At 72.9% G+C, this 54,461-nt stretch carries 59 protein-coding genes, 1 tRNA gene and 3 pseudogenes (1 of these 63 running past the window's edge); 33 read left to right on the top strand and 30 right to left on the bottom strand.

Translation table 11 applies throughout. The features are described 5' to 3' along the window. A pseudogene (locus tag KPL57_RS19330) lies at positions 1-344 on the bottom strand (hypothetical protein); the annotation flags it as partial. Between the two features lie 180 nt (positions 345-524). On the opposite strand from KPL57_RS19330, the gene KPL57_RS19335 reads away from it, so the two are divergent. The 4 genes and pseudogenes from KPL57_RS19335 to KPL57_RS19350 form a co-directional block, all read left to right on the top strand. Beyond that, positions 525-854 (top strand): hypothetical protein, encoded by a 330-nt coding sequence (locus tag KPL57_RS19335; RefSeq protein ID WP_226352649.1) that lies wholly within the window; start codon positions 525-527, stop codon positions 852-854. A gap of 280 nt (positions 855-1,134) precedes the next feature. Further along, positions 1,135-1,821, top strand: a complete 687-nt coding sequence (locus KPL57_RS19340) for a hypothetical protein (protein ID WP_226352650.1) — start codon at positions 1,135-1,137, stop codon at positions 1,819-1,821. 10 nt (positions 1,822-1,831) lie between these two features. Beyond that, a complete protein-coding gene (locus KPL57_RS19345; RefSeq protein ID WP_226352651.1) occupies positions 1,832-2,482 on the top strand; it encodes a nitroreductase family protein in 651 nt (216 codons plus the stop codon). Between the two features lie 33 nt (positions 2,483-2,515). Further along, positions 2,516-3,425 (top strand): annotated as a pseudogene (locus tag KPL57_RS19350) (IS5 family transposase); the annotation flags it as partial. Between the two features lies 1 nt (position 3,426). Here the strand turns inward: KPL57_RS19350 and KPL57_RS19355 are convergent. Further along, positions 3,427-4,182 carry a decaprenylphospho-beta-D-erythro-pentofuranosid-2-ulose 2-reductase gene (locus KPL57_RS19355; RefSeq protein ID WP_226352652.1) on the bottom strand — a complete coding sequence of 252 codons (756 nt, stop codon included), beginning with the start codon at positions 4,180-4,182 and terminating at the stop codon, positions 3,427-3,429. A gap of 20 nt (positions 4,183-4,202) precedes the next feature. After that, positions 4,203-5,609 (bottom strand): FAD-binding oxidoreductase, encoded by a 1,407-nt coding sequence (locus KPL57_RS19360; protein ID WP_075309122.1) that lies wholly within the window; start codon positions 5,607-5,609, stop codon positions 4,203-4,205. A 52-nt stretch (positions 5,610-5,661) separates the two neighbouring features. On the opposite strand from KPL57_RS19360, the gene KPL57_RS19365 reads away from it, so the two are divergent. Further along, positions 5,662-7,458 carry a hypothetical protein gene (locus KPL57_RS19365; protein ID WP_226352653.1) on the top strand — a complete coding sequence of 599 codons (1,797 nt, stop codon included), beginning with the start codon at positions 5,662-5,664 and terminating at the stop codon, positions 7,456-7,458. A 17-nt stretch (positions 7,459-7,475) separates the two neighbouring features. After that, positions 7,476-8,078, top strand: coding sequence for a DUF1707 domain-containing protein (locus KPL57_RS19370; RefSeq protein ID WP_020627916.1), 603 nt, complete (start codon positions 7,476-7,478; stop codon positions 8,076-8,078). Here KPL57_RS19370 and KPL57_RS19375 read toward each other — a convergent pair. From KPL57_RS19375 to KPL57_RS19390, 4 genes are all read right to left on the bottom strand, one after another. Then, positions 8,069-8,824: an ABC transporter permease gene (locus tag KPL57_RS19375; protein WP_226352654.1), complete on the bottom strand. Its 756-nt coding sequence runs from the start codon at positions 8,822-8,824 to the stop codon at positions 8,069-8,071. The two genes, KPL57_RS19370 and KPL57_RS19375, sit on opposite strands and share 10 nt — an antisense overlap. Beyond that, positions 8,821-9,636 (bottom strand): ABC transporter ATP-binding protein, encoded by an 816-nt coding sequence (locus tag KPL57_RS19380; RefSeq protein WP_226352695.1) that lies wholly within the window; start codon positions 9,634-9,636, stop codon positions 8,821-8,823. Before KPL57_RS19380 ends, KPL57_RS19375 begins: the two co-directional genes overlap by 4 nt. Before the next feature lie 73 nt (positions 9,637-9,709). After that, positions 9,710-10,027 (bottom strand): transcriptional regulator, encoded by a 318-nt coding sequence (locus tag KPL57_RS19385; protein WP_226352655.1) that lies wholly within the window; start codon positions 10,025-10,027, stop codon positions 9,710-9,712. Then, a complete protein-coding gene (locus KPL57_RS19390; RefSeq protein WP_226352656.1) occupies positions 10,024-10,635 on the bottom strand; it encodes a hypothetical protein in 612 nt (203 codons plus the stop codon). Before KPL57_RS19390 ends, KPL57_RS19385 begins: the two co-directional genes overlap by 4 nt. A gap of 160 nt (positions 10,636-10,795) precedes the next feature. Here KPL57_RS19390 and KPL57_RS19395 point away from each other — a divergent pair, with 160 nt between their 5' ends. Next, positions 10,796-11,251 (top strand): GtrA family protein, encoded by a 456-nt coding sequence (locus KPL57_RS19395; RefSeq protein WP_308187905.1) that lies wholly within the window; start codon positions 10,796-10,798, stop codon positions 11,249-11,251. Between the two features lie 78 nt (positions 11,252-11,329). Here KPL57_RS19395 and KPL57_RS19400 read toward each other — a convergent pair whose 3' ends face one another. The 6 genes from KPL57_RS19400 to KPL57_RS19425 all read right to left on the bottom strand — a co-directional run bounded on the left by KPL57_RS19400 (position 11,330) and on the right by KPL57_RS19425 (position 16,622). Further along, a complete protein-coding gene (locus KPL57_RS19400; protein WP_226352657.1) occupies positions 11,330-12,292 on the bottom strand; it encodes a type IV toxin-antitoxin system AbiEi family antitoxin domain-containing protein in 963 nt (320 codons plus the stop codon). 152 nt (positions 12,293-12,444) lie between these two features. Next, positions 12,445-13,350 (bottom strand): glycosyltransferase family 2 protein, encoded by a 906-nt coding sequence (locus KPL57_RS19405; RefSeq protein WP_226352658.1) that lies wholly within the window; start codon positions 13,348-13,350, stop codon positions 12,445-12,447. Next, positions 13,347-14,099, bottom strand: a complete 753-nt coding sequence (locus KPL57_RS19410; protein WP_020627924.1) for an ABC transporter ATP-binding protein — start codon at positions 14,097-14,099, stop codon at positions 13,347-13,349. Before KPL57_RS19410 ends, KPL57_RS19405 begins: the two co-directional genes overlap by 4 nt. Positions 14,100-14,105: 6 nt before the next feature. Beyond that, complete coding sequence (locus KPL57_RS19415) at positions 14,106-14,975, bottom strand: ABC transporter permease (protein ID WP_020627925.1); 870 nt, start codon at positions 14,973-14,975, stop codon at positions 14,106-14,108. 87 nt (positions 14,976-15,062) lie between these two features. Then, positions 15,063-15,620 carry a bacterial proteasome activator family protein gene (locus KPL57_RS19420; protein WP_051050488.1) on the bottom strand — a complete coding sequence of 186 codons (558 nt, stop codon included), beginning with the start codon at positions 15,618-15,620 and terminating at the stop codon, positions 15,063-15,065. Between the two features lie 15 nt (positions 15,621-15,635). Further along, positions 15,636-16,622, bottom strand: coding sequence for an NAD(P)H-quinone oxidoreductase (locus KPL57_RS19425; protein ID WP_075309115.1), 987 nt, complete (start codon positions 16,620-16,622; stop codon positions 15,636-15,638). A 54-nt stretch (positions 16,623-16,676) separates the two neighbouring features. Between KPL57_RS19425 and KPL57_RS19430 the strand changes: the two genes are divergently transcribed. Beyond that, the gene (locus tag KPL57_RS19430; RefSeq protein ID WP_226352659.1) at positions 16,677-17,363 is read left to right on the top strand and encodes a GNAT family N-acetyltransferase; all 687 of its coding nucleotides are present in this window, start codon (positions 16,677-16,679) and stop codon (positions 17,361-17,363) included. 10 nt (positions 17,364-17,373) lie between these two features. Here KPL57_RS19430 and KPL57_RS19435 read toward each other — a convergent pair whose 3' ends face one another. Continuing rightward, a complete protein-coding gene (locus KPL57_RS19435; RefSeq protein WP_226352660.1) occupies positions 17,374-17,991 on the bottom strand; it encodes a VC0807 family protein in 618 nt (205 codons plus the stop codon). After that, the gene (locus tag KPL57_RS19440) at positions 17,988-18,842 is read right to left on the bottom strand and encodes an alpha/beta fold hydrolase (RefSeq protein ID WP_226352661.1); all 855 of its coding nucleotides are present in this window, start codon (positions 18,840-18,842) and stop codon (positions 17,988-17,990) included. The genes KPL57_RS19435 and KPL57_RS19440 overlap by 4 nt, the downstream gene beginning before the upstream one ends. A gap of 83 nt (positions 18,843-18,925) precedes the next feature. Between KPL57_RS19440 and KPL57_RS19445 the strand changes: the two genes are divergently transcribed. Next, positions 18,926-19,516, top strand: coding sequence for a TetR/AcrR family transcriptional regulator (locus KPL57_RS19445; RefSeq protein WP_226352662.1), 591 nt, complete (start codon positions 18,926-18,928; stop codon positions 19,514-19,516). Here KPL57_RS19445 and KPL57_RS19450 read toward each other — a convergent pair. Beyond that, complete coding sequence (locus KPL57_RS19450; RefSeq protein ID WP_226352663.1) at positions 19,513-20,448, bottom strand: neutral zinc metallopeptidase; 936 nt, start codon at positions 20,446-20,448, stop codon at positions 19,513-19,515. The two genes, KPL57_RS19445 and KPL57_RS19450, sit on opposite strands and share 4 nt — an antisense overlap. Positions 20,449-20,527: 79 nt before the next feature. After that, complete coding sequence (locus KPL57_RS19455) at positions 20,528-21,397, bottom strand: AraC family transcriptional regulator (RefSeq protein ID WP_226352664.1); 870 nt, start codon at positions 21,395-21,397, stop codon at positions 20,528-20,530. 80 nt (positions 21,398-21,477) lie between these two features. Here KPL57_RS19455 and KPL57_RS19460 point away from each other — a divergent pair, with 80 nt between their 5' ends. Both KPL57_RS19460 and KPL57_RS19465 read left to right on the top strand, forming a co-directional pair. Further along, complete coding sequence (locus KPL57_RS19460) at positions 21,478-22,179, top strand: class I SAM-dependent methyltransferase (RefSeq protein WP_226352665.1); 702 nt, start codon at positions 21,478-21,480, stop codon at positions 22,177-22,179. A gap of 23 nt (positions 22,180-22,202) precedes the next feature. Beyond that, a tRNA-Ser gene (locus tag KPL57_RS19465) sits at positions 22,203-22,288 on the top strand. Positions 22,289-22,311: 23 nt separating this feature from the next. Here KPL57_RS19465 and KPL57_RS19470 read toward each other — a convergent pair. The 7 genes and pseudogenes from KPL57_RS19470 to KPL57_RS19500 all read right to left on the bottom strand — a co-directional run bounded on the left by KPL57_RS19470 (position 22,312) and on the right by KPL57_RS19500 (position 27,952). Beyond that, positions 22,312-22,575, bottom strand: coding sequence for a tyrosine-type recombinase/integrase (locus tag KPL57_RS19470; protein ID WP_226352666.1), 264 nt, complete (start codon positions 22,573-22,575; stop codon positions 22,312-22,314). 352 nt (positions 22,576-22,927) lie between these two features. After that, on the bottom strand, positions 22,928-23,158 hold the full coding sequence (locus KPL57_RS19475) for a hypothetical protein (RefSeq protein WP_226352667.1): 231 nt from the start codon (positions 23,156-23,158) through the stop codon (positions 22,928-22,930). Positions 23,159-23,270: 112 nt separating this feature from the next. Then, positions 23,271-24,044: a transposase gene (locus KPL57_RS19480; protein ID WP_226352668.1), complete on the bottom strand. Its 774-nt coding sequence runs from the start codon at positions 24,042-24,044 to the stop codon at positions 23,271-23,273. A 20-nt stretch (positions 24,045-24,064) separates the two neighbouring features. After that, positions 24,065-24,829: a transposase family protein gene (locus tag KPL57_RS19485; RefSeq protein WP_226350834.1), complete on the bottom strand. Its 765-nt coding sequence runs from the start codon at positions 24,827-24,829 to the stop codon at positions 24,065-24,067. Positions 24,830-25,042: 213 nt separating this feature from the next. Next, positions 25,043-25,813 (bottom strand): IS30 family transposase, encoded by a 771-nt coding sequence (locus KPL57_RS19490; protein ID WP_226352669.1) that lies wholly within the window; start codon positions 25,811-25,813, stop codon positions 25,043-25,045. A 212-nt stretch (positions 25,814-26,025) separates the two neighbouring features. After that, positions 26,026-26,733, bottom strand: coding sequence for an SDR family oxidoreductase (locus tag KPL57_RS19495; protein WP_226352670.1), 708 nt, complete (start codon positions 26,731-26,733; stop codon positions 26,026-26,028). Continuing rightward, positions 26,730-27,952: pseudogene (locus KPL57_RS19500) on the bottom strand (acetyl-CoA C-acyltransferase). The gene KPL57_RS19495 and the pseudogene KPL57_RS19500 overlap by 4 nt, the downstream one beginning before the upstream one ends. Before the next feature lie 318 nt (positions 27,953-28,270). Between KPL57_RS19500 and KPL57_RS19505 the strand changes: the two are divergent. From KPL57_RS19505 to KPL57_RS19525, 5 genes are read left to right on the top strand one after another with little or no spacing between them, the layout of a single operon-like run. Beyond that, entirely contained in the window at positions 28,271-29,446 is a 1,176-nt protein-coding gene (locus tag KPL57_RS19505) for an alpha/beta fold hydrolase (protein ID WP_226352671.1), read from the top strand. Continuing rightward, positions 29,443-30,363 carry an alpha/beta hydrolase gene (locus tag KPL57_RS19510; RefSeq protein WP_226352672.1) on the top strand — a complete coding sequence of 307 codons (921 nt, stop codon included), beginning with the start codon at positions 29,443-29,445 and terminating at the stop codon, positions 30,361-30,363. Before KPL57_RS19505 ends, KPL57_RS19510 begins: the two co-directional genes overlap by 4 nt. A 2-nt stretch (positions 30,364-30,365) precedes the next feature. Then, positions 30,366-31,154, top strand: a complete 789-nt coding sequence (locus tag KPL57_RS19515) for an enoyl-CoA hydratase/isomerase family protein (protein WP_226352673.1) — start codon at positions 30,366-30,368, stop codon at positions 31,152-31,154. A gap of 2 nt (positions 31,155-31,156) precedes the next feature. Then, positions 31,157-31,387 carry a hypothetical protein gene (locus KPL57_RS19520; RefSeq protein ID WP_226352674.1) on the top strand — a complete coding sequence of 77 codons (231 nt, stop codon included), beginning with the start codon at positions 31,157-31,159 and terminating at the stop codon, positions 31,385-31,387. Continuing rightward, complete coding sequence (locus tag KPL57_RS19525) at positions 31,384-32,097, top strand: flavin reductase family protein (protein WP_226352675.1); 714 nt, start codon at positions 31,384-31,386, stop codon at positions 32,095-32,097. The genes KPL57_RS19520 and KPL57_RS19525 overlap by 4 nt, the downstream gene beginning before the upstream one ends. A gap of 60 nt (positions 32,098-32,157) precedes the next feature. Here KPL57_RS19525 and KPL57_RS19530 read toward each other — a convergent pair whose 3' ends face one another. After that, positions 32,158-32,772 carry a CGNR zinc finger domain-containing protein gene (locus KPL57_RS19530; protein ID WP_226352676.1) on the bottom strand — a complete coding sequence of 205 codons (615 nt, stop codon included), beginning with the start codon at positions 32,770-32,772 and terminating at the stop codon, positions 32,158-32,160. A 167-nt stretch (positions 32,773-32,939) separates the two neighbouring features. Between KPL57_RS19530 and KPL57_RS19535 the strand changes: the two genes are divergently transcribed. Together KPL57_RS19535 and KPL57_RS19540 are read left to right on the top strand one after the other, a co-directional pair. Then, positions 32,940-33,806: a sulfurtransferase gene (locus KPL57_RS19535; RefSeq protein WP_226352677.1), complete on the top strand. Its 867-nt coding sequence runs from the start codon at positions 32,940-32,942 to the stop codon at positions 33,804-33,806. Beyond that, a complete protein-coding gene (locus tag KPL57_RS19540; protein WP_226352678.1) occupies positions 33,803-34,735 on the top strand; it encodes a ketopantoate reductase family protein in 933 nt (310 codons plus the stop codon). The genes KPL57_RS19535 and KPL57_RS19540 overlap by 4 nt, the downstream gene beginning before the upstream one ends. A gap of 36 nt (positions 34,736-34,771) precedes the next feature. Here KPL57_RS19540 and KPL57_RS19545 read toward each other — a convergent pair whose 3' ends face one another. From KPL57_RS19545 to KPL57_RS19555, 3 genes are all read right to left on the bottom strand, one after another. Next, positions 34,772-35,026, bottom strand: a complete 255-nt coding sequence (locus KPL57_RS19545; RefSeq protein WP_226352679.1) for a hypothetical protein — start codon at positions 35,024-35,026, stop codon at positions 34,772-34,774. 44 nt (positions 35,027-35,070) lie between these two features. Then, positions 35,071-35,394 carry a hypothetical protein gene (locus KPL57_RS19550; protein WP_226352680.1) on the bottom strand — a complete coding sequence of 108 codons (324 nt, stop codon included), beginning with the start codon at positions 35,392-35,394 and terminating at the stop codon, positions 35,071-35,073. 233 nt (positions 35,395-35,627) lie between these two features. Continuing rightward, positions 35,628-36,413 (bottom strand): SDR family oxidoreductase, encoded by a 786-nt coding sequence (locus KPL57_RS19555; protein ID WP_226352681.1) that lies wholly within the window; start codon positions 36,411-36,413, stop codon positions 35,628-35,630. Positions 36,414-36,703: 290 nt separating this feature from the next. On the opposite strand from KPL57_RS19555, the gene KPL57_RS69915 reads away from it, so the two are divergent. From KPL57_RS69915 to KPL57_RS19625, 15 genes are all read left to right on the top strand, one after another. Beyond that, a complete protein-coding gene (locus KPL57_RS69915) occupies positions 36,704-37,762 on the top strand; it encodes a cytochrome P450 (protein ID WP_226352682.1) in 1,059 nt (352 codons plus the stop codon). Next, positions 37,759-39,219, top strand: a complete 1,461-nt coding sequence (locus KPL57_RS19565; protein ID WP_020627128.1) for an aldehyde dehydrogenase family protein — start codon at positions 37,759-37,761, stop codon at positions 39,217-39,219. The genes KPL57_RS69915 and KPL57_RS19565 overlap by 4 nt, the downstream gene beginning before the upstream one ends. A gap of 99 nt (positions 39,220-39,318) precedes the next feature. After that, complete coding sequence (locus KPL57_RS19570) at positions 39,319-40,005, top strand: TetR/AcrR family transcriptional regulator (RefSeq protein WP_020627127.1); 687 nt, start codon at positions 39,319-39,321, stop codon at positions 40,003-40,005. A gap of 152 nt (positions 40,006-40,157) precedes the next feature. Then, positions 40,158-40,946 (top strand): AMP-binding protein, encoded by a 789-nt coding sequence (locus KPL57_RS19575; RefSeq protein ID WP_226352683.1) that lies wholly within the window; start codon positions 40,158-40,160, stop codon positions 40,944-40,946. Positions 40,947-41,063: 117 nt separating this feature from the next. After that, positions 41,064-41,861, top strand: a complete 798-nt coding sequence (locus KPL57_RS19580; RefSeq protein WP_226351139.1) for a transposase family protein — start codon at positions 41,064-41,066, stop codon at positions 41,859-41,861. 14 nt (positions 41,862-41,875) lie between these two features. Continuing rightward, positions 41,876-42,685 carry an AMP-binding protein gene (locus tag KPL57_RS19585; protein ID WP_264198317.1) on the top strand — a complete coding sequence of 270 codons (810 nt, stop codon included), beginning with the start codon at positions 41,876-41,878 and terminating at the stop codon, positions 42,683-42,685. Beyond that, a complete protein-coding gene (locus KPL57_RS66870) occupies positions 42,676-43,128 on the top strand; it encodes a histidine phosphatase family protein (protein WP_308252936.1) in 453 nt (150 codons plus the stop codon). The genes KPL57_RS19585 and KPL57_RS66870 overlap by 10 nt, the downstream gene beginning before the upstream one ends. Beyond that, positions 43,053-44,006, top strand: coding sequence for a histidine phosphatase family protein (locus KPL57_RS19590; protein WP_308252937.1), 954 nt, complete (start codon positions 43,053-43,055; stop codon positions 44,004-44,006). Before KPL57_RS66870 ends, KPL57_RS19590 begins: the two co-directional genes overlap by 76 nt. A 27-nt stretch (positions 44,007-44,033) precedes the next feature. Next, a complete protein-coding gene (locus KPL57_RS19595; RefSeq protein WP_226352684.1) occupies positions 44,034-45,650 on the top strand; it encodes a pyruvate, phosphate dikinase in 1,617 nt (538 codons plus the stop codon). A gap of 355 nt (positions 45,651-46,005) precedes the next feature. Then, complete coding sequence (locus tag KPL57_RS69920) at positions 46,006-47,745, top strand: PEP-utilizing enzyme (RefSeq protein WP_226352685.1); 1,740 nt, start codon at positions 46,006-46,008, stop codon at positions 47,743-47,745. Between the two features lie 75 nt (positions 47,746-47,820). Beyond that, positions 47,821-48,129, top strand: a complete 309-nt coding sequence (locus KPL57_RS19605) for a YciI family protein (protein ID WP_226352686.1) — start codon at positions 47,821-47,823, stop codon at positions 48,127-48,129. 201 nt (positions 48,130-48,330) lie between these two features. After that, positions 48,331-49,932: a long-chain fatty acid--CoA ligase gene (locus KPL57_RS19610; protein ID WP_226352687.1), complete on the top strand. Its 1,602-nt coding sequence runs from the start codon at positions 48,331-48,333 to the stop codon at positions 49,930-49,932. Continuing rightward, positions 49,929-50,927, top strand: coding sequence for an LLM class flavin-dependent oxidoreductase (locus KPL57_RS19615; protein WP_226352688.1), 999 nt, complete (start codon positions 49,929-49,931; stop codon positions 50,925-50,927). The genes KPL57_RS19610 and KPL57_RS19615 overlap by 4 nt, the downstream gene beginning before the upstream one ends. A gap of 119 nt (positions 50,928-51,046) precedes the next feature. Next, positions 51,047-52,999, top strand: coding sequence for an acetoacetate--CoA ligase (locus KPL57_RS19620; RefSeq protein ID WP_226352689.1), 1,953 nt, complete (start codon positions 51,047-51,049; stop codon positions 52,997-52,999). A 2-nt stretch (positions 53,000-53,001) separates the two neighbouring features. Then, a complete protein-coding gene (locus KPL57_RS19625) occupies positions 53,002-53,748 on the top strand; it encodes an LLM class flavin-dependent oxidoreductase (protein ID WP_226352690.1) in 747 nt (248 codons plus the stop codon). Positions 53,749-53,779: 31 nt separating this feature from the next. Here KPL57_RS19625 and KPL57_RS19630 read toward each other — a convergent pair whose 3' ends face one another. Both KPL57_RS19630 and KPL57_RS19635 read right to left on the bottom strand, forming a co-directional pair. Next, entirely contained in the window at positions 53,780-54,091 is a 312-nt protein-coding gene (locus tag KPL57_RS19630) for a hypothetical protein (RefSeq protein WP_226352691.1), read from the bottom strand. Positions 54,092-54,151: 60 nt separating this feature from the next. Next, on the bottom strand, positions 54,152-54,461 hold the 3' portion of the coding sequence (locus KPL57_RS19635; RefSeq protein ID WP_226352692.1) for an NAD(P)H-dependent oxidoreductase. It continues 296 nt past the right edge of the window; the window shows 310 of its 606 coding nt (coding positions 297-606); the start codon falls outside the window, past its right edge; the stop codon is at positions 54,152-54,154.

A 54,461-nucleotide genomic window follows, 5' to 3' on the forward strand; every position in this document is an offset into this window, starting at 1 on the left:
GCATCGGGGAGCAGCCGGCTGTCGCTCGGCCCGCACCGGGGAGCAGCCGGTCGTCGCGGCCCGCCGGTGGCCGTGGACGAGCCCGGCGACGTGCCGTCGGTGACCGAGGCGCTGCCGGTGGTCCGCCGCCGCTCGGCGGGCCCCGCCGTCGCCACGACGTCGGGCTGGACGCCCACCACACCTGCGGAGCAGGACCCGGCCGACGACGCGCGCACCGCGGCCATGCCGCTCGTCCGGCCCGTCGCGGCCCCGTCCGCGCCGGTCGCCGAGCCCGAGCCCACCGCCCCGGCGTCCGAGCCGGCTCCGGCCGACCCGATCGCCGTCCCGGCGCCCGCGCTGCCCACCCGGGCACCGCGCCGCCCCGATGCCGACCCCGCCGACGTGCCCGCCGCGGCCGAGATCGACGTCCCGGCCCCGGCCGGTTCGGCCCGCTGGGTGCTGGAGCGCCTGGCCGCGGCCCGGGCCGCCGACTTCGACGGCGCCGGGCACAGCGACCTCTCGGAGGACCTGGTGGCCGTCGCCGGATGCGCAGCGGCGGCGCCGGGACCGGCGGGGACCTGTTCACCCCGGTCGTCGAGGGCACCGGCACCACCTCCGGCGTCGACCGGATGGAGCGGCTGCGGTCGCTGCACATCGCGGCCCGTGAGCTCGCCGACGACCGTGGTGTCGTCCCGGCGCCGCGGGCGATCCGCTCCGCCTCGGCGCTGCCCGGCACGCGGACCGGCGTCGAGAACTGCGGCCGCGCCAGCCGTCGTCGCGACGACGCCCACGCCAGCGCCGCGACGCCGATCGTCGCCGCCTCGGGTGCGGCCGCATCCCGTCGCCCCCGGAAGAAGCCGGCGCACGGGGCCTGAGACACCGCTGGGGAGCGGGTAACACGGCCGTGCCCCCGGACCACCACCGTGGTCCGGGGGCACGGCCGCGTCCGCGTCGGATCCGGTCCCGTGGGGCGAAGAGACCGGCGGTGCCCGCCGGGCGGCGGTCCGCGCACCGGGCGAGCGGTCCGGTGACGCCGCATCCCGGTGCCCGGGACGTGACGCCGGTGCCCGGACACCGCGGCGCCGCGTCGGCGACAATGGACGTGCCCGCCCGTCGCGCCCCAGGACGGGTCCCGCCCACCGACGCGATGGACCGATGATCCCCACGACCCCGCCCCTCGCCGACCTGCCCGAGCCCACCGGTGCCGCACCGCCGGAGCGGGCCGCACTGCACTGGTACCTGCGCCTGGTCCGCCACCACCTGGGCCGTGGCCCCTACCTCGACGTGGCGGGTGCCGGCGGGGCGCTGCTCGCCGGGCTGGCGCGGCTCGGCCCGGCCTCGGGGCTCGCCGGCTCGGAGGCCGAGGCGGAGCGGATGCGCGCCGGTGCGCCGGGCTGCCCCGTGCACCTGAGCCTCGACGCTCTGCCGGGTCCGGTCGCGTCGCTGACCGCGGTGGAGGTGCTCGACCGGCTGCCGGACGCCGCGCTCGCCGGTGACCTCGGCCCGGGCGGCTGGTTCCGGGCGCTCGAACCGGGCGGGCACGCACTCGTCGTCGCCGCCGACGCCGAGGGCCGCGGCCGCGAGCTGGCCGGTGCCCGCTGGGTGCCGCCACGGGTCCCGCGCGGGCACCTGCGGATCCGGGAGATCCTCGTCGAGGCCGGGTTCGAGATCGTCCGGGAGGGCTCGGACGGGCTGACCCGTGGCCCCTACGGCGGCATCCCCACCTGGGCCGACCCGCGTCTGGCCGCGACCCGCGCGCAGCGGTCCGCGGGGCGGCTCACGTGCGAGGCGGGCGCGGGTGAGCGCGCGGTGATCATCGCGAGGAGGCCGGCGGCGCCGTAGCGTGCAGGGCATGAGCGATGTGCTGCCCCTCGGCCCCGACGAGCTGCTCACCACCACCCGGTCGGTCCGCAAGCGCCTTGACCTGGAGCGTCCGGTCCCGCTGGAGGTGGTCCGGGACAGTCTCGAGGTCGCGTTGCAGGCCCCGAGCGGTTCCAACCAGCAGGGCTGGCACTGGCTGGTGCTCACCGATGCCGAGAAGCGGAAGGCCGTCGGCGAGTACTACCGGAAGGCGTTCACCGCCTACCGGAACTCCGCGCAGTACCCGACGACCCGCTCCCACGGCGACGCCGACCGCGACGCCACCCAGCTCCGCGTCGCCGACAGCGCGCAGTACCTCGCGGACCGGATGGGCGAGGTCCCGGTGCTGGTCATCGGCGCGATCACTGCAAAGGCCGAGCTGCCGGCGTCGAACCAGGCCGGGCTGTGGGGCTCGCTGCTGCCGGCCGCGTGGAGCCTGCAGCTCGCGCTGCGCGCGCGTGGTCTGGGCAGCGCCTGGACGACGCTGCACCTGCAGTACGAGAAGGAGATCGCCGAGCTGCTGGGGATCCCGGACGACGTGCGGCAGGGGGTCCTGCTGCCGGTCGCGTACTACACCGGCGACACGTTCAAGCCCGCGAAGCGCCAGCCGCTCGACACCGTCCTGCACGTCGACGGCTGGTAGGCCGCCCCGTCCGGGCTCAGAGCGTGTTTGGAAATGGTGGGTGTGTCGGGATGGTCGACACGGCTGGGGTGCTCCATCGTGGTCGGCATGCAGGAACGACCGCGCCGGTACCCCTCGGACACCAGTGATGCCCAGTGGGTGGTGATCGAGCCGTTGTTACCGCCGCTCGCGCGGCGGGGGCGGCCTGTTGCTCATGCTCGTCGGGACGTGCTGGACGCGATCTTGTATGTCGTGCGGACCGGGTGTGCCTGGCGGGCGTTGCCGGTGGACTTCCCGCCCTGGCAGACCGTCTACTGGTACTTCAACCAGTGGGAACAGCAGAAGGTCACCGAGAAGATCCTCCCGGTCGTGCGGGGGCAGTTACGTATCGCCGAGGGCCGTGATCCGGAGCCGAGTGCGGGGATCATCGATTCCCAGTCGGTCAAGGGCGCCGACACCGTCGGCCAGGACTCCCGCGGCTACGACGCCGGGAAGAAGACAGGCGGACGGAAACGGTTCATCGTGACCGACACCCTCGGTCTGCTGCTGACCACGATGGTGTGCTCGGCCTCGGTACAGGACCGCGACGGCGCCAAGCCGATCCTGCTCAACCTCTACCTGCGCACCAGGGTGCGGTTCGTCTACGCCGACGCCGACTTCGCCGGGCGACTGCTCGACTGGGCCGCCACGATCCTGCAGACAACGATCGAGATCATCCGCAAGCCACCCGAGCAGCGCGGATTCACCGTCCTCCCACGAAGGTGGGTGGTCGAACGGACCCTGGCCTGGCTCACCGCACACCGACGCCTGGCCCGAGACTACGAACGCCACCCCACCACATCCGAAGCCATGATCCGCTGGGCCGCGATCAACACCATCACCCGCCGCATCGCCCGTGGATACCCCGCCACCCGCCAGCAGAAACACACGACACCCTCAACCCACTAGAATTTCCAAACACGCTCTCAGATCGGCAGCTTGCGGAAGATCGGCCGCGGCACGTGGCGCAGGGCGCTCATCACGAAGCGCATCGGCGCCGGCGCCCAGACCAGCTCCTTGCCCGTCCGCACCGCGTCGACGATGACGTCGGCGACGGCCTGCGGGGTGGTCGCGAGCGGTGCGGCGTCGAGGCCCTCGGTCATCTTCGAGTGCACGAAGCCGGGCCGGACGATCGTCACGGTCACGCCGAACTCGCGCAGCGCCTCGGTCAGACCGGTGTAGAACGCGTCCATCCCGGCCTTGGTGGAGCCGTAGACGAAGTTCGAGCGGCGGGCCCGCTCCCCGGCGACCGAGGAGATCGCGACGAGCGAGCCGTGGCCCTGCGCGCGGAACCGCTCGGCCAGCGCGACCCCGGTGGAGACGGTCGCGGTGTAGTTGACCTGCGCCAGCTCGACGGCGTGGTCGACGTCGGTCCAGGCCTTCTCGTTGTCGCCGAGCAGCCCGAACGCGACGACGGCGACGTCGATGTCCCCGCCCGCGAAGGCCTTCTTGACTACCTCGGGGTGGGTCTCGATGTCCCGGGCGTCGAACTCGATGGTCTCCACGCCGCACCCGAGCGCCTCGAGCTCGGTGCGGGCGGCGTCGAGCCGGGGGCCGGTGCGGGCGGCGAGCACGACCCGCAACGGGCGGTCCGCGGCGAACGCGCGCACGGTGGCCAGGCCGATCTCGGAGGTGCCGCCGAGGAGCAGGACGCTCTGCGGGTTGCCGACTGCGTCGATCATGATGGTGCTGGCTCCGGACGTCAGAGGGTCAGTGCGAGGCGGCGGGACATGTCGGAGGCGAAGACGCCGGTGGGGTCGACGCCGTCGCGGATCGCCTTCCACTCGGCGAACCGCGGGTAGCCGGCGGCGAAGGCCTCCGGCGACGTGCGCGACTCCTTCGCCAGGTACAGGCGCCCGCCGGCGGCCAGCACCATCTCGTCGAGCTCGGTGCAGAAGCGGGACAGGCCGCGTGCGATCGGGAAGTCGACGGTGATCGTCCAGCCCTCCGTCGGGAACGACAGCGGTGCGTCGTTGCCCGCGCCGAAGCGCTTGAACACGTTCAGCCCGGACTTGTGCGGCGAGGCCGCGATCTTCGACACGATGCGGCGCAGCTCGGTCTCGGCCCCCATCGGGACGACGAACTGGTACTGCAGGAAGCCCTTCGAGCCGTAGACCCGGTTCCAGTCCCCGAACACGTCGAGCACCTGGTAGAAGGCCGTGATGTTCTGCACCGAGCCACGCTGGCGCTTCGGTGCCTTGCGGAACCACAGCTCGGAGAACGCGGTCAGCGACAGCTTGTTGGCCAGCCCGTTCGGGAAGACGTCCGGGAAGGTCAGCAGCTGCGGCGCGTCGAACTTCAGCGGCTCGGACCGCAGCTTCGCGGGGAGCTGGTCGACGGTGGCGAGCGAGCCGCGGGTCAGCACCGACCGGCCCATCCGGGCGCCGGTCGCGGTGGTGTCGAACCACGCCGCGGAGTAGCCGTAGGTGTCGTCGGAGCCGTCGGTGAGCAGCTCGAGCAGGCCGTCGAGGTCGTCGGTGCGGTCGGTGTCGACCACGAAGTACGCCGACTCGGTCCGGTGCAGCCGCACCCTGGCCCGCACGATCACCCCGGTCAGGCCCATCCCGCCGACGGTCGCCCAGAACAGCTCGGCGTCCGGCCCGGAGGGGGTCAGCTCGCGCACCGAGCCGTCCGCGGTCACCAGCGCCAGCCACTCGACGTGGTTGCCGAAGCTGCCCTTGGTGTGGTGGTTCTTGCCGTGCACGTCGGCGCCGATCGCCCCGCCGATCGTGACCTGACGGGTGCCCGGCAGCACCGGGACCCACAGCCCGAGCGGGAGCGCGGCGCGCATGAGCTGGTCGAGGCTGACGCCCGCGTCGACGTCCGCGACGCCGGTGTCCGGGTCGATGGCGTGGATCCGGTTCAGCCCCGGCATGTCGAGGACGACGCCGCCCGCGTTCTGTGCCGGGTCGCCGTAGGACCGGCCGAGCCCGCGCGCGATCACGCCGCGCTCGCCCGCCGTGCGGACGGCCTCGGCCACGTCCTCGGCGTCGCGGGGGGTGACGAGCTGGGCGATCGTCGGCGCGGTCCGCCCCCAGCCGTGCAGGGAGGCGGTCCGTCGCGCCGGGGCGTCGGTCCTGGTGCTGCGGGGAACGGTCGTGTCCGTCATCGTCGCCAGGGTAGCGAGGGGCCCCGACGGCGACGGGTGCGACCCTGGGCGCGTGCTCGACGAGCGGCAGGTCCGCCTCCCGCTGCCACCGGCGCGGGGCCGGGGCGCGACCGCGGGGCTGTACGTGCTGCTCGGGCTCGGGTACCTGCTGGGCTCGCTGTGGCTGCAGCGCCGGGTGCTCGCCGACCCGGGCGGTCTGCTGATCGGCCACGTCACCGCCGACGCCGACATGTTCTCCTGGTGGATCCACTGGTTCCCGTTCGCCGTGACGCACGGGGAGAACCCGCTGGTCACCGACTGGATGCACTGGCCGTACGGGCTCAACGCACTGTGGAACACCGCGGTGCCGCTGCTGGCGCTGGCGCTGGCCCCGGTGACCCTGGTCGCGGGCTCGGTGACCGCGTTCAACGTCGGCCTGATCCTCGGCCCGGTCGTCTCCGGGCTGGTGCTGGTCGCCGCGCTCGGCCCGTACGTGGGCCGGACCGGTCGCGGCTGGGCCGCCCGCGGGATCGCCGGAGCGCTGTACGCGTTCTCCCCGTTCCACCTCGCGCACGCGATCGCCGGGCACCTCAACCTCACGTGGTCGCTGCTGCCGCCGCTGCTCCTGCTGCTGGCCCACCACCTGTTCGCGCGAGGGCCGCTGCGCCGGCCGTGGACGGTCGGGGCGGCGGCCGGGCTCGCCCTGGTCGGGCAGCTCGTCCTCTACACCCAGACCCTCGCGATCGGCGTGATCTTCCTGGTCGTCACCGCGATCGTGCTCGCGCTGCGGTTCCCGCGCCGGGTCCCCGCCCACCTGCCGGGGCTGGCCCGGGCCGGACTGGCCTGCGTCGGGGTGTTCGTGGTGCTCGGCGCGTACCCGCTGTACCTGGTGCTGGCCGGGCCGAACCGGCCGCGCGGCCCGATCCGCAACGTGCACGCCACGGGGGCGGACCTGGCGAACCTGCTGGTCCCGACCCGGCTGACCGCCGTTCGCGCGGTCCCCGACGGCACGGACGCCGAGCTCGGCGGCCACATCGGTGAGCAGGGCGGCTACGTCGGCCTCGCCGCGCTGGCGCTGGTCGTCGTCGCGGTGCTGGTCGTCCGGTCGACGACGCTGCGGGTGGTCGCGGCGGTCGGGTTCCTGTCCTGGGTCGCCTCGCTCGGCACGAGCGTGGTGCTGCTGGGCGACTACACCGGGATCCCGCTGCCCTGGCTGGTGTTCGCCGAGGTGCCGCTGCTGTCGGAGGTCGAGCCGGTCCGGATCCAGGTGGTGACGGCGATGTGCGTGGCCGTCGTCGTAGCGCTGTGGGTGGACCGGATGCCGCTCGACACCCCGGCGACGGCGGTCGGCGCCGTCGCCCTGACCGCGCTGACCGTGGTGTCGTGGCTGCCCGCCGACGCCCAGGAGGTCCGGCCCGCTCCGGTGCCCGCCTTCTTCGCGGCCGGGGCGGCGCCGCTGGGCCCGGCCGACGTCGTCGAGATCTACCCACGCATCACCGCGGCCTGGGACGACGGCGCCCAGGGCCTGCGGTGGCAGGCGGCCTCCGGCCCGGCGTTCCGCATCCGCGGCGGCTACTTCATCGCCTCCGACCCCGACGACGACGTCGCGATCCAGTCCCGCTGGAACCGCTACCAGATCGGGGCGCAGTGGGTCGCCGACGGCAAGGACGAGCCCAGCGACGACTACGCCGCCGCCGCCCACCGCGAGCTGCGCGACCTGGGGATCACCGCCGTCGCGTTCGTCCCCGGGTACGCCGGGGGAGACGAGGCCAGGGCGCTGGCCTGGACCCGCCGGGTGACCGGCGACCCCGGCCGGTTCGACGGCGGGGTGTGGCTCTTCCGGCTGCCGGACGGCGCACCCGTCGGCTAGGTGTTTACCCTGGTGGGGTGACCGGCGCGCGGCTACCCGGAGAGGGTCGGGAGATCAGGATCTCCGACGCCGACCGCGAGCGCGTCGCGGCGCGGCTCAACCACGCGTTGGGCGAGGGCCGCATCTCGGTCGAGGAGCTGCAGGAGCGGCTGTCGGTCGTCTACGGCGCCCGGTTCGGCTCCGAGCTGCTCCCCGTGCTGTCCGACCTGCCCGGGGACCCGCTGAACCTGTCCGCGGACGTCCTCGCCACACCGGTCGGCCCGCCCACGGTGCTGCGCGGCGGCATGAGCGGGGTCAAGCGCCGCGGCGACTGGGCGGTCCCGGCCCGGCTGCGGGTGCAGACCTCGCTCGGCGCGGTGCTACTGGACTTCTGCGACGCGCAGCTGCCCCTGCCCGTCGTCGAGGTGGAGCTGGAGCTCGGCGCCGGTTCGGCCCGGCTGCTGGTCCCGGAGAACGCCACCGCCGACGTCGACGGCCTCGTCTCCCAGTACGGCTCGGTCCGCTCGAAGATGCCCAGCCGCGCCGTCCACGGCCGCCCGCACTTCCGCGTCTACGGCCGGACGGCCGCCGGTTCGGTCACGGTGCGGCCCCGCTACACCTTCGCCGGCCGTCACTTCTGACCCGGTTCACCGGAAGCGACGGCCCTCGTCGCGCCGGTAGGCCCAACCCACCAGCAGGGCCAGCCCGACCGTCCACACCGCGAACGCGCCCAGTGCCGGCCGCTCGGGGCCGGTCCGCCGAGCGACCAGAGCAGCAGGTCGCGGGCCCCGCGGGTGGGCAGCAGCTCGGTCGCGCGGGCCAGCCAGCCGGGGAACAGCTCCGGCGGCAGCAGCAGCCCGCCGCCGAAGGCCATCGGGAAGAACGCCAGCTGGGTCACCGGCAGCGCCACCTTGGTCGGCAGCGAGTAGCCGATCGCGAGCCCGCCGAACAGGAACGGCAGCCCGGCCACCAGCAGCGCCAGCACCGCGCCCGGCAGCCGGGCGGGCTCGACGGCCGCGGGTGTGAGCAGCGCGCCGAGCACGACCACCGGCAGCATCCCGAGCAGCGCGAACAGCACACCGACCGCGAGCCGGCCGACCACCCGGGCCGACGCGGGCGCGGGCAGCGTGCGCAGGTACGGGTCCCACGGCTTCTCGCGGTCGTCGGCGACGCCCACCCCGAAGGTGAACAGGAACCCGCTGAGCACGCCGAACAGCGCGAGCTGGGCGACCGTGCGGGTCGCCGCGACCGGGTCGTCGCCCCAGTCGAACGGCAGCACGAAGAAGCAAAGGGTCAGGGCGGGGAACAGCGCGGTGGACAGCACCGCGACCGGGATCCGCAGCTGCTCCAGGATCAGGTAGCGGGCGTGCGCCGTGGCGATGCTCATGCCTGTCCTCCGGTCAGGGTGAGGAACGCGTCCTCCAGCGAGGCGCGGGAGACGGCGAGGTCGGTGAACGGGACGTCGTGGCGGACCAGGGCGCGGACGAGCTCGTCGGCGTCGGGGGTGTGCAGCACGACGCGGTCGCCGTCGACCTCGGCCCGGTCCACGCCGGGCAGGTCGTCGGGCACCGCCGGTCCCCCGGGTGCCGTCGTGGTCCGGAACGCGACCCGGCCGCCCCGGACAGCACCACGGACGGCGTCGACGTCGCCGTCGGCGCGGATCCGACCGCCGGCCAGGACGACGACGCGCTCCGCCAGCGACTCGATCTCGTCCAGGTAGTGGGTGGTCAGCAGGACGGTCCCGCCGCCGGCGTGGAACTCGCGGACGGTGTCCCAGAGCGCGTGGCGCCCCTCGATGTCCAGGCCGGTCGTCGGCTCGTCGAGCAGCACCAGCAGAGGACGACCGATGAACGCGAGCGCGAGCGCGAGGCGGCGCTTCTGGCCGCCGGACAGCCCGCCCGCCTGGCGTCGCTCCAGCCCGTCGAGGCCGAAGCGCTCCAGCAGCTCGCCGGCCCCGACCGGGTCGGGGAAGTGGGCGCCGACGAACCGGACGATCTCCCCGACCCGCAGCGTGTCCGGCAGCCCCGTCTGCTGCGGGGTGGTGCCCAGGGCGACCCGGTTCGCCGCGTCCCGCGGGTCCCCGCCGAACATCCGCACCGTGCCGGTGTCCGGCCGGCGCAGCCCGGACACGAGGTTGACCAGCGTCGACTTGCCCGCGCCGTTCGGGCCGAGCAGTCCGGTGAGGCTGCCGGGCTCCAGGACGAGGTCGACGTCGTCGAGGGCGAGGTGTCGCCGTAGCGGCGGGAGACCCCGCGCAGCTCCACCGGGGCGGTCACGACGGCACCTCCGAGGGGTCCGACGACGGGTCGAGCAGCGCTCGCAGGGCCGTCGTGTAGTCCTCGAAGGCCCGCCGGCCCGTTCTCGTCAATTCGACGAAGGTCACCGGGGTGCGTCGTTGGTGCGTCTTGGTGATCGCGACGTAGCCGGAGTCCTCCAGCTTGCGCAGGTGCGTGGACAGGTTGCCCGCGGTCATGCCGAGCAGCTCCTGCAGGCGCGGGAAGGTCATGCGGTCGCCGTCGTCGAGTGCCGCGAGGGTGGCGGTGACCCGCAGCCGGGCCTGGGCGTGGATGACGGGGTCGAGCTCGGTCATCGTACCACCCGCGCCCGTGTCCACAGTCCGGTGGCGACCAGTGCGCCGCCGCCGACGAGGGCCAGCGTCAGCGCGTGCCACGGTGCCGGGACGAACGGCAGCGCTGCCCCGAGCACCAGCAGTCCGAGTCCGAGTGCGTAGTCGGGGACGTTGCGCCAGACCGCGGCCCCGACCGCGAACAGGCCGCCGGTGACGAACACGAACAGCGCGGGCATGGCGAACCCGACCGGCGCGCCGAGCCGGCCGAGGCCGATCACCAGCGCGACGACACCGATCATCGCCACCGGCCAGACCCAGCCGTAGAGGGCGCCGTGGAGCTGGCTCGGCCCGGCGACGCCGCGTCCCATCCGGGCGCCGACCACGCCGCTGCTGATCGCCCCCCCGGCGATCGCCAGCCCCGTGAGAACGCCCGCGGTGAGCGCGGTGACCGCCCCGGTCCCGTTCGCGAACCAGGCGAGCCCGATGACCGCCCAGGCCGCGCCCCAGATCAGATAGAAGATCCAGTACGGCGGGACCTGCCGGGCCTGCTCGCGCTCGATGATCGCGAGCGCGTCGGCCGGTGAGCGCGGCGGCTGGTCGTCGACGTCGGTGTCCGTCCGATCCTGCATGCTTCCCCCACTACCAACTGGTTTGCTCCGTCACCAACTTTGTACGGCAAAGGGCGTTGCCCTGTCCACGGTCGCGTACGGATCGGCAGGTCGGAGGGGCGCGACTTGCGCTTCGGTGGGTCGACGCGGTCGTTGCGGCGCGCGCCGCTACCCTCGATGGGTGACCGCCACCGAGCCCACCCGGGCCGAGCCCCCGGCCACCGGTCCGGCCGACGCCCCGGCCCCGCGCCTCGGCCTCGTCCGCCAGCTGGGCAGCTTCGTCGCGATCGGCGTGCTCTCCGCGATCGTCGACTTCGGCGTCTATCACCTGCTCCTGAACGCGGGCCTGTGGGTGCCGTTCGCCAAGGGCATCAGCTTCATCCTCGGTACGACGACGGCGTACCTGCTCAACAAGCGCTTCACCTTCACCGGCGCGAACACCGGCGGCCGCGCGAGGTTCGCCGGCTTCGTGGCCCTCTACGGCACGACCTTCGCCGTCAACGTCGGCATGAACTCCCTGGTCCTGCACCTGCTGCCGCCGCTGAGCTACGACACCAGCCTCGCCTGGCTGGTCGCCCAGGGCACCGCCACCGCGATCAACTTCGTCATGCTGCGCTGGGTCATCTTCAAGGACTGACCCCCGCATCCACACCTGTTCTCGGGCATCCACACCTGCTGCAACGGGTGTGGACGCCAGACAGGGGGTGTGGATCCGTCAGGACCGGAGCGCGGAGCGGAGGGTGGCGACCATGCCCTGCGGGCCGGGGTCGGTGATCTCCTGCCAGGTCCAGCGGACGACGACGAGCCCGGTGCGGCGGATGCGGTCCTCCCGGCGCTTCTCCTCCCAGAGCGCCTCGGCCGCATCCCCGCCGGGACAGCGGGCGCGCCCGTACTTCACGCGCCCGTCGAACTCGCCGACGACACGCAGCCCCGGCCAGGCGAAGTCGGCACGGTAACGGGTCCCGGGCACGGGCCACTGCGTCACCGGGGTGGGCAGGCCGGACAGGTGCATCCCGAGACGGCTGCGGGTCTCCCCGGGACTCTCGCTCGCCGGGTCGACGAGGGCGAGGGTCCGGCGAGCCGTGCCCACTCCTGTGGTCCCGGTGGCCCGGGCCAGCGCCGACGTGATGTCGTCGGGCGATGTCGCGCCCGGTCGAGGGTGCCCGGTGCGCCCGTCGACGACCGCGGCATGCAGGGCGCCGTCCGCGACGACCAGCGCCTGTTCCGTGGGCAACGACCGGGCCAGGTCGACGACCGTGCGGGCGGGACCCGTCAGGCGCAGGCCGTCGACCTCGACCGCGTCGTCGGAGGCGAGTGCTCCGCTGTGTACGACCATGTCACCGCGGGTCCGGGCACCGGTGGGGCGGGACCGGAGGACGTGGAGCCGATCGAGCGGGACGGCCCATACCGGCAGGCCGAGCAGCACGGCCGCGGTGACGTGGCCGAACACCGCATCCGGGGACAGTCCCGGCGCGGCGGCCCGGGCACGCAGAGCGTGGTCGACGACGGCCGAGTCCGATCCGCCCCCGTCGGTGAGCCGGTAGACCCCGCGCCGGACACCGGTCAGGACCCCGCTACGCCGCAGCGCGTCGATCTCGTCGTCGGAGAACCCCTGCTCCCGCAGCCGGCTACGCCGGACCAGGCCGTGTGCGACGCCCCGGAGCGTCTCGCGTGTCATACCGGTGACACTGACCGACCACGGCCGCCCCATCGCCCCCAACCAGCGCCCTGTGGACAACTCCACCGGGTGTGGACACCGCATCCACACCCACTGCGGGGCATCCACACCTGTTGCAACGGGTGTGGACGACGGTCAAGGGGTGTGGATGATCAGGGGGCGCGGTGGAACTGTTCCCGGCGCCCCTGGCGGAGCAGGGTGAGCCAGTCGCGGAAGGCGCCCGGGTCGCGCTTGGTCACCAGGAAGTACCAGGCGAACCTCGGCAGCTCCAGGAGGCCGATCCTGCGCATCCCCGGCTGGGACATCAGGTAGCCGCGGTTGCGGTAGGTGTAGTAGCGCTTGACCTCGTCGCCCGGGTCCTGGGCGTGCAGCCGCCCGCCGAGCATCGGCTTGAACTCGTCGGAGCCGTAGGGGTGCAGGTAGGTGGCCTGCAACGCGGTGCCGAACGGCAGCCCGGACCGGACCATCCGCCGGTGCATCTCCACCTCGTCGCCGCGGACGAACAGGCGCAGGTCCGGGACCCCGACGACTTCGAGGGTCGAGGCCCGGAACAGGGCGCCGTTGAAGAAGCTGGCGATGCCGGGCAGCAGGTCGTCGGGGCCCAGCGCCGAGCGGGACCGGTGCCAGGTGACGCCGCGGCGCAGCGGGAAGGCGAGGCGGTCCGGGTCGGCCTTGTCGGCGACCACCGGGGACACCGCGGCGAGCTGGTGCCGCTGCGCGACCTCGAGCAGCGTGGCGAGCGTGGACTCGTCGGCGGCGTGGCCGTCGTCGTCGGCCAGGAAGATCCACTCGGCGCCCATCGCGAGGGCGTGCAGCATCCCCAGGGCGAAGCCGCCGGCACCGCCGAGGTTGGACCACGACGGCAGCCAGGTCGTCGGCAGTGGGCACGCCTCGACGGCGTCGCGGGCGGGCCGGTCCGGCCCGTTGTCGACGACGATCAAGTGGGCCAGCGGATGGGTCTGCTTCGCCATCGCCGCGAGCGAGTCGACGAGCAGCTCGGCGCGGTGCCGCGTCACGATGACGCCGACGACCGAGCCGGGCGGGAGCGGTACGGTCACGACGGGGTCCGCCCCTTGTAGTGGTCGAGGACCTCGTGCAGCGGGCCGTACTCCTTGATCGTCCCGTGCTCCATCCACAGCGCGGTGTCGCACAGGTCGGCGAGGAACTCGTCGGAGTGCGAGGCGAAGACCAGGATCCCGGAGCGGTCGACGAGCTCGTGCAGCCGGTCGCGGGCCTTGTTCAGGAACTCCGCGTCGACGGCGCCGATGCCCTCGTCGAGGAGCAGGATCTCGGGGTCGATCGAGGTGACGACGCCGAGCGCGAGCCGCACCCGCATGCCCGTCGAGTACGCCCGCAGCGGCATCTCCAGGTAGTCGCCGAGCTCGGTGAAGGCGGCGATGTCGTCGATCCGCGCCTCCATCTGCTTGCGTGTCATGCCCAGGAACAGGCCGCGGATCAGGATGTTCTCGTAGCCGGAGATCTCCGGGTCCATCCCGACGGCGAGGTCGAACACGGGCGCGACCTTGCCGCGGACCATCGAGCGGCCACGGGTGGGCTCGTAGATGCCGGCCATCAGTCGCAGCAGCGTGGACTTGCCGGCGCCGTTGTGCCCGACGAGTGCGACGCGCGCGCCCTTGTCCAGGCTGACGGTGATGTCGCGCAGCGCCTCGATGATCGGCACCTTGGCGTCGGTGCCGATCCGGCCGCCCGCCCTGCCGAGGACGGCCTTCTTCAGCGAGCGCGTCTTGGCGTCGAAGATCGGGAAGTCGACGGCGGCGCGGTCGATCCGGATGCGGGGTTCAGTCACAGCGGCTCACACCCAGTACGCGACGCGGGAGCGGTAGTTGCGCAGGCAGATCAGTGCCGCGGCCCAGCCGACCAGCGTGATCACGCCGGTGACCAGCCAGTACCGGCCGACGATCTCCTGGCCGAGCAGTGGCTGACGCACGATCTCGACGAAGTGGAAGACCGGGTTCAGCTCGACCAGCTGCGCGCGCTCGCGGGCCACGTCGTTCTTGCTGAGCGTGTCGACCGACCAGACGATCGGGGTCAGGTAGAAGATCAGCTGGGTCACGCTGGCGATGATCGGCGGGATGTCCCGGAAGCGGGTCGCGAGGATCCCGGACAGGATCGCGACCCACGCGCCGTTGACGGCCAGCAGCGCGAAGGCCGGGACGGCCAGCAGCGTCGACAGCCCCAGCGGATGCGGGAACACGATCATCAGCACGACCCAGACGACCAGGTTGTGCAGGAAGAACAGCGTCTGCCGCCACACGAGCCGGTAGATGTGCAGACTCAGCGGGGCGGGCAGGAACTTGATCAGGCCCTCGTTGGCGATGAAGACCTCGCTGCCCTCGAGGATGCAGCCGGACACGAAGTTCCAGATCAGCAGCCCGACGGCGACGTGCGGCAGGAACGTCGCCAGCGACATCCCGAACAGCGCCGAGTAGAGAATGCCCAGGCCGAGGGCGATGACGCCCATGCTGATCGAGATCCACAGCGGCCCCAGGACGGAGCGGCGGTAGCGCTGCTTGATGTCCTGCCAGCCGAGGTAGCCCCACAACGGCCGTTGCCGCCAGCCCTGGGCGAGGTCCGCGAACGCCCGGCGCCAGCTGCGCGGGCTCGACACCTCGGACGGGTCGACGACGTCGCCCGGCTCGTTGTCGGTCACGGTCACGGCCACCCGGTGAGGGTACTCAGACGCCGTCCGCGGTCCCGGCAGGGGAGCCCCCCGCCGGGACACCGCGAAACCGCAGGTCGTCGGCGTGGGTCAGAGGTACTGCCCGGTCCCGCGACCCATGCCCTCCGGTACGCCGCCCTGCTCGGGGGCCCCGCCGCCCATCCCCGGCGGCAGCCCGCGGCGCATCTGCTCCAACTGGGCGCGGGCGGCCATCTGCTGGGCGAACAGCGCGGTCTGGATGCCGTGGAACAGGCCCTCCAGCCAGCCGACCAGCTGGGCCTGGGCGATCCGCAGCTCGCCCTCCGACGGGGTCGTGTCCGCCGTGAACGGCAGGCTGAGCCGGTGCAGCTCCTCGCGCAGCTCCGGCGCGAGACCCTCCTCGAGCTCCTTGACGGAGTTCTCGTGGATCTCCTTGAGCCGCTCGCGGGACGCCTCGTCCAGCGGTGCCGCCTTCACCTCCTCCAGCAACTGCTTGATCATCGTGCCGATCCGCATGACCTTCGCGGGCTGCTCGACCAGGCCGGCCGGGCTCTGCGTGGACCCGTCGTCGTCCTGCGGGACCGACGCCATGCCCACCGGCCGCCCGTCGGCGCCGACCACCACGACCCGGTCTCCGGACGTCTCCTGCTCGTCGCTCATGTGCCCCATTCTGGACCCGCCCGCTCAGGAGTTCACGAGGAGGAGCTTGCCGGTGACCCCACCGGCGGCGAGCCTGCGGTGGGCGTCGGCGGCGTCGGACATCGCGAAGCGCTCGAAGACGACCGGCTTCACCCGGCCATCGGCGAACAGCGGCCACACGTTCTCCCGGACCCCGTCGACGATCTCGGCCTTCGAGTGCGGCCCCTCGACCGGGCGGCCGCGCAGGCCCATCGCCGAGACGTGGCCGCGCTTGGCCAGCAGGGCGCCGATGTTGAGCTCGGCCTTCACCCCGCCCTGCATCCCGATGATCATCAGTCGACCGTCGCGGGCCAGCGCCGACAGGTTGTTCGCCAGGCCCTTGGCGCCCATGTTGTCGAGGATGACGTCGGCGCCGTGGCCGTCGGTGGCCTTCTTCAGCTCCTCGGCGATGTCGTCGTGGTAGTCGATGACGATGTCGGCGCCCAGGTCACGGCAGAACTGCATCCGGTCGGCGTGGCCCGCGGTGGCCGCGACGCGTGCGCCGAACGCCTTCGCGACCTGGATCGCGTGCGTGCCGATGCCCGACGAGCCGCCCTGGACCAGGAACGTCTCGCCCTCGGCGAGCCGGCCCTCCAGGAACACGTTCGACCAGACGGTGCAGGCGACCTCGGGCAGGCCGCCCGCCTCCTCCAGCGACACGCCCCCGGGGACGGGCAGCAGCTGCGGGGCCGGGACGGCGACCTTCGTCGCGTAGCCGCCGCCGGCGAGCAGGGCGCAGACCTCGTCGCCGACCGACCAGCCGGTCACGCCCTCGCCGAGCGCGGCGATCCGGCCCGCGCACTCCAGCCCGAGGATCTCCGACGCGCCGGGCGGGACCGGGTAGTTCCCCTGGACCTGCAGGAGGTCGGCCCGGTTGACGGCCGAGGAGACGACGTCGAGCACGACCTCACCCGGCCCTGGCTCGGGGTCGGGCACCTCGGCCCACGTCATCTGCTCGGGTCCGCCGTACTCGGTCAAGGTGATCGCCCACATGGGAGCCGACCGTATTCCGTGGCGCGCATCCCGGCGATCCGGCACGGTCGACCGATGGACGTGCTCCCCGCGCCGATCGACCCGGTGCCCGACCCGTGGCCGCTGGCCGGGCTGACCCTGCGGACCCCGCGCCTGGAGCTGCGCATCGAGGACGACGCGTCGCTCCGCGAGCTGGTGGAGGCCGTGCACGGCAGCGGGATCCACCCGTCGTCGGAGATGCCGTTCCGCACGCCGTGGACCCGGGCGGACCCGCGGTACCTGGAGCGCGGCATGGCGCAGTACTACTGGGGGAACCGGGCGAGGGCGTCACCGGAGTGGTGGACGCTGACGTTCGTCGTGCGGGCGCAGGGCCGGGTCGTCGGCATGCAGGACGTGGTGGGGGACCGGTTCGGCGTGCGCCGCGAGGTCTCGACCGGCTCGTACCTGGTGCGCCGCGCTCAGGGCCGCGGCCACGGCGCCGAGATGCGGGCCGCGGTACTGGCGTTCGCCTTCGACCACCTCGGCGCGCTGGTGGCGCGCTCGGAGTACCTGGCGGGGAACGCGCGGTCCGCGGCGGTGTCGGCCCGGCTCGGCTACCGCGACGACGGCACCGCCACGATCGTCCACGACGACGAGCGCGTCACCGAGTACCGGGTGCGCCTCGACCGGGAGGCGTTCGTGCGGCCCGGGTGGGAGCTCGTCGTCGAGGGCTACACCGCGGACCTGGCGGAGTTCCTCGCCGCGGCGCCGCCGGTCGGCTGATGAGCCGCGGTCAGCTGAAGATCAGCGCGCGGTGCCGGGGCAGTCGCAGCCACACCTGCCCGACGACGAGCAGCACCGCCAGCACGGCGAACCACTGCACGCCCTGCACCGCGGGCACCACGTCGACCGGCAGTGTGTAGGCGAACGTCACCCGCAGGGCGGCGTCGAGGAACAGGCCCGCCGCCCAGCCCGCCGTCAGCCACCGCCAGATCGAGCGGAACCGGGCGGAGGAGGCCCAGCGACGGTCCCACTCGTCGGGGCTGTGGCCGGACTCGGCGAGGGTGAGCCTGCCGATCACGAACATCACCGGGCGCGACGAGAAGACGCTCGCGAGCAGTACGACGCCCAGCGCCGCGGTGACCACGGCCTCGCGGGCGAGCAGGACGCGGTCGTCGCCGCCGAGCAGTGCGGTCGCCGCGCTCGCCACGCACAGGACGAGCACGAGCACCGCGAACCACTCGACGCGCCGGTGCCGCAGGAGCACCCACAGCGCCCGCGCCGCCGGGACCGCGGACCCGGGGAGCAGCGCCGGCCCGGCCGCGACGCCGACCGCCCGCAGGACGTAGAACAGCACCAGCGGCGCGACGATGTCGCCGAGCACGGTGACCGCGAGCTCCCGGCGCTTCACGACGCCGTCACCAGCGACGACAGCCGCTCGGCGACCCGCTCCGGGAACTCCCCGGGCAGCGCGTGCGTGGCGTCCGGCCACACCTCGACGGTGCCGCGTGGCAGCAGCGCGGCCCGATCCCGCGCCCGGCCGGCGTCGAGCATCGTGCTGCGCCCGCCGAGCAGCACCAGGGTGCGGACGCCGACCGCGGCCACGTCGCGGGCCGTGGGCAGCGGTGGCAGCGGGATCGCGGAGGCGTAGCCGGACAGGCCCGCCTCGATGAGCCGGGCGACCGGGTCGTCGACGACGTCGGCGCCGCCTCCCAGGTGGGTGACGAACCGCCGGCGCAGCCACGACGGGGCGCCGGGCTGCGCTCCGATCGAGGCGGCCACCGTGCCGGCCGGGATGCCCGTGAAGGTGCGGGCCGGGTCGAGCAGGCCGAGCGTCCGGATCCCGGCCGGGGCGCGGCGGGCGACCTCGAACGCCAGGCGCCCGCCCATCGAGGTCCCGACGAGGTGGCACGGCCCGAGTGTGTCGAGGACGTCGCGGAGCCAGCGGACCTGGTCGGCGACCGACCGGAGCGGCACGTCCTGGGTGCTCGCGCCGGGACCGCCGAGCGGGTCGACGAGGTGCACGGTCGCCCGGCGCCGCAGCGCGGGCACGTTCGGCGCCAAGCTCACTCCGGGCGACCCCGCCCCGGGCAGCAGGACGAACGGGTCCCCGGGAGGTCCGTCGCAGGTCAGAACGCGGACGACGCCGTGCGTGGTGGGGATGTCGCGGCTGCTCGTCGGCCCCAGCCCGGCGGCCACGTCGTCGTACAGCGCGCGGAACCGGTCCCGGGCCGCGGCGCTGGTGAAGTGTCCGGTGCGCATCGTCCCCCCGTTTCACGATACGATCGGACTGTAAAAGCCGGCAGGGGCTTTTCGCAAGCCGATCGGATCGGAACGAGGTGGAGATGCCGAAGGTGGTCGACCACGGGCAGCGCCGCGGGGAGATCGCGGAGGCGCTCTGGCGGATCGCTGCGGCCGAGGGGCTGGAGGCGGTCAGCCTGGCCCGGGTGGCGCAGGAGGCAGGGGTCTCGAAGGGGCGGGTCCAGCACTACTTCGCCTCGCGTGACGAGCTGCTGGACTTCGCCGCGCAGCACCTGCGGCTGCGGGTCGACGAGCGGGTGCGCGCGCGGATGGCGGCGGCCGCGCCGTCGTCGCCGCTGGGGGAGGTTCGCGCCCTGCTGGTCGCACTGCTCCCGCTCGACGACTACGCCCGCACCGACGCCCGGGTCGGCTCCGCCTTCCTCATCCGTGCACTCGGCGACGACCGGCTGCGCGAGACCTACCGGACGGGCAACCGCCTGATCCGTGCGGCCGTCGCCGACCGGCTCGCAGCGGCCCGCGACGCCGGCGAGCTCGCCGCGCTCGACCCGGACCGGGAGGCGACCGTGCTCCTGGCACTGGCCGGTGGCATCGCCGAGTCCGTCCTGCTCGGCGATGCCGACGAGGCCGGCGCGCTCGCCGTGCTGGATCACCAGCTCGGGCGGCTACGGCGCTAGTCGAGGCTGCGTGCGGCGAAGGTGTCGCAGGAGTCGGGGTTGCCGCTCTGCAGGCCGGTGGTGAACCACTTCTCGCGCTGCGCGGAGCTGCCGTGCGAGAACTGCGACTCGTCGACCCGGCCGCCACCCAGGTTGGACTGGATGTAGTCGTCGCCGATCCGGGACGCGGTGTCGAGGGCGGCGTCGATGTCGGACTGGTCCAGCTGGGTGATCAGGGGCTTCCCGGACGGGCCGGGCGTCGTCGTCGCGTGGTTGGCCCAGATGCCCGCGTAGCAGTCGGCCTGCAGCTCCAGACGCACCGAGCCGGAGGTCGGGCCGGTGTCGTTGCCCGCGCGGCGGTTGGTGCCGGTGAGGTTCTGGATGTGGTGGCCGTACTCGTGGGCGATCACGTAGGCCTGCGAGAACGGTCCGCCCTTCGCGCCGAAGCGGGTCTGCAGCTCCTGGAAGAATGTGAGGTCGATGTAGATCTCGGAGTCGGCGGGGCAGTAGAACGGCCCGCTGTCCGACGTCGCCGACCCGCAGCCGTTGGTGCTGACCCCGCCGGAGAAGAAGTTCGTGCGCGGCGGGGTGAAACCGGAGGAGAACTGGGTGGCCCAGTAGTCGTCGAGGGAGTTGACGACGGCGACGACACGGCAGTCCGTCGAGGTGTTCGCCGACTCGCCGGTGGCGCAGTTCTGCTGCAGCGACGAGTTGTCCGCCGTCTGGCCTGCGCCGACCTGGTCGAGCCCGGGGTAGCCGTCACCCGCGCCCATCCCGGACATGTCGACACCCGCGAAGTTCGACAGCAGCAGGTACAGGATGACGCCGACGAGGCCCAGGCCGCCGCCCGCGCCTGCCACCCGGCCGCCGACCCCGCCGCCCCGGCCACCGCCGGAGCCTCGCAGGTCGTCCACGCCGGACGTGTCGAGCTGGGCGTTCTCGTCGAACCGCACGTCGTCCTCCCGAGATGAGACCGTGGAATCCCACCACACCGCGCCGGACCGCACCGGCGCGGACGTCCCCCGCCACCCGTCAGGGTGTCCCGGGTCCGGCCCGCCACGTCGCGGCCGCGACGCCGTGCGCGGCACGGAAGCGGCGGGCGAAGTAGCCGGGGTCGGGGTAGCCGACCCGGGCGCCCACCTCGGCGACCGGGAGGTCGGTGGAGGCGAGGAGCCGCCGCGCCTCCCGCATCCGGCGCTCGGTGATCCACTGCTGCACGGTCCGCCCGGTCCTGCGCCCGACGACGGTGGTCAGGTGCCCGGGGGTCAGTCCGACGGCGGCGGCGACCTCGCGCAGCGACAGCTGCTGGGCGAACCGCTCCTCGACGACGGCGAACACCGCCGCGAGCAGCGGGTCGCCGGACTCGGCGGGCACGTCGTCGACGAGCCGACCCAGGGCCACCAGCAGCAGGGTGAGGTGCGCGCGAGCAGCCTCGGCGTGACCGTCGCGGCGGCGGGTCAGCTCGTCGTCGAGGTCGGCGAAGCGGGCCCGCCAGGTCGCCCGCTCCTCGGGCGGGACCCGGATCCGCTGCCCGCCACCGCGGTGGCGTCCGACGAACGGCGCGAGCAGCGGATGGTCCTGCCAGGACGCGGGCGCGACCGCCTCGGCCGGGAAGATCACCGACCACAGCTCGCCGGGTGGTTCCGCGCTCTCCCGGGCGTGGTCGACCACCGCGCCGGGGGCGATCACGAACGCGTCGCCCTCGCCGAGCTCCCAGGCGCGCCCGTCGACTCGGTACGTGCAGGTGCCGCGGACGACGTGGACGAGCAGCAGGAAGTCGTGCGCGTGCGGCCCCCGTACCCGGGGCAGCGACGCTCCCGGCCCGTCGACGTGCTGGGCCGCGATCGGCACCGGGGAGTGTGCGAAGCCGACCAGCGGAACGCCCGAACTTCGTCCCACCACGGCCACAGATAGTGCCTTGTAGGCAGTTCGCAGGCCAGGAAGGGTCGGTGACGTACACGAAGTTCGTCCGAGGGGAACCGATGACCACGCACGCCCACACACCCGCGCTCGTCAGCTCGCGGCTGCTCCCCGGCTACGACACCGTGGCCCGGCTCAGTGGCGCCGTCCCGATGTACTGGCGGCTGCTGGCGCAGGCGGGCATCGGCCCGCGGGACCGCGTGCTGGAGATCGGCTGCGGGACCGGGAACGTCCTGCTGCGCGCCACTGAGGCCGTTCCGACGGCCACCGTGCACGGCGTCGACCCCGACCCGGAGGCGATCGCGATGGCCCGCCGCAAGGCGGCAGACGCCGGCGTCGAGCTGCAGCTGCAGATCGGTGTGGCCGAGGACCTGCCCCTCGCCGACGGCAGCGTCGACCGGGTCCTCTCCTCGCTGATGCTGCACCACATCGCCGCCGACGCCCGGGTCGCGGCGCTGCGGGAGGCGCACCGCGTCCTGGCGCCGGGCGGGAGCCTGCACCTGGTCGACCTCGATCACGACCCGCGCACCGCCGGACGGATGCGCGTCGTGAACAGGGTGCTGTCGCTGCTGGCACGCTTCGACCCGGCCCACCGCCGGTCCCGCCACGGCGGGCACGGCCACGGTCACGGTCACGGCGGCCACGGTCACGGGGCGCAGCCGGTGCCGGAGCTGCTCGCGGCCGCCGGTTTCACCGATGCGGTGGTGGTCGGGCACGGGGCGACGAGGATGGGGCCGGTCACCTACTACCGCGCGGAGCGCTGAGCGGTCCCGTTACCCTCCCGATCGGAAGCGTGGCAGAGCGGCCGAATGCACCCGCCTTGAAAGCGGGCGTCCGAAAGGACCGGGGGTTCGAATCCCCCCGCTTCCGCCACAGGTCAGACCCATGATCGACGATCACGACCGGTCCTCCTGCCCCTCGTTGACAGCAACCGGTGACAGCAACGCGCCGGTGAGAGCGGTGCTCAGCTGGGTCAGAGCGGCGGCCTTCTCGTCGAGGTTGCCGTGCGCGTAGACGGTCATCGTGACCTTGACGTCGCTGTGCCCGACGATCTCCCGGACCACGTGCGGCGGGACGCCGAGCGCGAGCAACAGCGACACCGCGGTGTGCCGCAGATCGTGGAACCGCATTTGCTCGAGACCGAGGGCCGTGCGGATCACGTGCCACTGCGCGACCGGACGTGCGCGTCGCTGTTGGCTTCAAGGATCCGCGAGGAAAACAGTTGTCCTCTGGATCCTCGCCTGATAGGTGGTGCAAGATCGTGCATCATTCCACGATGACGTCCCTCGCTGCCGCAGTATCGGCCGCTGGCTTGGCTGCAAGTATCCTGCAGATCGTCAGCGGACTCGTAATGTTGACGCTGGGCCTCGTCCTTCGCAGGCAGGAGCGCCGATCGAATACCGCGGTCCTTCCGCGGGGCACGACGACATGGTGGCCAGCGTTCGGAGTAGGCGTGGTCCTGATCGGTGTGTCGAAGTTCGCCGGTGCGTACGAGATCTGGATCCGGCGCGCTCAGGCGGTGGAAGCACTTGCCTCGATGAGTTCGCTGAATACCTCGGAGGGTTTCTTCCAGTCGAAGATTTTACGTGGTCGGTCGTTGATGTCGGCGGCGATCATGGACAGGTAGGTGGGGTCGGAGGGGATCTCCACGCCTTTGGGGAGGTACTCGCGCACGATGCGGTTGAGGTTCTCGTTGCTGCCGCGCTGCCAGGGAGAGCGCGGGCGAGCGAAGTAGACCGGCATCGAGCCCTTGAGGCTTATTCAGGCTCCGTCAGGTAAGTGCGTAGAAGATGAGTCCGATGACTGCCGAGATCGTCGTTTTAAATGTGGCGTAGGGTCGGCGGTAGTCTGAGGCTTATTCAGGGACGCTCAACAGACTGCTGCGTTGAGACGCTGACCCGGGGAAGCGCCTCGCTCCATGATCACCCTGAATAAGCCTCTCTGTGTGGAGAACTTTCCACGACTTGATATGGGCGATGACTCGCTCGATGGTGGCGCGTGTGCGGTTGAGGCTCTTGTTGAATGTTTTCTGCCAGTCGAGAAGTTCCCGGCCGGGTTGTTTTTTGAACGGGGTGGGCATGCCGCGCCCGATGTAGCCTTTATCGCCGATCGGTGGGTATGTGGCGAGGTGGTCGAGGGCGCCGGATTGGTCGAGGCAATGTAGGTCGTGTCGGGAGCCTGGGGTCGGGTCGGAGATCCACGACAGCTGCCCTTCCAGGGTGGCTGCGACCTGGACGACGACGCCGGTGGTGCGATGCTTGCCCGACCACAGACCTGGTATGGCGGTCCATGACCAGCAGGGCAGTAGGGTTCCGTCGATGATGTACTGCCGATCGGCACGAAGCTCCTCCGCCGTCGGAACGACACTCCGCAGTGCCTGTGCCAGCAACGGTGTCACCCCCGCGATCGCTCGACTGACCGTCGACTGCGACACCCCGTAGGTTTCCGCCAACTCCCACTGCACACGATTCCCGCGCAGATACGCCAACGTGATCACCACCGACCAGAACAATCCCAGAATCGGCGGCCAAGGCCGTCGCAGGCCAGTCGCGTTCCGCTGATCCTGCTTATGCACCAGAGCGGCAAGATCCTGAATCTCATCACGCCGAAAGCCAGTGGTATAGTACATAGAGGCTTATTCAGGCTCCGTCAGGTAAGTGCGTAGAAGATGAGTCCGATGACTGCCGAGATCGTCGTTTTAAATGTGGCGTAGGGTCGGCGGTAGTCTGTGTGGAGAACTTTCCACGACTTGATATGGGCGATGACTCGCTCGATGGTGGCGCGTGTGCGGTTGAGGCTCTTGTTGAATGTTTTCTGCCAGTCGAGAAGTTCCCGGCCGGGTTGTTTTTTGAACGGGGTGAGCATGCCGCGCCCGATGTAGCCTTTATCGCCGATCGGTGGGTATGTGGCGAGGTGGTCGAGGGCGCCGGATTGGTCGAGGCAATGTAGGTCGTGTCGGGAGCCTGGGGTCGGGTCGGAGATCCACGACAGCTGCCCTTCCAGGGTGGCTGCGACCTGGACGACGACGCCGGTGGTGCGATGCTTGCCCGACCACAGACCTGGTACGGCGGTCCATGACCAGCAGGGCAGCAGGGTTCCGTCGATGATGTACTGCCGATCGGCACGAAGCTCCTCCGCAGTCGGAACTACACTCCGCAGCGCCTGCGCCAGCAACGGTGTCACCCCCGCGATCGCTCGACTGACCGTCGACTGCGACACCCCGTAGGTTTCCGCCAACTCCCACTGCACACGATTCCCGCGCAGATACGCCAACGTGATCACCACCGACCAGAACAATCCCAGAATCGGCGGCCAAGGCCGTCGCAGGCCAGTCGCGTTCCGCTGATCCTGCTCATGCACCAGAGCGGCAAGATCCTGAATCTCATCACGCCGAAAGCCAGTGGTATAGTACATACTGCGACAGCCCATTCATCTCGGATTGATTCGACAAACCAATCTTCGCGATGGACGGGCTGTCGCCCAACCCGACACGCCGGGCTAGATCGTTATTTCACGGGCCCTGAATAAGCCTCATACTGCGACAACCCGTTCATCTTGGATTGATTCGGCAAATTAATCTTCGCGATGGACGGGCTGTCGCCCAACCCGACACGCCGGGCTAGATCGTTATTTCACGGGCCCTGAATAAGCCTCCATGGACACCACGTGGTGGGCGGCCATCTCGGCCCCGCAGTCCCAGGTCAGCGAGCGGCGCATCACCTCGGGGAGCCCAGCGGTCGCAGCGACCACCGCCCGGGTCACAGTGTGGGAGTCACGCCCGTGCAGCGGGACCAGGACCAGGAACCGCGAAGTGCGCTCCACCAGCGTCGCTACCGCGGTCTTACCTGCTTTACCGATGACCAGGTCGCCCTCCCAGTGCCCGGGCACCGCCCGCCCCTCAGCCTCAGTAGGTCGTTCATCGATGTAGGTCGGTTCGACGATCCGGGGAGCAGATGGAGGCCTACCGCCGCCACGACGGGCGGTCCGGCGGGTCCGTAACGCGATCAACTCGCGAGCCAGGGTGGACACCGGGGTGGCATAGACCCACTGGTAGATCGCCTCGTGAGACACCCGGTAAGTCTCGTCGGTCGGATAGAGCCGGGGCAGACGGCCCGCGATCGAGGCCGGGGACCAGCCGATCTGCAACAACCCGGTCACTACTTCCCGCAGCCGCGGTGACCGGTCCACCGCGAACATCTTCGGCCGGGACCGCCCGACCCGCGCCGCTTCCTCAGCCGGCCCCGCCCGGTAGCCGGCCCGGCCGCCGTGACGGGCGACCTCACGAGAGATCACCGACCGATCCCGCCCCACCACCGCAGCGATGTCGCACAACCGCCGGCCAGCGGCCAACCCCCGGGAGATCTCCTCCCGATCAGCCAAAGTCAACAGTTTCCGCACGTCATGATCCTGTTCCTCGCCGAACAACAAGATCAAGTGCTACGACCGCCTGAGCGCGCCTCCCTGATGGCTCCGCTCCTGGTGAACAGGAGTCGGCGAGCCGCCCACGGTGCCGCAGGCGGTCGGGCGCTGGCCGGCCGTCACCCCGGCCGCTCGGGCGGGCTCGGCGCCCGGGGGCGGTCGTGTGTCGTCCGCCGCCCGGGCACCTGCGGTCACCCGGCAGTGATCTCCAGGCCGGCCGGCGAGCCGGCGAGCGCCGCCTTCAGGGCGCGGCTGGGGTCGTCGACCAGCACCTCCTCGTCACCGGCTGCGACGCCGTCGAGGATGGCGCGGGCGACCTCGGGTGCAGCGATCTTTGCGACGTCGAGGTCGGCGACCATGTCCGTGTCCATGAACCCCAGGTGCACTCCGACCACCTGTGTGCCCTGGCTCCGCAGCTCGGCCCGTGCGCCGTTGGTGAACGACCACGCGGCCGCCTTGGTCGCCGCGTAGGACCCTGCGAACGGCAGAGCAGCCCAGGACAGGGCGGAGAGGACGGTCACCAGGGCGCCGCCACCCCGGCGTGCCAGCACCGGCGCGAAGGCCCGGGTCACTGCCACCGGCCCCCAGAAGTTGGTCTCCATCTCGGCCCGGGCGCGTTCGGGATCGGCGTGCAGCAGCGATCCCGCCCCGCTGACCCCGGCGTTGTTGATGACGATGTCCACGTCGCCGGCGCGCTGCGCGGCCTCGTGGATCGTCACGGAGTCGGTGACGTCGAGGCGCAGCGGGACCACCCGGGGATCCTCGTGCCGCAGGCTGCGCGGATCGCGGGGGGCGGCGTAGATCGTGCCCGCTCCGCGGGCGAGCAGCTCGGTGACCAGCGCCGCGCCCAGGCCACGGTTGGCGCCGGTGACCAGCGCGTTGGCCCCGGAGACGATCATCGGACGATCCGCTCGACGATGGTGGCGTTCGCGGTGCCACCGGCTTCGCACATGGTCTGCAGGCCGTAGCGCCCGCCGGTCTGCTCGAGCACCCCGACCAGGGTCGTGGCCAGCCGGGCGCCGCTGGCCCCGAGCGGGTGGCCGATGGAGATCGCGCCGCCGTTCACGTTGACCTTCGCGGCATCCGCGCCGGTCTCGGCGAGCCAGGCCAGCACGACCGAGGCGAACGCCTCGTTGACCTCGAAGACGTCGATGTCGTCCAGCGAGAGCCCGGCGCGCGCGAGCACCTTCGCCGTCGCCGGGATGATGCCGGTGAGCATGAGGACCGGGTCGTCGCCGGTGACGGTCGCGGTGTGGACGCGGTGTGGACGCGGGCCCGTGGGGTCCAGCCGTGCGCGGCGGCGATCTCGGAGGTGGTCACGAGCAGTGCGGCGGCGCCGTCGTTGTAGGGGCTGGCGTTGCCGGCGGTGACGGTCCAGTCGATGGCGCCGAAGCGCTCGGTCCACCGCGGGTCGGCGAAGGGGGTGCGCAGCCCGGCGAGCGCCTCGGCCGTCGTGCCCGGCCGGATCGTCTCGTCGGTCTCCAGCTGACCGACGGTCCCGTCGGGGCCGGTGGTCTTGAGCGGGACGACCTCGCGGGCGAATCGCCCGTCGGCCCAGGCCGCGGCGGCCCGCTGGTGGCTGGTCAGGGCGAACTCGTCGAGCTGGCTGCGCGAGAACCCCCACCGGCGGGCGATGAGCTCGGCACTCACGCCCTGAGGGATCAGTCCCGGTGCGTAGCGGGCGGCGACCGACGGCCCGGACACGTCCTGGGCGACTCCGTCGACGCGGGTCTGGCTGCCGATCGGGATGCGGGACATCGACTCCACCCCGGACGCGATCACGATGTCGTACGCACCGGCGACGACACCCTGTGCGGCGAACGACAGGGCCTGCTGGCTCGACCCGCACTGCCGGTCCACGGTGGTGCCCGGCACCGATTCGGGGAACCCCGCGGCGAGCGTGGCGAACCGGGTCGTGTTGCCGCTCTGCTCGCCCACCTGCCCGACGGCTCCACCGATGACGTCGTCGATCTCCGCCGGATCGAGCTGTGCGCGATCGACCAGCGCCCGTAGTACGTGTGCATGCAGCTCCACCGGGTGCACCCCGGCGTAGGCGCCGTCGGCCTTGCCCTTGGCCAGAGGTGTTCTGACCGTTTCGATGATGACTGCGTCTCTCATGGCTCTCCTCCGGTGGACCGATCGGTCCTGGACCGATCGGTCCGTATCGTGCCCCGTCGTACCGGCCGGGTCAAGCAGCGTCTGTGCGGCGGACAGTGAGGTGCTTCTGCCAGCAGCCGCGGGTGGTGGTCGGTGTCGGCGACCTCGATCGACGGGGAGGGGCGGCGATTGGACCCGTCTGTCCGCTCCTCCATCGCTCGCGTTCGCTGGGGAGCGTGATGAGTGGGAGTACTTGACATAGTCGAAACGAGAAAGACTATGTTGAATGATGAGGATGGTCGGTCCGGACCACCCCAACCACCGGAACGAGGTTCGGCGATGACGCAGAGCACGTCCGTGACCACGCTCGTCGTGCACGGCTTCCTCGACGACGGCGCGGTGTGGGATCCCGTGCTCGACTCCCGGACGCGCCGATCGCCCACCGTCGTCGCCGAGCTGGCAGGCATGGCCGGACGTCCTGACGCGGCCGGGCCCTACACCCTCGCCCGGCACGCGTCCGACGTCGTCGACCTCGTCGACAGCACGACCGGCCCCCTGGTCCTGGTGGGCCAGAGCCTCGGGGCCCAGATCGTCGAGCTCGTCGCGACGCAGCGGCCGGACCGTGTCGCCGGGTTGGTCCTCGTCGCACCGGTCCCGCTCGCCGGTGCCCGGCTCCCGGCCGACGCCCTGGCGTCGTTCAAGGCCCTCGGCGGCGACGCCGACGCGCAGCGCGCCGTGCGCAGCCGGCTCTCCGACGCGTTCCCCCCGGCGGAGCTCGACCGGCTCGCCGCGGCCGGGAAGCGGATCACCGCCGAGGCGTGCTCGGCCACCGTCGACGCGTGGAACGACGGGGACCCTGCGGGCGCGGCACCGTCGGAGGTCACCGCTCCCGTCGTCGTCCTGCGCGGCGGCCGGGATCCGTTCATCACCGCCGAGCTCCTCGACACCCACGTCCTGGCGCGGTTCCCGCACGCGTCGGCGGCCACCGTGGCCGACGCGGGCCACTGGCCCCACGTCGAGCGCCCCGGGACGGTGGCGGCCTACCTCGACGAGCTCGTGGACCGCGTCTCCGGCCCGACCCGGGGGAGCGGGGGCGGCAACACCGCCCACGGAGTGTCCGAGCAGGGCTGGACGAGGGCTTTCGCGCGGCACAGCGCGACCGCCTTCACCGAGGCGCTCGCACCGGACGTGGTGTTGCGTGCCTCGGTGCTGCGGACACCGGTGGAGGGCCGCGACGAGGTCGCGGCGGTGATGGGTGCGGCGAGCGGCATCTACACGTCCCTGGTGTTCACCCACGAGGCACGCCACGGCGCGCGGACCTACCTCGAGTGGGACGCCACGCTGCACGACGGGACCGAGGTCAGCGGCGTCACGCGGCTGGTGGCCGACGAGGACGGTCGGCACGTCGAGATCGCCATCCACCACCGGCCCCTCGACGGCGCACTGCGGTTCTCCGACGAGCTCGGCCGGCGCCTCGAGGGCCGCATCGAGCGCGACCGTTTCCACCGCGCATGAGCGCCGGCAACAGGCTCCGGCGCGAGGACGTCGAGTTCACCGCCGACGACGGCACCGTGCTGCGGGCCTGGCTCCACCTGCCCGACGGGCCCGGGCCGCACTCGGCGATCTCGATGGCCCACGGCTACGCCGGCACCCGCCACCACGGCATCGAGCGGTTCGCCGAGGCCTTCGCCGCCGACGGCCACGCCGTCCTGCTGCACGACCATCGCGGCTTCGGTGCCAGCGGCGGGGTGCCCCGCCAGGACGTCGACCCCTGGACCCAGATCGCCGACTGGCGACGGGCCCTGTCCTTCCTCGAGTCCCGCCCCGAGGTCGACGCCGGCCGCCTCGGACTCTGGGGCACCAGCTACGCCGGCGGGCACGCCCTGGTCCTCGGGGCGACCGACCCCCGGCTCCGCGCGGTGGTCGCGCAGGTCCCCACCATCAGCGGGGCCGAGCAGACCCGTCGCCGGGTCCGGCCGGAGGACCTCCCCGCCTTCCACGCCGGCCTGCTCGACGACGAACGCGCCCGTGCGGCAGGCCGGCCGGCGGCGCGCCGCGCGATCGTCTCGACCGACCCCGGCACGCCGGCCTCCTACCGCGCCCCCGACGCCGTGGCGTTCTACCTGCAGGACGTGCCCGACGGGGTCTGGGCCAACGAGGTGACGGTCCGTTCCACGCTCGCCGCCACCACCTACGAGCCCGGCGTGTACGTCGACCGGGTCAGCCCGACGCCCCTGCTGATGGTCGTCGCCACCCACGACACCGTCACCCTCACCGACACGGCCCTGGCGGCCTACGAACGCGCGCGGGAACCCAAGCGTCTGGTGCTGGTCCCCGGCGGCCACTTCGACCCCTACCTCGCCGGGTTCGACGCCGCGTGCGGCGCCGCCCGCACCTGGTTCGCCGACCATCTCGCTCCCCGGAAGGACTGACGATGTCCCACGTGTCCGTCACCATCGCCGACGGCGTCGCGACGCTGGTGCTGCACAACCCGCCTCAGAACCGCATCGGCACCACCATGGTCGACGAGCTCGACGCCGCGCTCACCGAGATCGCCGCCGGCGACGCCCGCGCCGTGGTCCTGCGCGCCGACGGTCCCGACTTCAGCTTCGGTGGCGACATCGAGCCCTGGCCCCACTGGGGACGCCGTGAGATGCGCGCGCACTTCGAGCACTTCCTGCAGACGTTCAACCGCTTCGAACGCCTCCCGCTCCCCACGGTCGCCGCGGTGCAGGGCCTGTGCTTCGGCGGCGGGCTCGAGCTCGCCGTCCGCGCCGACCTGATCGTCGCCGGCCGCACCGCCCGGTTCGGTCACCCGGAACAGTCGATCGCCATCGTCACCCTGCTCGGCGGGGTCTACCGGATCGCCGAGCGCGCCGGCCGCTCCCGGGCGATGCGCTGGGCGCTGACCTCCGAGCAGGTCCCCGCCGCGGAGATGGAGCGGTTCGGCGTCGTCGACCGGGTGGTGGACGACGAGACCCTCCACGACGAGGCCGCCGCGCTCGCCACCCGGTTCGCCGCCGGTCCCACGCTCGCCCACGCGGCCCACAAGAGTCTCCTGCGGACCTGGGCCGTCGGCGGCGTCGCCGCGGCCGACGAGGCGATCTTCGACGTCGCGATCCCGCTGTTCGACAGCGCCGACACCCGGATGGCGATCCCCACCGCCGTCGAGGCACTGCACGCCGGCCGCCCGCGCCCGGCGATGTCGTTCGAGGGACGCTGACGATGACCGATCTCCTGCACGTCGACGTCCATGTCAGCCCGTCGATCCCCACCGCGATCACCGACCTGCCACCCGACCTCGACGTCCGTGTCTGGTCGCCCATCGCCACCACGCTCATCGGCAGCGCGATCGAGCGCTACCACGCCATGCGCACCCGGCACCCGGACCGGATCAACCCCGGCGCGCTCTGGGGCTCCGCCCGCGCCGCATTCCCGACGGAGACCCGTACATGATCATCGACACTGCCGAGCTGGACGCCACCGAGGCCTACAAGCTGCTCATCGGCAGCATCGTGCCCCGGGCGATCGCGTGGGTCAGCACCGTCTCGACCGACGGCGTCGCCAACCTCGCGCCCATCTCCTTCTTCACCGCGGTCGGGCGCAGGCCGCCGATGGTGTCGCTGACCATGCAGCCCCGCAGCACCGGTGAGCTCAAGGACACCTTCACCAACATCCGCGACACCGGCGAGTTCGTCACCAACCTGGTCTCCCTGCCCCAGGCCCACCAGATGCACCGCACCGCCCACGAATTCGCCCCCGAGGTGGACGAGTTCGAGGCCGTCGGACTCGCCAAGGCACCCTCGGAGGTCGTGGCGGCCCCCCGGGTCCGCGACGCCCCCATCCACTTCGAATGTCGCGTCGACCGGATCATCCCGGTCGGCGACCTCGACGACCACGTCGTGTGGGGTGTCGTCGAACGGGTGCACCTGCGTGACGACCTGTACTTCGACCGCGGCCGGGTCGACACCGCGGCGCTGGCGCCCGTGGGCCGCCTCGCCGCCGAGTACACGCTGGTCGAGAACGTCTTCACCACGCCGCTCGACGACACCGTGCTCCGCGGCCGCGGCGGGCGGATGCGCCGGCTCGACGAGCACGACACCACCTTCAGCCCGATCGAGACCGACGCCTGGTCACCGTCGGGCTCGGTGCGCACCGAGGGCTGACGGGCCACCTGGAGCCGGCGGCCCGGATGCCGCGCGGGTGCCGACGGCCGGGGCGTGCCGTCAGCCGTGCTCGGCGTCGGCCGCCTCCAGCGCCGCGCGCCGCCGTGCCCTGGAGGCGCGCAGGTTCACCGCGTTCCCGCAGACTCGCACGTCGTGCCAGGCGCCGCTGTTGTTGCGGGACCGGTCGTAGAACGCGACCGCACACCGTTCGTTGCGGCAGGTCTTGAGCCGGCGCCAGGTGTCGGCGCGCTGGGCTTCGAGCACCTCGATGAGGAACTGGCCCACCACGGTGCGCCACCCCTGCCCGCGCGGGCGCAGGACCACCGAGCCGTCGGCGGCCAGCACGAGGCCGACCGAGGCGCTGCGCAGGTACTCGTCCTCGGCCGCGCCCTGACCCCGATCCGGTGCGGAGACCACGGCCCGCAGGTCGGCGCGCAGTGCCTGCAGCTCCTCCAGGCCCCGGTCGTCGAGCACCGCCGACGGCAGGGACCGGCCGGTGGTCGCGGTCCAGTCCGACAGCGCCGAGTCGAGCCAGGTCCGCGCGCTGTCGAGCTCCCCGAGCAGATCCGGCTGGCGAGGGCGTCCTGCCGGGATGGTGTTCAGCAGGTCCTGCACCAGGGCCAGGCCGCCGTCGGCGACGGCGGTGTCGTAACGCGACGTGGCGGTCCAGGGCATGGCACGAGTCTAGCGCAGCTCAGTCACTACGACGTAGGCGAGTTTGGTACGTATGCATCGTCTACCTCGTATCCAAGGGCAGAATCAGCTGTCACGGACTTACATCCGACTGACTATGGACGTAAGCTAAAGCTATTTGTTTACGTCGATGCGAGTGGAGCTAAGCCATGAGCCGCCAGGACGCCCTGATCACCGCCGACTGGGCGGAGGAGAACCTCGGCACGCCCGGTGTGGTGTTCGTCGAGGTCGACGAGGACACCACCGTCTACGACGGCGGGCACATCCCCGGTGCCGTCCGGATCGACTGGAGGACCGAGCTGCAGGACCAGGTCCGTCGCGATGTCGTCGACCGGGCCGGCTTCGAGGCGCTGCTCTCGGACAAGGGCATCGCGAACGACGACACGGTGGTGCTCTACGGCGGCAACAACAACTGGTTCGCCGCCTACGCCTACTGGTACTTCACGCTCTACGGCCACCCGGCGGTGAGACTGCTCGACGGCGGCCGCAAGAAGTGGGAGCTCGACGGGCGCAGGCTCGACACCGCCGTGCCGGCGCGCCCACGGACCACCTACACCGCGCGTGAGCAGGACCGCTCGATCCGAGCCTTCCGCGACGAGGTCGTCGACGCGATCGGAACGGCGTCGCTGATCGACATCCGTTCGCCCGAGGAGTACGCCGGTCGGCTGCTGGCCCCCGCGCACCTCCCCCAGGAGCAGGCCCAGCGTGGCGGGCACATCCCGGGGGCGGTGAACATCCCGTGGAGCCGCGCGGTCGCCGAGGACGGCACGTTCAGGTCCGACGACGACCTGCGGGCGCTCTACGGGGGTGCGGGCATCGACCGCGACACCAGGGTCATCACCTACTGCCGCATCGGCGAGCGCTCCTCGCACACCTGGTTCGCCCTGCACGAGCTCCTCGACCACCCCGAGGTGAAGAACTACGACGGGTCCTGGACCGAGTACGGCTCGCTGGTCGGGGTGCCTGTCCAGACCGGCGACGAGCGGGGCTCCGCCGTCGCTCCGTCCCGGGCGTGACGACGCCGATGAGGACCCTGGTGCTCGGCGCCGGTGCGACCGGGGGCTACCTCGGCGCGCGTCTGCTCGCCGCGGGCCGCGAGGTCACCTTCCTGGCTTGCCCGGCCACCGCCGACCGGCTGTCCCTCGAGGGGCTGCAGATCCGCGGGGTCGACGGGGTGACCCACTCCCACCTGCTCCCGTCGGTGGTGACCGCCGACGAGCTGCGCTCCCCGTACGACCTGGTCGTCGTGGCGGTGCGCGGCAACGCGCTGCCGGACGCGGTGAAGGACGTCGCCGCCGCGGTGGGACCGCACACCCAGATCGTGCCGCTGCTCAACGGGATGGCGCACCTGGACACGCTGGTCGATGCCTTCGGTGCCGGAGCGGTGCTCGGGGCGACCGCCCGGCTGGCGGCCACCCTGCTGCCGCACGGCGTGATCGTCGAACAGGCGGTCGGCGCCACGCTGGAGCTCGGACGTCCGGGAGCCCCGGGCGAGGACCCCGCGGTCGAGGCGGTCCGCCGCGAACTCTCCGTGGACGGGATCGCGGTGCGCGTCGTCGAGGACATCCGTTCCGCGATGTGGGCGAAATGGGTCTTCATCGCCGCGAGCACGGTGCTGACGTGCCTGGGCGGCGCCCGGGTGGGGGACGTCGCGGCGGCCCCGGGTGGACCGGGCCTCGTCGACGCCGTGGTCACCGAGCTCTCCGCCGTCGCCGGGGCCGACGGCCACGCCGGCGACCCCGCAGCGCTCGTGCGCGGTCTCTCCGATCCGAGCTCGGGGTTCGTGCCGTCGATGACCCGCGAGCTGTGGGCCGGGCGACCGGTGGAGGTCGAGGTTCTCGACGAGCTCGCGGCCCTCGCCCGACGCCGAGGGCTCGCCTCGCCGTTGCTCGACGCGGCGCGGGTGCGCCTGCGGCTCGGCCGTGAGCCGAGGCCGGTGGGCTGAGCGAAGTACGGCGCCCCGGGAGACGGGCTCGGATGGTCAGTCGCGACGGAGCGCCCAGCCGGCGCGGCCCAGCGCGACGGCGACGACGATGCCCGACACCAGGCCGACCGCGGGCATGATCAGCAGGGCCGGGGACCAGTCACGGCTCAGGCTCAGCACCGACTCGTAGGCGCTGTCGCTGCGGGTCGGGCCGTAGGACACCACCTCGTAGGACAGCGAGGGGGCCAGCATCGTGCAGAGCAGGCCGAGGAACGCGCCGAACACACCGAGCACGACAGCGAGTGGACGCATCTTCCCATCGTGTCGAGCCGCCGGTTCTGCCGACGAGGCGGGTCTCAGGCGCAGAGTCCCTGCGGGGCGGCGACGGGTTCGAACTGGGCCGAGCCGCCCGGCCATCGGAACACCGCGATGTCGGGGGTGGCGAGGGTCATCGATCCGGCCAGGTGCTGGTCGGGACCGATCTCGGTCTCGGCGGTCAGCGGGTCCGCGGCCTCGGGCTGCGCGATCCACGTCCTGCCCGCGAACTGTGCGGTGTGGATGCCGCAGTGGACGTAGAGGTGGTACTCGTAGCTGACGCCGAGGCGGGCGTCGGGGACGGTGCCGTAGTGGACGACCGGTGGCTGGCCGGGGATGTGTTGCACGCTGCTCGGTACGGGCACCGGCGTCGCGCTGGCGGGAGGGGGCGGCGGAGTCCCGTAGTAGATCGGTGGGATGCCCTCGTGCTGTGTGCATCCGGTCAGCAGAGCGGCCGACGCCGTGAACACTGCGGCGACTCCGGCAGCTCCGAGAGGTGGGCGCACGACACGACCGTAGCGGCCCCGATGCCGGCCCGGACGGTCTCTCGCGATCCGGATCGGGAGCGGGCAGCGTCGTCCGCCGACGGCGCGTCACCTCAGCGGACGGCGCGCGCCCGCAGGGCGGTGAGCCCGCCGTCGAGGCGCAGGTCGATCCCGTTCAGCCAGGAGGCCGCGGGCGACAGCACGAACTCGACGACGGCGGCCACCTCGTCGGCGCGCGCGTTGCGCCCGACCAGCCGGCTCGCCTCGTCGAGGGTGGGCATCGTCGCCCGGAAGTCGGCCAGGATCGGGGTCTCGACCGGGCCGGGGCTGACGCTCACCGCCCGGACACCGCGTGGGTGCAGCGTCGCCGCCAGATCGACGGCGAGGGCGTGGACCACCTGCTTGGACAGCTGGTACGCGCCGGGACCGTCGAGTGCGGTGGCCTCCAGTGCGGCCTGCAGGTCGTCGTCGTCGAGCGCGAGGTAGCGGTCGAGCTCGTCCGGGGTCGCGGTGCCCCGGTACCCGGCCATCGACGACAGCAGCACCACCGCGGAGCCGGGGGTCAGCAGCGGGGCCAGTGCCCCGACCACCCGGCGGAGCCCGACCACGTTGACCGCGTGCACGACCGGCGGCGGGACGCTCCCGGGCACCCCCGCGACGGCGGCCACCCCGTGCAGCGGGCCCGTGGCGCGGACCGCCGCCACCGCCGCCTCGACCGCGGCCGGGTCGGTGAGGTCGCAGGCGAGCGGCTCGGCTCCGTCCGGGACCCCGGAGGCCGCGCGGTCGAGGGCGACGACCTCGTGCCCGGACGTGACGAGCCGGTCGGTGAGCGCCGCGCCGATGCCCGATCCGGCACCGGTGACGACGAACCGGCGGACACCGGCTGGGTCGGTGGTCATGGGGCTCCTCGAGGTCGTGGCGGATGCGATCGGCGGGCTTCCGCGGGCTCGGAGCTTATGTATAGTCTCGTTCGCAAAACTGGTCCACAGTCGGACCGGACGTCGGTACGGGATGGAGATCGCCATGGCCGCCTCGACAGAGTGCCCCGTCGGTGGGGTGCGCGGCGTCGACCTGCTCGACGCGGGCGTGTTCGCCGCCGGACGGGACCCGGAGATGTTCCGCCGTCCTGCGCGACGGGGCCCCGCTGCACTGGAACCCCGGCCCCGGCGAGGGGGAGGGGTTCTGGTCGGTGACCCGGTACGCCGATGTCGAGGCCGTCGCCAAGGACGCCGACCGTTTCGGCAACGGCCAGGGCACCCAGATCCCGGACCGGCGTGCCGAGGGGAACGGCCCGCGCCAGATCCACAACATGGACGCCCCCGACCACGTGCCGTTCCGCCGGGTCCTGACCTCCACCTTCACCCCGCGGGCGGTGGAGCGGCTGGCGGCACGCGTCGAGGAGGTCACCGGCGCGCTGCTCGACGAGGCGCTCGAGCTCGGCGAGTTCGACTTCGTCAAGGTCATCGCCTCGCGGCTGCCCCTGCTGGTGTTCGCGCCGATGCTGGGGGTGCCGGTCGAGGATGCGGACCTGCTGCTGCGCTGGACCAACGAGTCCTCCAGCGAGGACCCGGAGTACTCCGCGGGCCCGGAGACGGCGGCGCGGGCGCGCGACGAGCTGTTCGCCTACTACGCCGACCTCACCGAGCAGCGACGGGCCTGCCCGGCCGACGACATCGTCAGCACGCTGACCCGGGCCACGCCGAAGGGGGAGCCGCTCACCCAGGAGTGGCTCAACCCGTACTACATGGTGCTGACCGTCGCCGGGAACGAGACCACCCGCAACCTGCTCTCCGGCTCGGTCGCGGCGCTGTCGGAACACGGGCGGTGGGACGAGCTGCGTGCCGGCGGCGCACCGCAGCTGCGGTCGGGGATCGAGGAGATGGTCCGCTGGGTGTCCCCGGTGGTGCACATGCGCCGCACCGCCACCGAGGACGTCGAGCTGCACGGGCAGACCGTGCGGGCCGGGGAGAAGCTCGTGCTGTGGTTCGCCGCCGCCAACCGCGACGAGCGCGTGTTCGACGCACCGGAGGAGTTCCGCCTGGCCCGCACGCCGAACCGGCACCTCGGGTTCGGCGCGGGCCCGCACTACTGCCTGGGGGCCCACCTGGCGCGGATGGAGACCAGGGTCTTCTACGAGCAGGTCCTGGCCCGCGGGATCCGGATCGAGCCGCTCGCCGAGCCCGACCGCCTGCTGTCGAACTGGTTCCACGGGATCAAGCGGCTGCCCGTGCGGGTGACGCAGGGATGACCGCGGCCCCGGGCATCCGGCCGGGCGCGCACCTGGTCGTCGACCGGCTCTCCCACCGCATCGGCGGCGAGTGGGTCGAGGCCGGCGGGGCGCCGATCGCTGTCGGGTCCCCCGCCACCGGCGCGACCGTCGCCCACGTCGGCGGGGGCACCGCCGAGGACGCGGGGCGCGCCGTGACCGCCGCCGTCGCGGCGGGCCCCGCGTGGGCCGACACCCCGGTGGCCCGCCGCGCGGAGATCGTCCGCGCCCTCGGGGACCTGCTCGCCGCGCACACCGACGACCTGGCCGGTGTCGTCACCACCGAGGTCGGGATGCCGTACCACCTGGCCGGGCCCGCGCAGGTCGCGGTGCCCGCCAGGGTGCTGCACCTGACCGCCGACGCGGCGCTGTCCCACCCGTGGTCCGAGCCGGTCGCCGCGGGCGAGGTGCTGCGGGTGCCGGCCGGGGTGGTCGTCGCCATCACGCCGTGGAACATGCCCCTGCACCAGATCGCGGCGAAGGTCGGGCCCGCACTGGTCGCGGGCTGCACCGTGGTGCTCAAGCCCAGCGAGGTGGCGCCTCTGACCGCGTTCGCCCTGGTCGGACTGGCCGAGGAGGCGGGAGTCCCGCCGGGTGTGCTGAACCTCGTCACCGGCACGGGGCCGGTGGTCGGCGAGGCGCTGGTGCGCGATCCACGGGTCGCGGTCGTCTCACTGACCGGCAGCGGCCCGTCCGGCGCCCGGGTCGCCGAGCTCGCCGCGCCCGGCATCACCCGGGTCTGTCTCGAGCTCGGAGGCAAGTCGGCCAACGTGCTCCTCGACGACGCCCCGTTCGACCGGGCGGTGCCTGCGGCCGTGGCGCAGGCGTTCTTCAACTCCGGGCAGGCCTGCAACGCCCTCACTCGGCTGCTGGTCCCCGCGCACCGGCACGACGAGGTCTGCGACCTGCTCGTCACCGCGGTCCGGGCGCTGACGGTCGGCGACCCCTGGGACGCCGGGACCGATCTCGGCCCGCTGGTGAGCGAACGGCAACTGCGGTCGGTGCGCGGGCACGTCGACCGGGCGCGTGCCGACGGTGCCCGCCTGCTCGTCGGCGGCAGCGAGCCCGACCCCGACCTGCCCGAGGGGCACTACCACCGCCCGACCGTGTTCACCGGCGTCGACCCGGGGTCCGCGCTGGCCAGGGAGGAGGTGTTCGGCCCGGTCCTCGCGGTGCTCACCCACAGCGGCGACGACGACGCGGTCCGCCTGGCCAACGACACCGAGTACGGCCTGGCCGCGGGCGTCTGGTCGGGCGACCCGGACCGGGCCCGCGCGGTCGGGCGTCGCATCCGGGCCGGCCAGGTCAAGGTCAACGGCGTCCGCACCCGCGACGGCCTCGACGCGCCCTTCGGCGGTCTGGGTCGGTCCGGTCTGGGCCGGGAGCTGGGCCGGTTCGGGATCGACGAGTACGTGGAGCTCGTCTCCCTGCTCGGGTGACCGCCGCACGGCCCGGGGCTCCGCCCCGGTGGGTACAGTGACGCGACTATCGCATTCGCGCCCGCGTACAGGGCGGCGCGACAGGGGGCCGGAGGTCGGGTGGCCGAGCAGGACAGCGCGCAGCAGGACGCGCCGGAGGCCCCGCAGCGCCAGGTCCGGGGCAAGAACGCCCGGGGCATGCGGACCCGCCGGCAGCTCATCGACGCCGCCGCCGACTGCTTCGCCGAGTACGGCTACACCAGTACCCGGATCTCCGACATCGTCTACCGGGCCGGGGTCTCGCAGGGGAACTTCTACCGGCACTTCACCAGCAAGGACGAGATCTTCCTGGAGGCGCTGCGGCCGGGCCTGGACTCGCTCGTCGAGTCCAGCCGGCGCAGCACCGTCGGCGACCGCCTGGACCTGGCGACGATGGAGGAGCTCACCTCGGCCTACCTGGTCTCCTACACCCGCAACCGGCACCTGCTGCGGGTCATGCGGGAGGCCGCGGCCATCCGGTCCGACGAGGGCTTCACCGAGCTCTGGCTGCGCCAGCGCGCGTCGTTCGTCGAACGGACCGCGGGCTGGCTGCGTCGCCTGCACGCCGCCGGACGCATCGCGGAGACCGACTTCGGTCTACTGGCCGACGTGCTCGGCTCGGCCGTCGAGCAGATGGCCTACGTGCACATCGGCCTGGCCGAACGGGCCCCGCGCCCCGAGGAGCTGCAGCGGCTCGCCCGCGGCGTCGCCGAGGTCTGGCACCGCTCCATCCCGATCCTCGACGAGGGTCCGCCCGCCGGGTCCTGACCCACCCCGGTCGACCCGATGACTGCCGGGTCGCACATGGCCGGGCGCCGACGCGTGTCCGGACCGGCACGGAGCTTGTCCGGGCACGCCTCACGCGGTACCTTCGGCTCGTCGTAATGTGAACGGACGTTGCAAAACTGAGCGGAGGAAGCGTGTACCCCGCATCGTTCGCGGTCACGGTGCCCGACCGGACCGCCCTCGTCGTGGCGGGCAGCGGTGACGCGGTCACCTACGCCGCGCTCGACGACCGCAGCGCCCGGCTCGCGGGTCTCCTGTACGCGGCCGGCCTGCGCCCGGGTGACACCCTGCTGATCGCCTGTGGCAACGACGTCCGCTGGGGCGAGGTGTTCTGGGCCGCCCGGCGCAGCGGGCTCCACCTCGCCGCGGTCAACCGGCACCTGTCCGCCGCCGAGCTCGTCCCGATGACGGAGGACGCCCGCCCCGCCGCCGTCGTCGCGGGTGGGGCCGGCATCGCGACGGCGCTGGACGACGCGCTGGCCCGCGCGGGCGTCCCGGTGCCCGCGGTCCGGCTGGTCATCGGCCCGGACGTGCCGTCGGGCTGGACCGGCCACGACGCCGCGGTGGCCGCCGCACCCCGGCTCCCGCGCGACGCCGAGACCACCGGCGGCCGGATCCTCTGGAGCTCGGGCACCACCGGCCGTCCCAAGCCCTTCCGGGTGGCCCCCACGGGCGGTCACCCGGCCGACGGACCGGTCCGCTCGGCCGCCCTCATGCGCAGCCTCGGGTTCCGCACCGAGCCCACCGGCCCGGGTGAGGCCCCCGACGTACTGCTCGTCGCCGGGCCGGCCTACCACGCGGGCCCGCTCGGCTTCCTGCAGTCGGTCCAGGAGGTCGGCGGCACCGTCGTGCTCATGGAGCGCTTCGAGCCCGAGGCCGCGCTCGCCGCGATCGAGCGCTACCGGGTCACCCACAGCCAGTGAGCCTTTCCCAACCTGTTTGTGCTGGTCAGGGGTGTGAGGTGCGTGGCTTGTCGTGAGATGGGTGGGGCTCCTGGTAGACGGATAGCTGTCGCGCCACCGCCTACCGAGGAGCCCCGCGTGTTGTCCTACCCATCCGGGATGTCGATGTCCACTCGCACGGTTCGTGTCCTGGCCGGGCTGCTGCGCGGACATCGTCGCCGGATCGGGACCCGGTGGCGGCTCCTGACCCCGGCCCGCCAAGCCCTGCTCGTGCTCGCGCACCTACGTAAGGGCGAGACCTACACCGACCTGGCCAGCGGATTCAGAGTCGGGAAGTCCACGGTGTCCCGGTATGTCGCCGAGGCGATCGGGCTGCTCGCTGCGCTCGCGCCGACCCTGGAGCAGGCCATCACGGTCGCGGCCGGGAAGGCGTTCGTGATCCTGGACGGGACGCTGCTGCGTATCGACCGGGTCGGCATGGGCTCGGGCTATGACCGGGCGTTCTATAGCGGGAAGCACAAGTGTCACGGGCTGAATGTGCAGGTCATCGCCGACCCCGCGGGTCGGCTGGTGTGGATCTCCCCGCCGCTACCGGGGGCACGGCACGACATGGGCGCTGCCCGGATCCACGGGATCATCGACGCGGTCAACACCACCGGGGTGCGGGCGGTCGCTGACACCGCCTACCAGGGCGGCGGTCCCGCGATCACCGTCCCGCACCGACGCCGACGCCGCGATCTCGACACCGGCCGGTACCGGCCCCTGTCAGCGAATCAGAAGGCCGTCAACGCCGCTCACGCCCGACGGCGGGCACCGGGTGAGCGGGTCAACGCCGAGCTGAAGAACTGGAAGATCCTCCGCAAGATCCGCTCCAGCCCCTCCCAGGCTGCTCAGCTCGTCGCAGCGATCCAGACCCTCATGATCACCACCGCCTGACCAGCACAAACAGGTTGGGAAAGGCTCAGTGGGTCCCGACGATGTTCGTGCGCCTGCTCCGCCTGCCCGACGAGGTCCGGAACCGCTACGACCTGTCGTCGCACCGGGTCGCGGTGCACGGCGCCGCGCCGTGCCCGCCGGAGACCAAGCGTGCGGTCCTCGACTGGTGGGGCCCCATCGTGCACGAGTACTACGGCTCGTCGGAGGGTTACGGGCGCACCACCATCGGCCCGCACGAGTGGCGCGAACGCCCCGGGTCGGTCGGGCGTCCGGCCGGGAGCACCGTGCACGTCGCCGACGCGGACGGCCGCCCGCTCGGCCCGGGTGAGGTCGGCGCGGTGTGGTTCGCCCGGCCCGGTGCCGCCGAGCCGCAGCGACGTCCGGACGGCACCGCCGACCTGGCCGCGACACCGGGCTGGGGGACCGCGGGCGACCTCGGCCACGTCGACGCCGACGGCTACCTCTACCTCGACGGCCGCAGCGGTCACACGATCATCACCGGCGGGGTCAACGTGTACCCCCGGGAGGTCGAGGACGTGCTGCTCCCGCACCCGGAGGTCGCCGACGCCGCCGTCGTCGGGCTGCCCGACCCGGAGTTCGGGGAGCGGGTCGTCGCCGTCGTCGTGCCCGCCGCCGACACCGACCGGACGGGGCTCGCCGACCGGCTCGTCGCGCACTGCCGCGCCCGCCTCGCCGGGTTCAAGACCCCCCGCGAGGTCCGTCTCGTCGAGTCCCTGCCGCGCAGCGTCGCCGGGAAGGTCAGGATGGGCGAGCTGCGCGCGTCGCTCGTCCCGGAGCCCGCCGGGAGCAGACCGTGGAGCTGATCGTCGTCCGGCACGGGCGTCCGGAGACCGTGCAGGGGCACGTCGCCGGCGCCGACCCCGGTCTCACCGAGGAGGGCCGCCACCAGGCGGACCTGCTGGCCGCACTGCTGACCGGGGCGGCCGGGCTGGCCCCCGACCGCATCGTGTCCAGCCCGATGCGCCGCGCGCTGCAGACGGCACACCCGCTCGCCGAGCGCACCGGGCTGCCGGTCGCCGTCGACGACCGGCTCGCCGAGTTCGACCGCGGCGCGCACACCTACGTACCCGTGGAGCTCAGTGGCACCGACCGGGCCGCCCAGTGGCGGGCGCTCGAGTGTCCGGCGTCTGGGGCGAGCACCGGTTCGACCCGGAGGCCTTCGAGCAGCGCGTGCTCGCCGCGTTCGAGGACGTCATCGCGGCGAACCCCGGGCAGCGGGTCGCCGTCGTCTGCCACGGCGGTGTGATCAACGCGTTCCTGTCCCGTCTGCTCGGTCGCCGACGCAGCATGTTCGTCCAGCTCGACTACACCTCGTTCAGCAGGTTGCTCGCCTCGAGCGGGGGCGTCCGCCAGCTGCGCAGCATCAACGAGACCCCGCACCTGCTCCTCCCGGCCACCGGCCCGGGCTGCACAGCCGGTCCGCCTGAACCCCACCATGACCCCGTCGACACCGTTTTGACACCGTCGTCACCACGAACCGGAGGAAGCGCCGTGACCGCCGACACCACCACGTCGCCCGACCTGCTCGTCCTGCACACGCTGCGACTGTCCGGCTTCGTCGCCGCCCCGGTGATCGCCCGCCGGACGGAGCTCGACCACGTGACCGTCGACGCCGCCCTCGCCGCGGCCGCGGAGGCCGGCCGGGTGAAGGAGCGCACCGGACGCGTCGCGGGCTGGACGCTCACCGCCGAGGGCCGCACCGAGCACGCCCGGTTGCTGGCCGCCGAGCTGGACGCGTCCGGGGCGCGCGCGGCCGTGGAGCGGGCGGAGTCGCGGTTCCTGGAGCTCAACCAGCCGTTCAAGGAGATCTGCTCGCGCTGGCAGGTCCGTCCCGACGGCACCCCGAACGACCACTCCGACCCCGCCTACGACCGTGGTGTCGTCGACGAGCTCGGTGCCCTGCACCCGCGTGCGGTCGAGGTGACCGCCGAGCTCGCGGGGGTGCTGCCGCGGTTCGGCCGCTACCCGCGCGACCTCGCCGCGGCCTGGGAGCGGGTCGACGGCGGCGAGACGACGGCGTTCGCCGCGCCGCTGCGGGAGAGCTACCACGACGTGTGGATGGAGCTCCACCAAGACCTGATGAGCACGCTGGGCCGCGAACGCGGCGCCGCCGACGGCCACTGAGCCGCACCGCAGACCGTGAGGACGACGATGACCAGCACGGCCACCGCGGCGTCCACCGCCGTGTTCGCCTTCGACCACCCGCACGAGCGGCCCCCGCGCGAGCTGGCCGACCTGCTCGGTGGCAAGGGCGCCGGGCTCGCCGAGATGACCTCGGTGCTCGGCCTGCCGGTGCCCCCGGGCTTCACCCTGGGGCTACCCGTGTGCGCCGCCCACCGCGCCGGGGGATGGCCCGCCGGGCTCGACGAGGCCATCACCACCCAGCTGGCCGCCCTGGAGGAACGCCTGGGCCGCCGCTTCGGCGACCCGGCCGACCCGCTGCTCCTCGCGGTGCGCAGCGGCGCCCCACGGTCCATGCCGGGGATGCTCGACACCGTCCTCAACCTGGGGCTCGACGAGGCCACCACGGCGGGCCTCGCCGAGGTCTCCGGTGACCCGGTGTTCGCCTGGGAGAGCTACCGGCGGTTCCTCGCCATGTTCGCGACCACGGTGCTCGGGGTCGACCACGCCCTGATCGGGCCCGCCCCCGCCGAACGCACCGAGGCCGCGCTGCGCGCCGAGGTCGACCGCGTCCGCGCGGTCCTCGACGCCGCGGGGACCCCGGTACCGACCGACCCGCGCGCCCAGCTGCGCGCCGCGGTCGAGGCGGTGTTCCGCAGCTGGGACAGCCCACGCGCCCGCGCCTACCGCGAGCGCGAGGGCATCTCGGACGACCTCGGCACCGCGGTGAACGTGCAGGCCATGGTGTTCGGCAACCGCGACGACTCCTCCGGGACCGGTGTCGTGTTCACCCGCGACCCGTCCACCGGCGAGAACGTCCCCTACGGTGACTTCCTGCTCCGGGCCCAGGGCGAGGACGTCGTCGCCGGCACCGCCCGCACCACCCCGATCGCGGGGATGGCGACGTCCCTGCCGCGGGCGCACGCCGAGCTGACCGGGCTCCTCGACCGTCTGGAGCGCCACTACCGCGACATCTGCGACGTGGAGTTCACCGTCGAGAGCGGGCGGCTCTGGGTGCTCCAGACCCGGGTCGGCAAGCGCGGCGCCGTCGCCGCGGTGCGCGCGGCGGTGGAGATGGTGGACGACCCGGCGATCGGGCTGTCCCGGGCCGAGGCGCTCGCCCGGGTGCCCGAGCAGGTGCGGGAGCGGGCACGGGCCGAGGTGCTCGCCGCGGGCCGCGGGGCCGCGTCGACCCCGGCGGCGCTCACCACCGGTCTCGGCGCCTCGCCGGGCCGGGTCAGCGGAGCCGTCGTGCTGAGCGCCGACGCGGCCGCCGACGCCGAGGGCGACGTCGTGCTGGTCCGGCCGGAGACCAGCCCGGAGGACGTGCACGGTATGTCGGTCGCCGTCGGCATCCTGACCAGCACCGGCGGGCTGGTCAGCCACGCCGTCGTCGTCGCGCGCGGCTGGGGCATCCCGGCCGTCGTCGGGGCGGAGGAGCTGCACGTGGGTGCCGACGCGGTGCACGCCGCCGACGGGACCCGGCTGTTCGGGCCCGGCGACGTCGTGACCGTCGACGGCGCGACCGGCGAGGTGTGGCTCGGCGACGTGACCGCGGGTGCCGACGACGGCGCTTCGGACGCCGAGGTCGTCGCCCGGTTGCTTCCCGCGCTCGCCGTGCTGGACGGCTGGGCCGCCGCCGGCTGAGTCCGGAACGGAGGACCGCGACCGGGCCGGCGCACCGAGCTCGCGTGCGTGCGGTCTCCGCCTCGACGGCGAGGAATGCGAGGGATGAGTCGCACCCGGGGTGCCCGAAGGGCGACACGTGCGGGCCCTGCCAGGCCACCGCCCGACGGCGCGACGCTCGACATGACCGGTCTGTCGCGTCGAGTTCGCCCGAGGTCGTGGGCGACGCCGTCCGGGCACGGCGGAGTGACGGTTGACACGCCGCCCGCTGCTCGCCAGAATGCGACGGACAAGTCGCACATCGAGCGTCGCGCCGACGCCCGGGTGCCCGGACCTCCGCCCGTGTGCGGACCTCGATGACGAGGAGACCAGCTCCGTGACCGACTGGCCCATCTTCGACCGCACGTCGAAGACCTTCCCGCTCTACTCCCGGGCGAACGTCGGCGAGATCTTTCCCGACCCGATCTCGCCGCTGAACGCCTCGACCGGCTTCCAGGCCAACCTCGAGCCGGGCTGGCGGGACGCCTTCGTCGCCTGCGGCGTCTGGGACCACGACCTCTACGACGCCTCGGTCGAGCGCAACGTCCTGCCCGCCTTCGGGAGCTACCTCTACATCAACATGTCGCTGATGCGCCTGTTCGGCGTGCGAGTGCCGGGGATGGGCGCCGAGGCCGTCGACCTGCAGTACTTCGGCGACATGCCGGGTATCCCGAGCTACGAGAGCGAGAAGCGCGACTTCGACGACGACCCGGCGTACTCGGAGAAGGCCGGCGCCTGGCTGATGAACGAGGTCCTGCTCGCGAAGGACCTCGCCGCCTACGACGCCGACCGGCGGACGGTGCTGGACATCCGGTCGCAGCGACCGGACGTCGCGACGTTGTCGGACGCCGCGCTCGCCGAGCGCATCACCTCGTTCAACGACGTCCTGCGTGGCCTGTTCCAGCGCCACATCGAGTCCAGCCTCAAGTCCGGCGTCGGTCTCGGGGCCATCTCGCAGATCGCCGCGGCGGTCGGGCGCCCGGAGCTGGCCCTGACCCTGGTCGCCGGCATCGGCGACGTCGACTCCGCGGGTCCGCCGCACGGGATGTGGACACTGAGTCGCCTCGCGCGCACCGGCCCCGTCGCGGAGCTGTTCGACGGCGGTGTCGAGGGCCTGGACGCCCGGCTGCGGTCCTCCGGCGACCCGCAGGTCGCGGAGTTCGTCGCAGGGCTCGACGCCTTCCTCGGCGAGTGGGACTTCCGTGGCCCGGCCGAGTGGGAGCTGCGGGCGCTGACCTGGAGCCTGCGGCCCGAGCTCGCGCTGCACACGGTCGACCGGATGCGCGGCGTCGCGGACGAGGAGTCCCCACAGATCAAGAACGCCGAGCGGGTCCGGCAGCGGGAGGAGGCCACCGCGACCGTGCGGGAGCTGCTGGCCGGTGACGCGGAGGCCGGCGGCCAGTTCGAGGCCGCGCTGCACGCGGCGGCGCTCTGGCTGCGCGGGCGGGAGCGTTCCCGCACCACGGCCGCGATGCTGATCCACGAGCTGCGGCTGCCCGCGCTGGAGCTGGGCCGGCGCGGCGCCGAGGCCGGTCACCTGGACGCGGCGAAGCAGATCTTCATGCTGTTCGCCGAGGAGCTGCCCGCCTACCTCGCCGATCCGGGCTCGTTCACCGCCACCGTCCGCGAGCGCGAGCGCGTCTACCTGGAGATGTTCGACCTCGAGCCGCCGTTCGTCGTGGTCGGTGACCCACCGCCGACCGGCGAGTGGGTGCGCCGCTCGGGTCGGACGCACACCGCGGCCGTCGCCGGGGAGACCATCCAGGGAGTGTCCGGTTGCACCGGGGTCACCCGGGGTCGGGCGCGGGTGCTGCTCGACCCGAACGACCCCTCGGCGCTGGAGCCGGACGAGATCCTCGTCGCGCCCATCACCGACCCGTCGTGGACGCCGCTGTTCGTCGCGGCGTCCGCGGTGGTCGTCGACGTCGGGGCGCCGTTCTCGCACGCCGCGATCGTGAGCCGTGAGCTCGGCATCCCGTGTGTCGTGTCGGCGACCGACGCGACCGGCCGGATCCCGAACGGCGCGCTGATCGAGGTCGACGGGACCACCGCCACGGTCACCGTGATCGAGGTCTGACCGCGGCGCGCCCGGGACCGGCCGCCGTCCGACCGGTCCCGGCGCACCGCCCCGAGCACGTGCGACGATCGCACCGTGGCCACCACCTTCGCGCTGATCTACACCTACACCGACGACACCGAGCTGCGGGACGCCACCCGCCCCGCGCACCGGGACTACCTGCGCCCCTTCGGCGAGGACGGCACGATGCTCGCCGCGGGCGCCTGGGCGCCGGGGGAGGATCCGGGCGGGCTGCTGATCTTCCGGGTCGAGGACCGGGCCGCGGTGCAGCGCATCGTCGACAACGACCCGTTCACCACCGCCGGCGTCGTCGCCCGCGCCGACATCCGCGAGTGGGCGCCCCCGCTGGGCCCGCTCGCCGGGGCGCTGACCGGCCAGAACTGACTCCGGGGGCAGCCGTCCCCCACCCGCGCCGCACGGGCCGGGAGCGCACCGCGCTCCCGGCCCGTCGTCGTCCCCGGGGCCGTCGTCCCGACGCGTCGGACGGGCACGACCGGGTCGCAGCCCGCACCAGAATCTTGACAACTGTCCAGAAACTCGCCACGGTCATCGCTGTCCGCAACGGTGCGAGTCCGGGGAGCTGCGATGTCGCTGACCTTCTATCTCGACAAGGGCGCCTCGCTGGACCCCGCCGCGCCCTGCCTGACGCTCGACGGCACCTCGCTGTCCTACGGGGAGGTCGTCGACCTCTCGCACGCCGTCGCGCGGGCCCTGCGCCGCTCGGGCGTCGCCCCCGGCGACAAGGTCGGCATCCTGTCGGCGAACGACCCGACCGCGTTCTCCTGCGTGTTCGGCATCGCCCGGGCCGGGGCGGTCTGGTGCCCGATCAACCCGCGCAACGCGGCCGGGGAGACCGCCGAGCTCCTGGACCTGTTCGACTGCACCACGCTGATCTTCCAGTCGTCCTTCGACGACCTCGTCGCCACGATCGCTCCGGATCTCCCGCAGCTGCGGACACTGGTCCGTCTCGGCACGGGCACCGACCGCGCGCAGGCCTTCGACGCCTGGCTCGACGCCGCCCGCGACGACGCGTCGGCCGAGGCCGCGCCGCCCGAGGAGATCGTGGCGCTGGTCGGCACCGGCGGCACCACCGGGCGTCCCAAGGGCGTGCTGCTGACCGACCGCAACGTCGAGACGATGTCGGCGATCACGCTGATGAGCTACCCCTTCGACGAGCGCCCGGTCTACCTCGCGCTGGCCCCGCTCACGCACGCCGCGGGCGTGCTCTGCTTCCCGGTGATGGCCCGCGGCGGCGAGGTCGTGATCATGCCGAAGCCCGACGTCGGCCGGTTCCTGGAGCTGATCGAGACGCACCGGGTCACGCACACGTTCCTGCCGCCGACGCTGATCTACATGGTGCTGGGCCACGAGGCGCTCGACACGACGGACCTCTCGTCGCTGCAGTGCTTCTGGTACGGCGCGGCCCCGATGTCGGTGGCCCGGCTGGCCGAGGCACTGGACCGGATCGGGCCGATGGCTCAGCTGTTCGGCCAGTCCGAGGCGCCCATGATGATCTCGACGATGTCGCCCGCCGAGCACCGCCGTCCCGACGGGAGCATCTCCACCGAGCGGCTGGCCTCGGCCGGACGGCCGTCACCGCTGGTCGTCGTGGCGATCCTCGACGAGCAGGGCAGGCCGGTCCCGCGCGGCGAGCGCGGCGAGATCTGCGTGCGCGGGTCGCTGGTCATGGCGGGCTACTACCGCAACCCCGAGGCGACGGCGGAGGTGTCGGCGCACGGCTGGCACCACACCGGCGACATCGGCCGGCTCGACGACGACGGGTTCCTCCACATCGTCGACCGGGCCAAGGACATGGTCATCTCCGGCGGGTTCAACGTGTACTCCGCCGAGGTGGAGCAGGCCCTGATGGCGCACGACGCCGTCCGGGACTGCGCCGTGGTCGGCCTGCCCGACGAGAAGTGGGGCGAACGGGTCACCGCGGTGGTCCAGCCCCAGCCCGGTGCCGAGATCGACACCGAGGAGCTGGTCGCGTTCGTCAAGGCGCGCATCGGTTCCGTGAAGGCCCCCAAGCAGATCGAGATCTGGAGCGATCTCCCGCGCTCGACCGTGGGTAAGGTCCTCAAGAACGAGATCCGCGTCACACTCTCCGTCAGCGACACCACCGACGACATCGTCGGCGACGTCGTTGGCGACACTGTCATGCCGCAAGGAGGCAGCATCACATGAAGCTCGCTCTGTACCTCCCCAACTTCCGTGACCTGGTCACGGTCAAGGAGCTGGAGGACCTCACCGCGCTGGCCGAGGAGCTCGACTTCGACTCGGTCTGGACGCTCGACCGGATCGTCGTCCCCGAGAAGTCCGACCGCCAGGAGCTGGAGTACTCGTTCGGCATGATGGAGGGGCTGCCGAACGGCCTGCCCGTGTCCTCGCGCGGCAGGTGGTTCCAGGGTTACCCGCTGATCCCGTGGCTCGCCGCGAAGACCACCAAGGTCCGCATCGGCATGAGCATCATCGACACGCCGTTCCGCTCGCCCGGCGTCCTCGCCGCGGAGCTGGCGACCATCGACCACCTCTCCGGCGGCCGGCTCAACGTCGGCGTCGGCTCCGGCTGGATGCCCGAGGAGTTCGCCGCGGCGAGTGCCACGGACATCTTCCCGAGGCGGCACAAGCACGTGCGCGAGTCGATCGAGATCATGCAGGGCATCTGGGACAAGAACGCCGACCACTACGAGTTCCACGGCGAGTTCGCCGACTTCGACGCCTGCGGCTTCGGGCACAAGCCGCTGCAGGACCCGCGCCCGCCGATCTTCATGAGCGGCCTCAAGGACCCGCTGCGCTCGGCGCGCCGGATCACCAAGTACGACCTCGACGGCTGGATCGGCATCCAGGACTCGCCCGAGCGCCTCGCCCAGTGGATCACCGCGATCGACGAGCAGTTCGAGGAGATCGGCAGCCCCAAGCGGGCCAAGGACCTGGAGATCTGCTCGATGATCTGGACGGTCATCACCGACGAGGAGGTCGACCAGACCGTCAACGGCGTCGCCTCGAACCTGCTGGTGGGGACGGAGAAGCAGCTCACCGACCGACTCAAGGCGTACAAGGAGGCGGGGATGACCATGCCGCTGATCTGGCCGCCGTTCGCCGACGTGCCGGTGGCGAAGACGCTCGACGACCTGAAGCGGATCAAGAACGACATCATGCCGAAGGTGCTCGCCTCCTGAGGCTCCCGGGTCGCACCGCAGCACCGCAGCGCAGCACCGCACCGCAGCGCCGTGCCGGCGGGCCCACCTCACCGGGTGGGCCCGCCGGCACGCGGGACGTCCGTACGGAGGAGACACCGATGACCGACGTCCTCTGGACCCCGTCGGCGGAGCGCATCGAGCGGTCCGCGCTGCGCGCCTACCTCGACCGGCTGGCCGAGCGGGAGGGGCGCCCGTTCGACGACCACGACGCCCTGCACGCCTGGTCGGTCGCCGACGTCGACCGGTTCTGGTGCTCGGTCGTCGACCACTACGGCGTCGCGTTCTCCACGCCGTACACGCAGGTCCGCACCACCGACCCGATGCCGCACACCCGCTGGTTCACCGGCGCGCGGCTGAACTGGGCCGAGCACGCGCTGCGCCACGGCGCCGACGACGACACGGCCCTGGTGTGCGTGCGCGAGGGCGGCACACCCGCCCGGGAGATCACCTGGTCACGGCTGCGCCGGTCGGTTGCCGCCGCTGCGGCCTGGCTGCGCCGCGCCGGCGTCGAGCCCGGGGACCGGGTCTGCGCCTACCTGCCCAACACCGAGCACGCGGTGATCGGCCTGCTCGCCGCGGCCGCGGTCGGCGCGGTGTGGTCCTGCTGCTCGCCCGACTTCGGTGCCGAGGGCACCATCGGCCGGCTCGCCCAGCTCGAACCGACCGTCCTGATCGCCGCCGACGGCTACCACTGGAACGGCACGGTCGTCGACCGCGGCGACGTCGTCGCCCGGCTGCGGGAGAACCTGCCGACGGTGCGGCACGTCGTGCACGTCGGCCACGCGGTCGACCGGACCGCCCCGGAGGGCAGCACGCCGTGGGCGGAGCTGCTGGCCGTCGACGCGGAGCCGGAGTTCGAGCAGGTGGAGTTCTCGCACCCGCTGTGGGTGCTGTTCACCTCCGGCACCACCGGCCTGCCCAAGGGGCTGGTCCACGGCCACGGCGGCATCACCCTCGAAGGGCTCAAGTGGTCCGGGCTGTACTGCGGGCTGCGCGCGGGCGAGCGGATGTTCACCTACACCTCCACCGGCTGGGCGCTGTGGAACATGCAGCTCGGCGCGCTCGGCCAGGGCGCGTCGATCGTGCTCTACGAGGGCAGCCCCGGCCACCCGCCGGGCGCGGTCTGGGAGGTCGCCGCCCGGACCGGCGCCGACGTCGTCCTCCTGGGGGCGGCGGTGGTCACCGCGACGGCGAACAGCGGCGTCTCCCCGCGCGCCGACCACGACCTGTCCCGGGTGCGGCACGTGATGGTCAGCGGCTCGGCGCTGCCGCCCGCCGGCTACGACTGGCTCTACTCCCACGTCTCGCCGGACCTGCGGGTCGACTCCACCAGCGGCGGCACCGACATCTCCGGCTCCTTCGTCGGGGCGAACGAGTACTCCCCGGTGCGGGTCGGGCGGATCGGCGGGCGCCTGACCGGGGTCGACTGCGCCGCCTGGGACGACGACGGGAACCCGGTCGTCGACGAGGTCGGGGACCTGGTGGTCACCCAGCCGATGCCGTCCATGCCGGTGCACCTGTGGAACGACCCCGGCGCGCGCCGCTACACCGACTCCTACTTCGACACCTGGCCCGGCGTCTGGCGGCACGGTGACTGGGTGACCGTGCACGGCGACGGCAGCGTCTCCATCCACGGCCGCTCGGACTCCACCCTCAACCGCCACGGCGTGCGTCTGGGCACCGGCGACTTCTACGACGTCCTGGAGACGATGGAGGAGATCACCGAGGCCCTCGTCGTCGGCGTGGACCTCCCCGACGACGGGTACTGGCTGGGCCTGTTCGTCGTCCCCGCCGCGGGGCATCCGCTCGACGACGATCTCCGGGCGACGATCGTGACCACGCTGCGGACCCGGTTGACCCCCCGGCACGTGCCGGACGAGATCGTCGAGGCGCCCGCGGTGCCGCACACCCTGTCCGGCAAGCGGCTGGAGGTGCCGGTCAAGAAGCTGATGGCCGGGCGTCCGCTGGAGAAGGCGGCGAACGTCGCCTCGGTCGACGACCCCGACGTGCTGCGCTGGTACGCCCGGTTCGCCGCCGAACGGCGGGCCTGACCGTGCGCCTGGGCGCGACGCTCGCGCACCTGTCCGATGCGCCGCCCCACCCGGTGGTGCCGTGGGCGCGGCGCCTCGCCGGCGCGGGCTTCGCCCACCTCTGGGCGCCGGAGATCATCGGCCGTGGCCGGCTCGTGCCGGACCCGTTCGTCGCGCTCGCCGCCGCGGCCGGGGCCACCGACGGCGTCGGGCTGGCGACGGGCACCGTGCAGCTCCCGCTGCACCACCCCGCGGAGCTGGCGCACCGGATGCTGTCGTTGCAGGCCGTCTGCGGGGACCGGCTGGCCCTGGGGATCAGCCCCGGCTCCACCCGTGACGACTACGCCACCCTCGACCGCGACCACCGCACCCGTTTCCGGATCCTCGACGAGAACGCGGCCCGACTCCGCGACCTGCTGGAACACGGCCACGACGACCACGTCCGGCTCGCCGATCCGCCGGCCGCCCGCCCGCCGCTGCTGCTCGGCTCGTGGGGCGCGAACGTCCAGAAGGCGGCCCGGCGCTTCGACGGCTGGCTCGCCTCGGGCTACCGCACCACCCCCGCGGAGATGATCGAGGCGCTGGGGCGCTACCGGGCCGCCGGCGGGCGCCGCGCTGTCGCCTACGCCCTGCCGGTCCCCGCGGGGACCGACCTCGGGCGCCTGGGCGAGACGCTGCACCGCTACGCCGACGCGGGGTTCGACGACGCCGTCGTGGTCATCGAGCCGGACGGCCCGGACCCGGAGCGGGTCCGGGCGCTGCTGGCGTAGCGCCCCGTCGGACCCGGGCCGGTGCCGGGTCTCAGGCCCGTTCGACGTGTGCGCGCACCGCGGTACCGTCGTCGGAGACCCAGCCCTTGCTCCGGGCGTAGCCGAGCATGCCGGCCAGGTCGTCCTCCCAGCCCGGGCCGACCCGACCGGCGGCGAGCCCGCGGACGGAGTCCACCCGGACCAGGACGTGCCGGCCGTCGTCGGAGACCTCGCCGAGCCCGGTGCGGCGCACGGTGTCGGCGAGCTCCCCGTCGGCCAGTCCCTCGGTGGCGACGACGTGGAACGCACGCACGTCACCCGGGTCGACGAGCTCGACGTCGCCCGGAGTGATCCGGAAGTACATCCGTCGAGGCTAACCCGTGCGTACGTGCGGTGGCCGGTTCCGCGCCGCCGCGACGCGGGGTCAGCCCGCGAGCTTCCCGGCGACGGTGACCACGCGGGTGGCGAGGTGGTCGAGCGCGGCGTTCTCGGCGTCGCCGAGCGGGGCGTCGTTGTTCGCCCCGGTCACGTGCGAGGCGCCGTAGGGGTTGCCGTCGACGAACTTGGTCGGGTCGGTGTAGCCGGGCGCGACGACGATCCCGCCGAAGTGGTGGATCGTGTTGTACAGGGCGAGCAGGGTCGACTCCTGGCCGCCGTGCAGGGTCTGGCTGGAGGTGAACCCGGCGTAGACCTTGTCGGCGAGCAGGCCCTGGCCCCACTGCGGGCCGAGCGAG

This window comes from Pseudonocardia sp. ICBG601, from assembly GCF_020496245.1.

Excerpts from the sequence above, each read along its gene's own strand:
- KPL57_RS19335 (WP_226352649.1), top strand. The coding sequence starts at position 525 with ATGCGCAGCGGCGGCGCCGGGACCGGCGGGGACCTGTTCACCCCGGTC.
- KPL57_RS19340 (WP_226352650.1), top strand. The coding sequence starts at position 1,135 with ATGATCCCCACGACCCCGCCCCTCGCCGACCTGCCCGAGCCCACCGGT.
- KPL57_RS19345 (WP_226352651.1), top strand. The coding sequence starts at position 1,832 with ATGAGCGATGTGCTGCCCCTCGGCCCCGACGAGCTGCTCACCACCACC.
- KPL57_RS19355 (WP_226352652.1), bottom strand. The coding sequence starts at position 4,182 with ATGATCGACGCAGTCGGCAACCCGCAGAGCGTCCTGCTCCTCGGCGGC.
- KPL57_RS19360 (WP_075309122.1), bottom strand. The coding sequence starts at position 5,609 with ATGACGGACACGACCGTTCCCCGCAGCACCAGGACCGACGCCCCGGCG.
- KPL57_RS19375 (WP_226352654.1), bottom strand. The coding sequence starts at position 8,824 with ATGAGCATCGCCACGGCGCACGCCCGCTACCTGATCCTGGAGCAGCTG.
- KPL57_RS19385 (WP_226352655.1), bottom strand. The coding sequence starts at position 10,027 with ATGACCGAGCTCGACCCCGTCATCCACGCCCAGGCCCGGCTGCGGGTC.
- KPL57_RS19390 (WP_226352656.1), bottom strand. The coding sequence starts at position 10,635 with ATGCAGGATCGGACGGACACCGACGTCGACGACCAGCCGCCGCGCTCA.
- KPL57_RS19400 (WP_226352657.1), bottom strand. The coding sequence starts at position 12,292 with ATGACACGCGAGACGCTCCGGGGCGTCGCACACGGCCTGGTCCGGCGT.
- KPL57_RS19420 (WP_051050488.1), bottom strand. The coding sequence starts at position 15,620 with ATGGGGCACATGAGCGACGAGCAGGAGACGTCCGGAGACCGGGTCGTG.
- KPL57_RS19425 (WP_075309115.1), bottom strand. The coding sequence starts at position 16,622 with ATGTGGGCGATCACCTTGACCGAGTACGGCGGACCCGAGCAGATGACG.
- KPL57_RS19430 (WP_226352659.1), top strand. The coding sequence starts at position 16,677 with ATGGACGTGCTCCCCGCGCCGATCGACCCGGTGCCCGACCCGTGGCCG.
- KPL57_RS19440 (WP_226352661.1), bottom strand. The coding sequence starts at position 18,842 with ATGCGCACCGGACACTTCACCAGCGCCGCGGCCCGGGACCGGTTCCGC.
- KPL57_RS19445 (WP_226352662.1), top strand. The coding sequence starts at position 18,926 with ATGCCGAAGGTGGTCGACCACGGGCAGCGCCGCGGGGAGATCGCGGAG.
- KPL57_RS19460 (WP_226352665.1), top strand. The coding sequence starts at position 21,478 with ATGACCACGCACGCCCACACACCCGCGCTCGTCAGCTCGCGGCTGCTC.
- KPL57_RS19475 (WP_226352667.1), bottom strand. The coding sequence starts at position 23,158 with ATGCCGGTCTACTTCGCTCGCCCGCGCTCTCCCTGGCAGCGCGGCAGC.
- KPL57_RS19480 (WP_226352668.1), bottom strand. The coding sequence starts at position 24,044 with ATGTACTATACCACTGGCTTTCGGCGTGATGAGATTCAGGATCTTGCC.
- KPL57_RS19485 (WP_226350834.1), bottom strand. The coding sequence starts at position 24,829 with ATGTACTATACCACTGGCTTTCGGCGTGATGAGATTCAGGATCTTGCC.
- KPL57_RS19495 (WP_226352670.1), bottom strand. The coding sequence starts at position 26,733 with ATGATCGTCTCCGGGGCCAACGCGCTGGTCACCGGCGCCAACCGTGGC.
- KPL57_RS19505 (WP_226352671.1), top strand. The coding sequence starts at position 28,271 with ATGACGCAGAGCACGTCCGTGACCACGCTCGTCGTGCACGGCTTCCTC.
- KPL57_RS19510 (WP_226352672.1), top strand. The coding sequence starts at position 29,443 with ATGAGCGCCGGCAACAGGCTCCGGCGCGAGGACGTCGAGTTCACCGCC.
- KPL57_RS19515 (WP_226352673.1), top strand. The coding sequence starts at position 30,366 with ATGTCCCACGTGTCCGTCACCATCGCCGACGGCGTCGCGACGCTGGTG.
- KPL57_RS19520 (WP_226352674.1), top strand. The coding sequence starts at position 31,157 with ATGACCGATCTCCTGCACGTCGACGTCCATGTCAGCCCGTCGATCCCC.
- KPL57_RS19525 (WP_226352675.1), top strand. The coding sequence starts at position 31,384 with ATGATCATCGACACTGCCGAGCTGGACGCCACCGAGGCCTACAAGCTG.
- KPL57_RS19530 (WP_226352676.1), bottom strand. The coding sequence starts at position 32,772 with ATGCCCTGGACCGCCACGTCGCGTTACGACACCGCCGTCGCCGACGGC.
- KPL57_RS19535 (WP_226352677.1), top strand. The coding sequence starts at position 32,940 with ATGAGCCGCCAGGACGCCCTGATCACCGCCGACTGGGCGGAGGAGAAC.
- KPL57_RS19545 (WP_226352679.1), bottom strand. The coding sequence starts at position 35,026 with ATGCGTCCACTCGCTGTCGTGCTCGGTGTGTTCGGCGCGTTCCTCGGC.
- KPL57_RS19555 (WP_226352681.1), bottom strand. The coding sequence starts at position 36,413 with ATGACCACCGACCCAGCCGGTGTCCGCCGGTTCGTCGTCACCGGTGCC.
- KPL57_RS19565 (WP_020627128.1), top strand. The coding sequence starts at position 37,759 with ATGACCGCGGCCCCGGGCATCCGGCCGGGCGCGCACCTGGTCGTCGAC.
- KPL57_RS19595 (WP_226352684.1), top strand. The coding sequence starts at position 44,034 with ATGACCAGCACGGCCACCGCGGCGTCCACCGCCGTGTTCGCCTTCGAC.
- KPL57_RS19610 (WP_226352687.1), top strand. The coding sequence starts at position 48,331 with ATGTCGCTGACCTTCTATCTCGACAAGGGCGCCTCGCTGGACCCCGCC.
- KPL57_RS19615 (WP_226352688.1), top strand. The coding sequence starts at position 49,929 with ATGAAGCTCGCTCTGTACCTCCCCAACTTCCGTGACCTGGTCACGGTC.
- KPL57_RS19620 (WP_226352689.1), top strand. The coding sequence starts at position 51,047 with ATGACCGACGTCCTCTGGACCCCGTCGGCGGAGCGCATCGAGCGGTCC.
- KPL57_RS19630 (WP_226352691.1), bottom strand. The coding sequence starts at position 54,091 with ATGTACTTCCGGATCACTCCGGGCGACGTCGAGCTCGTCGACCCGGGT.